Genomic DNA, 54,993 nt, shown 5'->3' with positions numbered 1-54,993 from the left:
TCGGCGCGTCCGGGCCGTGGCCGCTCATGCAGTTGTGCAGCGAGGCGCCGCCCGGCACGAAGCCTTCGGCCTTGGCATCGTAGGCACCATGCACCAGGCCCATGAACTCGCTGGCGATGTTGCGGTGGAACCACGGCGGCCGGAACGTGTTCTGCGCCACGAGCCAGCGCGGCGGGAAGATCGCGAAGTCCATGTTGCTGGTGCCCGGCGTGTCACTGGGCGAGTGCAGTACCAGGAAGATCGACGGGTCCGGGTGGTCGTAGCTGATCGAACCGATGGTGTTGAAGCGACGCAGGTCGTAGCGGTACGGCGCGTAGTTACCGTGCCAGGCCACCACGTCCAGCGGCGAATGGTCGATCGGCGCACGCCACAGGCGGCCCTCGAACTTGGCGATCAGCTCGAAATCACCGTCCACATCCTCGAATGCGGCGTGCGGGGTCTCGAAGTCGCGCGGATTGGCCAAGCCGTTGGAGCCGATCGGGCCCAGGTCGGGCAGCTTCAGCAGCGCACCGTAGTTTTCGCAGATATAGCCACGGCTCGGGCCATCAGGCAGCTCGACGCGGAAGCGCACACCGCGCGGAATCACCGCGATCTGCTGCGGCTCGATCTCGATCACGCCCAGCTCGGTCAGCAGGCGCAGCGCGCCCAGCTGCGGCACGATCAGCAGTTCGCCATCGGCGTTGTAGAAGTAGCGGCCGACCATGTCGCGGTTGGCGGCGTAGAGGTGGATGCCAACACCGGCGTGTGCATCGGGCGAGCCGTTGCCGCCCATCGTGTACAGGCCCTCGACGAAGTCGGTCGGCAGTTCCGGCAGCGGCAGCGGGCTCCAGCGCAGCTGGTTGGGCGAGGCCGGCTGCGCGCCGAAATCGCACTGCAGCTGCGACTGCGCGAACGGGGTGAACTCGCCATGGGTCACCGCCGGGCGGATCCGGTACAGCCAGCTGCGGCGGTTGCTGCCACGCGGCGCGGTGAACGCGGTACCGGTCAACTGTTCGGCGTACAGGCCGTGGGCTACCTTCTGCGGCGAGTTCTGCCCGACCGGCAGCGCGCCGGCAACGGCCTCGGTGGCGAATTCGTTGCCGAAACCGGACTGGTAGCCGCGGGCGGTGATGGCGGTGGACATGGGGGCTCCTGAGATTGCCGGTCAGCGGCCGGCACTACCATTCAATCAGGCAATGCCGGCGGGAGGCCGACATTGCCCGTGCAGACCTTACAGCACGCCGCGGCGGATCTGGTCGCGCTCGATGCTCTCAAACAGCGCGGTGAAGTTGCCTTCGCCGAAGCCTTCGTTGCCCTTGCGCTGGATGATCTCGAAGAAGATCGGACCGATGCAGTTCTGGGTGAAGATCTGCAGCAGCTTGCGCTGGTGGGTTTCCGGGTCGGCGTCGATCAGGATCTTGTTCTTCGCCAGGCGCGCGACGTCTTCACCATGGTTCGGCACGCGCTGGTCGATCACGTCGAAGTAGGTCTCCGGCGTGTCGAGGAAGTCCACGCCCTGCGCGCGCATGGCCTCAACGGTCTCGTAGATGTTGTCGGTGAAGCAGGCGATGTGCTGGATGCCCTCGCCCTTGTACGCGTCCAGGTACTCGTTGATCTGGCTCTTCGGGTCGGACGATTCGTTCAGCGGGATGCGCACGATGCCATCCGGGGCGGTCATCGCCTTGGACACCAGGCCGGTCTTGAGGCCCTTGATGTCGAAGTAGCGGATCTCGCGGAAGTTGAACAGTCGCTCGTAGTAGTCCGACCACTGCTGCATGTTGCCGAAGTACAGGTTGTGGGTCAGGTGGTCGATGAAGGTCAGGCCGAAGCCGAACGGGTGCAGGTCGGCGCCGGCGATCGGCTCGTAGTCGCCGTCGAAGATGCTGCCGGCCGCACCGTAGCGGTCCACCAGGTACAGCATGCAGTCGCCGATACCCTTGATGACCGGGGCGTTGACCGCCTTGCTGTCCGGCTTGAAGGCGACCGCTTCGGCGCCGTTGCCCAGCGCAGTCTGGTAGACCTCCTGGCCCGGCTTCTTGAAGCGGATGGCGAAGCCACAGGCGCAGGGGCCGTGCTTCTCGGCGAAGTCGGCGGCGAACGAATCGGGGTCTTCATTGACCAGGAAGTTGACGTCGCCCTGGCGATAGACGGTAATCGGACGCTGCTTGTGCTTGAGCACCGCGCTGAAGCCCATCTTCCGGAAGTACGCGTGCAACTCCTGGCCACGGCCGGCGGGGGCGGCGAATTCGACGAACTCGAAGCCGTCGATGCCCATCGGGTTCTCGAAGGTGGTGACCTGCATGCCGGGGTTGGGGTGCGAGGTGGTCGGGACTGCGGTATTCATGGCGTGGCTCCGAATCGGTACCGCATCGGTACAAACCAGGTGCGGGCAGGTTGGGACCCGGCGAGAATGCAGGGTCTGGACCTTCCCCTTATAGTTACAGTTGAAACCACCAGCAAGGTGCACCGCAACATGAGCCCCGCCGATCCCGCCTCGACCCGCCTGCGTGCCTCGCACGTCCTGCTCGACCTGGAACAGTTCCTGCCCTACCGGCTGAGCGTGCTGTCCAACCGGGTCAGCGGCAACATCGCCAAGCTATACGGTGATCGTTACGGTCTGGCGATTCCCGAATGGCGGGTCATCACCATCCTGGCGCTGTACCCGGGTTCCTCGGCCAGCGAGGTCTCCGACCGCACGGCGATGGACAAGGTGGCGGTCAGCCGCGCCGTGGCCCGCCTGCTGGAGCGCGGCTTCATCAAGCGCGAGACCCACGGCGATGACCGCCGCCGCTCGGTGCTGGCGCTGTCGGCGGCCGGCTTCGAGGTGTACGAGACCATCGCACCGATGGTGATCGAGATCACCCGCAAGCTGATGTCGGTGCTGAGCGAGGAGGAGGAGCAGCTGCTGGAGAAGCTGATCCTGCGCCTGGCCGGCGATGGCCTGGAGCGGATGGGCGAAGGGGTGTGAGTGAAAAAGGGGACGGAGGGGATTAAGTCGTTTCAAGCACACCTGTGCTGATTGCGGCTTAATCCCCTCCGTCCCCTTTTTTCAGCTCAGATGCTTGCGCCGTGCGTGGATCCACGGCACCGCCAGCGCCGCGATGGCGCCGCCGGCGAAGCCGAGCGAGGCGGCAACCGTGGCCGCTTCGACCGCCCCCGGCAACGCCAGGGCCGCAGCCACCAGCAGCAGCGACGGCAGGCCGACGAAGGTGCCCAGGAAGAAGTGCCAGCGCGGCGACCAGGTGTTGAGCTGCAGCAGGCTGACCGGCTGCCAGGCCTCCGAGGCGGCGTCCTCGGCGATCTTCGCCACCGCCTTGCCCAGGTCAACTTCGGGCAGCGCGCGCCCCAGTCGCGCGGTGGCCAGCAGTTCGGCCACCGCGTCCACCGGCGGGAACGTGGTCGGCCACGCCACCGGCGCCGGCACGCCATAGGCGGTCAGCAGCGGTACGCTCAGCCACGGTGCCACCAGCGGCCGCATGCGGCGGCGGCCATGCACGCACCAGATCTGCGGCTGGCCGTGCGCAGTGACGCTGTACAGCGCCAGTTCGCTGGCCGGCGGATACCCCAGCATGGTCACCCGCGCGGCCAGGCTGTCCTGCCCCATCGCGCGCAGGAAGCCCGGCCGGCTGCGCCCTTCCTGCATCCACGCCAGGCCCAGCGCACCGACCAGGTAGGCTTCTGCCACGTCCTTGCTGCCGGCGGTGGCGCGCTCGTCGCTGGCCAGGTACCACGCCAGCGATTTCGGTTCGGACACATCGGCCAGGCCCCAGCGGCTGTCGTCGCCCAGCACATGGCGCACCGGCAGGCGCGCCGGAGCGGTCTCGCCGCGCTCGCCCGGCTGCAGGAACGGCAGCACGCCCTGGATGAAGGTGGACAGTTCGATCGCACGCACGCCGTGGCCCTGCCATTCCGGCGGCAGCAGGCCGGCCAGCTGGCCCTCGGCGGCCAATGCGTCCAGTCGCGATTTCTGCTCCACCAGTTTCTGCACCGCGCCCTTCAGCACTACGTTGTCGGGCAGCGCGATCTGCGGCAGGCGGTGGCGTGGCGGTGCCAGTTCAACGGTGCCTTCGCCAGTGCCGGCGTCATCCAGCAGCGCTTCCTGCGGCGGCAGGGTCACGCCCTCGCCTGCTCCGGCCTCGGCCAGCTCACTGGCGGGTTCGGGCAATCGTTCGGCGTGGTCGCTGTGCATGGGCGTTCCGGTAGGGAGCATCGACGGGATGTCGACTGAGGTCCTTGCCGGTAACGGCGAGCGCGTCGCGAAGTTGAGATGCCGATTCAGGGAGTGTGACGGCGCGCGCAGTAGAGCCACGCGAGGCGTGGATGTGCCTCAATGCCGACCAACGGTCGGCACCCACCAGGTGGGTGGCCAGCAGATGGCACCCACCAGAGCCTGCCGGCCAGCGGCCGGCACTACCGGGCGGGTGCCCATTGCTTGAGGAAGGCGCTCACCCGCGCGGGCTGGAACGCTTCGCCCCGGCGCAGCTCGGCAGTGGCCTGCGAGACCAGCAGGCCGCCGTCGGCATCCAGCACCAGCAGGTGCGGATAGTCGCGCTCCATCACCGGGAACTGGGCGAAGAAGGCGGTGTTGGGTTGTTCGTCACTGACATTGACCTTCACCCACACGTAGTGGGCATCGCGGAAGCGGCGCAGGTCGCCGTTGCCTTCCACGATCTCATCCAGCGCGTGGCAACGGTCGCAGGCGGCGTTGCCGACCTCCAGCAGGATGCGCTTCTTGCCGCGCTGGGCTTCCACCTTGGCGGTGGCCAGGTCGTCGGCGGGGTTGCGGGCCGGGTCGAACTGCGCGCCGAGCCCGGCGATGGCGGCGATGTCCGCCGCCACCGGGGTGTTGCCCGAGGCCACCGGTTCGCTGGGGTCAGCGACCGGTGGCTCGGTGGGTCGGGTATCCAGAGGCTGCGTGGGCTCGGCGGCGGCAGGCGGTTGCGGTTGGGAACAGGCGCCGATCAGCGCCGCACAGACCACCACCATTGCACCACCGAGCTTCATGCGCATGCCTTCTACCCTCTCATCATCATTTGACGCCGTGCATCAGCTTGTTGATCAGCGGGGCGATCAGGAACAGCACCACGCCGGAGCCGATCAGGGCCCAGAACCCGAAGGTATACCCCTTCAGGGCCGACTCGACCGTCATGCCGCCTTCACCACTGACCACGCCGGCGAAGATGCCCGACAGGTTGTTGCCGATGCCGGTGGACAGGAACCAGCCTCCCATGCCGAAGCCGACCAGGCGCACCGGGGCCAGCTTGGTCACCATCGACAGGCCGATCGGCGACAGGCACAGCTCGCCCACCGACTGGATGACGTAGACCATGAACAGGGTCCAGAACGGAATCTTGCCGTCCACAACCATCTGCGACAGGGCGTACATCAGCAGGGCGAAGGCGGCGCCATTGAACAGCAGGCCCAGGCCGAACTTGCGCGGGATGGACGGATTGGCGCGGCCCAGGGCCACCCAGATCCAGGCGATGACCGGCGCCAGGGTGATGATCGCCACCGAATTGACCGACTGGAACCACGCGGTCGGGAAGGTCCAGTCACCCATCTGGCGGTTGACGATGTTCTCGGCCAGGAAGGTGAACGAGCTGCCGGCCTGTTCGAAGAACATCCAGAACATCACGTTGAAGGCGAAGATGATCAGCATGGCGATCACGCGGTCGCGCTGCACCTTGCCCTCGCGGATGCCCTCTACCAGCAGCAGGATGGCCAGCGCGGTGAACATCGCACCCAGGATCCAGGCCAGCGCGGTAGCGCCGGTGGCCAGCAGGAAGTAGGCCACCGGAATGGCGATCACGGCACCGACCAGCACCATGATGATGCGGCCGAAACCTTCGGCGCCGGCCGGCGGTGCGCCGATGCCCTTCAGGCCGGCACGACCGATGTAGAACCACACCAGCGAGATCAGCATGCCCACGCCCGAGGCGATGAACACCACCTTGTACGACGGCATTTCCGAGGTACCGAACACCTTGCGGGCCAGGTACTCGGTCAGCACCGGGGCGATCATCGCGCCGATGTTGATGCCCATGTAGAAGATGGTGAAGCCCGAATCGCGGCGCTCATCCTTCAGCCCGTACAGCTTGCCGACCATGGTCGAGATGTTGGGCTTGAACAGGCCGTTGCCGACGATGATCGTGGCCAGGCCGAGCTTGAAGATGTGCTCCTGCGGCAGCGAGATCATGAACAGGCCAGCGGCCATGATGATCGCGCCGGTCAGGATCGAACGCTGGTACCCCAGCACCCGGTCGGCGACGTAGCCACCGAAGATGGCCGCGGCGTACACCAGCGCCAGATAGGCGCCGTAGATGCGGCTGGCGTCGCCCTCACCGGCGGCGTTGCCGCTGTAGAACTGGGAGACGATGTACAGCACCAAGGCCCAGCGGATGCCGTAGAACGCAAAGCGCTCCCAGAACTCGGTCATGAACAGCATCCACAACGGGCGCGGGTGGCCCAGCGTGGTCTTGAAGTCCGGCAGCGCCGGCTCCGGGGTGTTCGCAGTGGCGTTTACGCTCATGCGGGTTTCCTGGTTCGGTGGATGACGAGCACGTCCGATGTGCAGTTGAAGCAACGCGCGAGGATCACCGACTTGTGGCGTTCACGTCAAATACACGCCGTTTGAGGCAGGTGCCCACCTGCTCGCTGAACTTGCATCTGAAACGATCCAGCCACCTGCCGGGGTCCAAGCTGAATGCGCATCAGCCCCGTTCTGCCGGGGGCGCGGCCTGCAGGGTGGTGCGCACCTGGAACAGCTCGGGGAAGAAGGTCAGCTCCAGCGCCTGGCGCAGGAAGCCCACCCCGGACGAGCCGCCCGTGCCGCGCTTGAAGCCGATCACCCGCATCACCGTACGCATGTGGCGGAAGCGCCAGAGCTGGAAGGCGGTCTCCAGGTCCACCAGGTCTTCGCACAGCGAGTATTCGCGCCAGTAGCGGTCGGTGTCCTGGTAGATGCGCTCGAACACCGGCTGCAGGGCGTCGTCGGCCACATGCGGCTGGGTCCAGTCGTGGGTTTCGTACACCACCGGCACGGCATGGCCGAAGCGGGCCAGGTACTTGAGGAACTCCTCGTACAGGCTCGGCGCCTCCAGCACGGTGCGCAGCTGCGCCTGGCCGGCCGGGTCGTGCTCGAACACCTGCAGCATCTGCGCGTTCTTGTTGCCCAGCAGGAACTCGATGTAGCGGTACTGCAGCGACTGGAAACCCGAGGATGGGCCCAGCACGTCGCGGAAACCCATGTATTCGGAGGGGGTCAGCGTTTCCAGCACAGACCACTGCTCGGTCAGCTGGCGCAGCACCTGCTTGCTGCGCGCCAGCACCTTGCGGCACTGCCAGACTTCATCACGCTGCAGGAAGCCGATCGCTGCACGCAGCTCGTGACCCAGCAGCTTCAGCCACAGCTCCGAGGTCTGGTGCTGGATGATGAACAGCATCTCGTCGTGGTGCGGCGGGTTGGACAGCGGCTGCTGCGCGCTCAGCAGCTGGTCCAGCCGCAGGTAGCCGCCGTAGGTCAGGCGCCCGTGCAGATCGGTGTGGATGCCGGCTTCGAGGTCGCGTTGGTTGTTGTCGACGGACATGGGTGGGACCAGATCAGGGGCGGCAAGGGTAGCGCGTTGCCGCCGCGCTGGCAGCCGCCGGGTCCATACCGGGCCGTGCGGTTGGCCGTGGAGCATCGGCCGATACCGGGGCTGCGCGTGGAACCGATCAGGGCGTTGCGCTGGCGGTCAGCCAGAGGCGTATTCTGATGCTTTGCAGCAACGACTGAATACGTTGTTGTTATTGGCCCCCCACCCACCGGCAGGGGTAAAACGGGGAATCGCCGTGTTGCGGCGCAGGAAGGCTATTCCGTACGCGTTCCTTAACATGGCGATTCATATCATTTGTAACTTCTCTGTCGAAGGTGCAGTACGCAATGACGGTTGCCGCTGAATTCAAGATCGAATACCTGCAGTACCTGGACGCGGACGGCAAGCTCGTCCGCGATGACCTGCCCGCGTCGCTGCGCGACCCCAAGGTCCTGGTACCGCTGTTCAAGCAGATGCTGTTCGTACGCACGTTCGACAGCAAGTCCATCGCGCTGCAGCGCACCGGCAAGCTCGGCACCTATGCCGCCTGCCTGGGCCACGAAGCGGCGCACGTGGGCATCGGCGCTGCGATGCAGAAGGACGACGTGTTCGCCCCTTCGTACCGCGAGTACGGCGCGATGTTCATGCGTGGCGTGCGCCCGCACGACGTGCTGATGTACTGGGGCGGCGACGAGCGCGGCAACGACTACGGTGGCAACGCGGCCAAGGACTTCCCGTTCTGCGTGCCGATCTCCACCCAGTGCCTGCACGCCGCAGGTGCCGCGCTGAAGTTCAAGCTCAACAAGGAAGCGCAGATCGCCGTGGCGGTATGCGGTGACGGTGGCAGCTCCAAGACCGACTTCTACGCAGCGCTGAACTCGGCTGGCGCCTACAAGCTGCCGCTGATCCTGTGCATCGTCAACAACGGCTGGGCCATCTCGGTTCCGCGTTCGGCCCAGACCGGTGCCGAGACGCTGGCGCAGAAGGGCCTGGCCGGCGGCCTGCACTGCCTGCAGGTGGATGGCAACGATCTGATTGCGGTGCTGGCGGCGATGGAACAGGCGCGCGAACGTGCGCTGGCCGGCGACGGTGGCACCGTGCTGGAACTGATGACCTACCGCCTGTCCGACCACACCACCGCCGATGACGCGCGCCGCTACCGTGACGATGCCGAGGTGAAGGATGCCTGGCAGCGCGAACCGATGCTGCGCCTGCGCAAGTACCTGATCAACGCTGGTGTGTGGAGCGAAGAAGAAGAAACCGCCTGGGTTGCCGAGTGCGGCACGCGCGTGGACGAGGAAGTGAACCTGTACCTCAACACGCCGGTGCAGCCGGTCGAGGCGATGTTCGATTTCCTGTATGCCGATCCGCCGCCGGACCTGCTGGCCCAGCGTGCCCAGGCGATTGCCCTGGAGAAGCGCCATGGATGAGATCAAGAACGGCGCGCCCGGCGCGCACATCAACGCCGCCGACAGCGCTGCCATCGCGCGCGGAGAAGAAAGCATGACCACCACGCCGATCACCCTCATCGAAGCCATCACCCAGGCCTTGGCCTGGGAGCTGGAGCATGATCCGTCGGTGCTGGTGCTGGGCGAGGACGTGGGCGTCAACGGCGGCGTGTTCCGCGCCACCGCCGGCCTGCAGCAGCGCTTCGGCGCCGAGCGCATCCTCGACACCCCGCTGGATGAAACCACCATCGCCGGCCTGACCATTGGTCTTGCCGCGCAGGGCATGAAGCCGGTGGCCGAGGCCCAGTTCGACGGTTTCATGTATCCGATGGTCGACCATATCGTCTGCCACGCCGCACGCCTGCGTTACCGCACCCGTGGCCGCCTGCACTGCCCGATGGTGCTGCGCGTGCCGTGGGGCGGCGGCATCCGCGCGCCGGAACACCACAGCGAAGCCAACGAGGCGATCTTCACCAACGTGCCGGGCCTGCGCGTGGTGCTGCCGTCCTCGCCGCAGCGTGCCTATGGCCTGCTGCTGGCCGCGATCCGCGAACCGGATCCGGTGATCTATATGGAGCCCAAGCGCATCTATCGCCAGTACAAGGAAGTGGTCGTCAACGACGGCGAAGCGTTGCCGCTGGACGTCTGCTTCGTGCTGCGCGACGGCACCGACGTGACCCTGGTGACCTGGGGCGCGCAGGTGAAGGAAGCGCTGGAAGCGGCCGACAAGCTGGCCGGCGAAGGCATCAGTGCCGAAGTCATCGACGTGGCCACGCTGCGTCCGCTGGACTTCGCCACCATCGCCGAATCGGTGGCCAAGACCGGCCGCTGCGTGATCGTGCAGGAGGCCCCGAAGACCGCGGGCTTCGGCGCCGAGATCGCCGCGCGCCTGGCTGAGGAATCGATCTACGACCTGCTGGCCCCGGTCGAGCGCGTCACTGGCTACGACACCCACATTCCGCTGTTCCGCCTGGAAATGAAGTACCTGCCGAGCGTTGAGCGGATCGTGGCGGCGGCCAAGCGCGCGGTGGCGGCCGGCTGACATGCGGGCCCGCCTTCTGGGGGCTTACCGCAGCCAGTATCCCAACCCGCTCCGGTTCCGCGCCGGCCAGATCGTCGAAGTCGGTGTACGTGACGAGGAATGGCCGGCGTTTGCCTGGGTACGCACCAACGATGGGCGCGCTGGATGGGCGCCCATCGCCTGGCTGCAGCTGCTGGACGAGGGTCGCGCCGAAGCCCTGTGCGACTACGACGCCCGCGAGCTGGATGTGGAAAGTGGCGAGATGGTGAAGCTTCATCACGAACACGGTGGGTGGTGGTGGTCCGAGCGCGCCAATGGCGCGACGGGCTGGCTGCCGGCCCGCGAACTGGAACTGCTGGAAGAGAACTGCAAATGAGCCAGACCAAGAACTTCAACCTGCCCGACCTGGGCGAAGGCCTGCCGGACGCGACCATCGTCGAGTGGTTCGTCAAGGAAGGCGATGTGATCAAGCTGGACGAGCCGCTGGTCTCGATGGAGACCGCCAAGGCCGTCGTCGAAGTGCCCTCGCCGTTCTCCGGCAAGGTGCTGAAGCTGTCCGGCGGCGCCGGCGACATCATCCCGACCGGCTCGGTGCTGGCCAGCTTCGAACTGGACCCGAACCTGCCGCAGCGCGCTGATGGCCAGGACACCGGCCACAGCCACGGCCATGCCGCGCCGGCCACCGCACCGACTCCGCCGCCGCTGCCGACCGCTGCCGCCCCGGTGGCTGCCGCAGAAGCCAAGCCGGTTGCCGCCGAGCGTGATGACGCCGGCACCGTGGTTGGCGCGATGCAGAGCTCCAACGCCGTGCACGCCGAGCAGGCGCTGGCCGTCGGCGGCGTCAAGGCCGTGCCGGCCGTGCGTGCGATGGCGCGCAAGCTGGGCGTGGACCTGAGCCGCGTGCCTGCCACCGGCACCGATGGCGCGGTGACCATGGCCGACGTCAAGCAGGCCGCCGCCAACGGCACCGCCAAGCTCGGCGCTGCGCCAGCGCCGGTCGCTGCCGCCGCGTATGCCGCCCCGGCCCCGGCGCAGGTGTCTGCCCCGGTGCAGAGCGAAGCCCGCACCCCGCTGTCTGCCGCCGGCAAGCCGATGCGCACCCAGCCGCCGGGCGTGGTCGCCAAGGGCCAGCCGGAGCCGCTGAAGGGCGTGCGCCGCAATATGGCCCGCGTCATGGCCGATGCGCACAGCAAGGTCGTGCCGACCACGCTGAACGACGACGCCGACATCCATGCCTGGCTGCCGGGCAACGACGTCACCGCACGCCTGGTGCGTTCGATCGTGGTGGCCGCGCAGAAGGTGCCGGCGATGAACGCCTGGTTCGACGGTGAAGCGCTGACCCGCACCCTGCACGCCCAGGTGGACATCGGCATCGCCGTGGACACCGACGATGGCCTGTTCGTGCCCGCGCTGCGCAATGCCGACATGCTCGATGCGCGTGGCATCCGCGAGGGCGTGAACCGCCTGCGCGAGCAGGTCGAATCGCGTTCGATCGCTGCCTCGGAACTGAGCGGCTACACCATCTCGCTGTCCAACTTCGGCATGTTCGCCGGCCGCTACGCGACCCCGGTCGTGGTGCCGCCGTGCGTGGCCATCGTCGGTGCCGGCCGTGCCCGCCACCAGATGACCCCGGTGATGGGCGGCGTGGAAGCGCACAAGGTGATCCCGCTGTCGGTCACCTTCGACCACCGCGCGGCGACGGGCGGCGAGGCCGCACGCTTCCTGCGCGCGATGATGGACGACCTGGCGCTGGCCAGCTGATCGGCCCCCCCTCTGAAACACAGGAAACGCCGGGCAATGCCCGGCGTTTTTTTGTGCGCGCTCTACTGTAGAGCCGAGCCGTGCCCGGCTGCCTTTTACCTTCATCCACGCATGGCGTGAATCTACTGAAACGCAAGCCGAGCATCGGCTCGGCTCTACAGAACGCATGCGATCAATCGCGGGCGACCATTCCCTCGGCACGGCTGTAGACACGCAGGCGATGGCCATCCGGGTCGGCACCGACGAAGGTGTGGCCAAACTCCAGCGTCACCGGCGCCTGCAGGATCTGCACACCGAGGGCGCGCCACGCGTCGTGCATCTGCTGCACGGCATCAGGGTTGGCCACCACCATCGCCAGTTCGGCGGCGCCGGCCTGTGCGGACACCGACGGTTGCACGTCGTCACGCTGCCACAGGCCCAAGGCAGCGCCATCGCCAAGCAGGAACAGGGCAAAGCCCGGCGACTGCTCGACCGGTGGCGTGCCGAGGATGCCTCTGTAGAAGGTGGCGCTGGCGGCAACGTCGCGCACGTATTGCAGCAGGGTGCTGGGCATGAACATGGGAAAGCTCCGTGGTTGGGAGCGTTCATGATGGAACGGCCCTGCTGACAGTTTCTGTCAGTAGCGTCGAGCTTGCTCGACAGCTGTTGTCCTTGCCTTGGTAGATGTCGAGCTTGCTCGACAGCTGTTCGCGAAGATCAAGGGCAGTCGAGCAAGCTCGACCTCTACCAGAGCTAAGAGCAAAGGCTGCCAACCCATCACGCCAGCAGCAGGAAACGAAGCGCGGAAGCAGGCGGACAAGCCCGACGCTACGACCGGTCCAGCCAGTCCGGGGCGATGCCCTGCGCCTTCTGCCAGCGCCGCAGCAAGGCAGCGCGCGGCACAAGGTAACGATCCTCCAGCACGCGCACCTGGCGGATGCGGTCCAGTCTGAAGTGGCGAAAATCCTCGCGACCCTCGCACCACGCGGCCAGCATCGGCACTTCATCGAAATAGGCCAGCGCGAACGGCCAGACGATGCGCTCGGTGCGCTGGCCCTGCGCGTCCTGGTAGCCGAACTGCAGCCGTTGCTGTGCACTTACCGCTTCGCGCACCACCTGCAGTCGCGTTGCCGGCACCTTGGCCGCGACGCGTGAAGGCCCCACGCGCAGACCACTGTCACGCAGCGCTTCGCGGCGCGCCGCAGGCAGCACATGCGCGATACGCGCCAGCGCATCGCGTGCGGCTTCGGCCAACGCCGGCTCGGTACGGGCCGCGACCCAGCGCAGGCCCAGCACCAGCGCGTCGATCTCGGCCGGGGGCAGGGTCATCGGCGGCAGGGTGTCGCTCGGCGCCAGCTGGTAACCGATGCCGGCCTCACCGCGCAGGTCGGCGCCCTGCGCGCGCAGGGTTTCGATGTCGCGGTACAACGTGCGCAGGCTGATGCCCAGCGCATCAGCCAGCACCTGCCCCGCCACCGGCCGCCGATGGCGGCGCAACAGCTGTTGAAGCTGGGCCAGGCGCAACGCACGCGACATCAGCCGACCAGCGCGCTCGATGCCACCACATGCTGACCCGGTTGCGGTGCCAGCGCGGCCTCGATCAGTGCCTTGGCGATTTCAGTGGCCGGATTGATCCAACACGCACGCGGCAGCACCGGCCCCAGCACGCCCAGCACCTTCAACGCGAGGCGCTCGCCACGGCGTACCTCGCTGCGCTCGCCGCCGATCAGCCCCGGGCGAACCAGGGTCAGGGAATCAAAGCCCAGCGTGGCCAGATCGCGCTCCAGCTCACCCTTCACCCGGCTGTAGAAGATCGACGACTGCGGGTTGGCGCCGGCCGCGGAATTCAGCACATAGGTACTGGCCCCCTGTGCCTGTGCGAGCCGTGCGAACGCCAGCGGGTAATCATGGTCGATTCGGTGGAAAGCCTCGCGGCTGCCGGCCTGGGCAATGGTGCTGCCCAGCGCGCAGATGACCGCGTCTACGCGCGCCCATTCGGGCGAGGTGGGCAACGCGTCGAAGGCCAGCACCGGGTTCTCCAGCTTCCCGTGGGTTACGCCCAACGGGCGGCGGGTGGGCGCCACCACGGCGCTGCAGCGCGGGTCCTCCAGCAGCCTGGGAAGGGTGAGCCCGCCGACCAGGCCGGTCGCCCCCAGCAACATCACGCGCATCACCACCTCCACTGCGGCATCCTGTCGCCCATCCTAGCCGTTCAAGCGATCGGCGGCCGCGCCGATATGCTGGAACCTGCCCCTGCCAACCCCAGGATTCGCTCCATGACGGACCAGCCCGACCCTCGCCCCGCACCCGGTACCGCCCTTGGGCCGCCGGCACGCGTGCGCGCGGTGGCCGACGATGGGCGGGGTGACCGCGTGGTACTGCAGGGCGGCGGTGGCGTGGCCCTGCAGCAGCTGTTCGCCGGCGCCGATGCGCCGGAGCCGCTGCTGGCCGCGTTCGCCAATGGCATGGCCACCCTGCCCGGCGAACTGGGTGACATGGGCGACCGCCTGCAATCGGCACAGGCCAGCGCCGATTGGCCGCGCTATGGGCGCGCGATGCGGCAGCTCATCGACAAGTACATCCGCACCATCGAGCAGCATTCGCCGGACGGCCAACCGGAAAGCCTGCGCCTGTCCGAGCAGCTGCGGCTGCTGCTGGGCGGCGCGGTCGTCGCCCTGCTGCAGCACGACCCGGACCTGCGCGAGCAGGCGCAGGCGCTGGCCACGCGCCTGCGCCAGTGGCAACCGGGCACGGCGCTGGAACCGATCGAACAGGGCGTACGCGAGCTCGGCCACCAGGTGGGTGTGCGCGCCGAGAGCTGGCAGGAGCAGCAGGCGCTGCTGCTGGAGCTGTTCGCGTTGCTGCTGGAGAACGTGAGCGAGCTGCTGGATGACCGCAGCTGGCTGCAGGGCCAGATCGCGGCGGTACGCCAGTTGCTGGATGGTCCGCTGGAAGCCGAAGCGGTCGAACGCACCCGCGCCGAGCTGCGCGAAGTGATCTACAAGCAGGGCCTGCTGCGCCAGGGCATCGACGATTCGAAGGCGGCGATGCGCGGCTTGATGGGCGAGTTCATCGAGCGCATGGATGGCATGGCCACCAGCACCGGCGAGTATCACGACCGCATCGGCAGCTATGCGCTGCAGCTGCGCGAGGCACGCAGCATCGCCGATCTCAACCAGCTGCTGCAGGAGGTGATGCGCGATACCGGCAAGGTGCAGCAGCAGGCGGCGCAGGCCCGCGATCATCTGGCCAACGCACGGCAGGAAGTGGAGCGTGCCGAACAGCGCATTGTCGAACTGGAAAAGGAACTGCGCGCGGCCGGTGATCTGGCGCGCATCGATCCGTTGACCCAGGCGCTGAACCGCCGCGGCCTGGACGAACTGCTGCAGCGCGAGCTGGCGCGCGCCGCGCGCAACAACTCACCACTGGGCGTGGCGGTGATCGACCTGGATGATTTCCACCAGACCAACGACGCGCACGGGCATGCCGGCGGCGATGCGCTGCTGCAGCACCTGGTGAGCGTCTGCAAGCTGCTGCTGCGCGCCACCGATGGCATCGCGCGGCTGGGTGGCGACGAGTTCGTGCTGGTGCTGCCGGAAACCCAGGGGGCCGACAGCATGGCCACCGTACAGCGCCTGCAGCGCTCGCTGGCGCACCGCGTGCTGACCGTACAGGATCGGCGCGTGCCGGTGCACTTCAGTGCCGGCCTGGCGCAATGGCAGCCCGGCGACGATGCCGACGCGCTGCTGCGGCGTGCCGATGATGCGCTGTATGCGGCCAAGCGCCAGGGCAAGAACCGGGTGCAGGCGGGTTGAATGACCCTTGCGTAGAGTCGAGCTTGTTCGACTGCTTTTCTTCCCCGCAAACAGCCGCCGAGCAAGCTCGACGAAACCGCCGCTAGCGGCGGCGCGGAGCGCCGTAGAACAGCCGAGCGTGGGCTCGGCTCTACAGGTTACTTCCCGCGCAGCTTCTGGAACCCGGTCACCGCCGCCAGCACGATGGCACCGGCGACGATGCCTACCACCATGTTGGCCGCGGCACTGATCAGCCAACCCCACGACCCTTCGCCGCCCATCGCCTGCACCGCGTGGTGCAGCGCCGGCACGTTGTGCACCAGGATGCCGCCGCCGACCAGGAACATGGCGATGGTGCCGGCCACCGACAGGAACTTCATCAACCACGGCGCCGAGGCAACCAGGCCACGACCGAACGCGGCGATGGCACCGCCCTTGCGCGACAGGTACAGGCCGACGTCGTCGAGCTTGACGATGCCCGCCACCAGCCCATACACGAACACTGTCATCGCCAGCGCGACCACCGCCAGCGTGACCACTTGATTGGTGAACGGCGCAGTGGCGACCACGCCCAGGGTGAGCACGATGATCTCGGCCGAAAGAATGAAGTCGGTGCGGATCGCGCCCTTCACCTTGTCCTTCTCCCACGCCACCATGTCCACCTCGGCATCCGCCAACGCCTTGCGGCGCTCGGCCTGGCGCTGGGCATCGTGGTCGGAGGAATGCAGGAAGCGGTGCGCCAGCTTCTCCACGCCCTCGAAGCACAGGAACGCGCCGCCGATCATCATCAGCGGCACGATCAGCGGCACGTTCCAGCCGCGGCCATGCAGCCACGCCTCCAGCGCGCTGATCGCCAGCGCCGCCGGTACCAGGATCACCTTGTTCACCAGCGAGCCCTTGGCCACCGCCCATACCACCGGCAGCTCGCGATTGGCGTTGACGCCGGTCACCTGCTGCGCGTTCAGCGCCAGGTCGTCGCCGAGCACGCCCGCAGTCTTCTTGGCAGCGACCTTGGTCAGCACCGAGACATCGTCGAGCAGGGAAGCGATATCGTCGAGCAGGGCAAACAGGCTGGCACCGGCCATGGGGCGTCCAAGAGAGGGAATGTGCGGATTCTGACCGATACCGGGGCCGCTGCGGAAGCCGGCGAGTTCACCGCGTGCCTACCCTGCCCCGGCGACACTGCAGGACCCGCACATTGTCGGCCAGTGGCCGGCACTACCCCGTCTTCGCCGCATGGGAGTTCCGCTTGAGCAACCCGCCCACCGCCGCTGGCAATCCTCCACTGGTCAAAGGCATGAACCGGCGCAGCCAGATCCTGCGCCTGTTGATGCGCTACCGCCATTCGGGCGTGTTCTCGGGCATGAACCTGGACGCGGCCAGCAACCATGCCGACGTGCCGGCCGATGGCAACCCGGAGCAGTTCGTCAGCGACCTGGAAGCGCTGGGGCCGACCTTCGTCAAACTGGGCCAGATGCTCTCCACGCGCCCGGATATGGTGCCAGTGGAGTTCGCCACCGCGCTGGAGCGCATGCAGGAAAAGGTGGCCGAGGTACCGGTCGAGCGCATCCACGCCATCGTCGAGCAGGAGCTGGGGGCGCCGGTGAACAAGCTGTTCGCCGCGTTCGATCCCGAGCCACTGGGGTGCGCATCTCTGGCCCAGGTGCATCGCGCGGTGCTGCACGATGGCCGACAGGTCGCGGTGAAGGTGCAGAAGCCCGAGGTCGCCGCACAGGTGCGTTCTGACCTTGAAGCGCTGCGCAGCTTTGCGCTGGCGGCCGACCATCTGACCCAGGTCGGCCGCCGCGTTCGGCTGCGCGACTGGCTCAACGAGTTCGCCAAGACGCTGATGCAGGAGCTGGACTACCACGCCGAGGCCGAGAACCTGTCGCGCTTCGGCCGCCACCTCAAGCCCTTCCGCCGGCTGTGGGTGCCGCAGCCGATCTGGGACTACAGCAGCCAGCGCGTGCTGACCATGGAGCTGGCCACCGGCGTGCGCGTGGATGCGATTCCCGGCGTGCGCCGCACCGAACAATCGATGGACCCGCTGGCGGCCGCGCTGATCCGCGGCTACCTGGACCAGATCTTCGTGCACGGCGAAATCCACGCCGATCCACATCCAGGCAACCTGCGGGTGATGCCCGACGGGCGCCTGGCGATCTTCGACCTGGGCATGGTCGCGCACATGCCGCCGCGCCTGCGCGAACGCCTGCTGAAGATTCTGTTCGCCGCCGTTGATGGCCGTGGCGAGGAAGTGGCCGATGACCTGATCAGCATCAGTACGCGACTGGAAGCGTTCGACGAAGAGCGCTACCTGCGCGAAACCGGCCAGCTGATCGCACGCTACGCGGCCAGCGGCAGCTTTTCCGAAGGCCGCGTGGTGCTGGACATGGTGCGCATCGCCACCGCCTGTGGGCTGCGCACGCCACCGGAACTGAGCCTGCTGGGCAAGGCCCTGCTCAACCTGGAAACGGTGTGCCGGCTGCTGGCGCCGGAGTTGGACACACGCCGCATCGTCGAGCGCCAGCTGCAGCACGTGATGCGCGCACGCCTGAAGAAATCGCTGTCGGCGGCCAACATCGCCAGCGAGGCGATGGAACTGCAGCAGCTGCTGCGCGACGGGCCGCGCAAGCTGTCGGACATCATGGCGCTGCTGGCCGAGAACCGCCTGCAGATGAAAGTGACCGGGCTGGAAGAATCGCGGTTGATGGAGAATCTGCAGAAGATCGCCAACCGCGTGGCCGCCGGCATCATCAGTGCTGCCTTGATCATGGCCGCTGCGATGATGATGAAGATCGACACCGGATGGCATCTGTTCGGCTATCCACTGATCGCGCTGGTGCTGTTGTTGATCGGCGTGGTGCTGGGGCTGGGCATCGTGACCAGCGCCTTGCTGTTCGATCGTCGCGCGCGTGCACGCGAAGAACGGGGCCATCGCTGACGTAGAACAAACCGCCGTATTCATGCGGTTTTTAATGCAATCCAACGAAGCCTTTCACGCTCGTTTTACCTTCTGAGCGCGATTTCGCGCGCGTCATTTCAACAAACATTTCAGTCAGGTTCGTGCATGCACTATCGGGTCATCGGCCTGTCATGTGTATGTGCTTGCGGCAGCGCCGGTCGGATGGACACGCGTCGGTACGACGTCCATCGCCACCACCCCGTCACTGCCGAAGCTGCCTATGCTCTGGATACTGCTGCTGTCGTTGTTGCTGCTGTGCTGGTTGTTCCTCGCGTCCGCAAAGTGGGTGTGGTGGAAGGCCGCTGCATTCTCGCTGCTGCTGCTCATGCTCAGCGCGTGGTGGCTGATCGACAAGCTCTCGGGTGATGGGCTCAACGCCGCCACCCTGTACCACCTCGGCGCGGACATGGAGGGCGCCGGCGTCTCCGACTTCAAGGGCTATATCGCCGGTTTCATCGTGCTGGCGCTGGTCTCGCTGCTGCCGCTGTTTGCCACGCGGGTGAAGCGCTGGCGCCGGCCCGGCCCGGGCGGTGCATGGTTTGCCGGTTTCGCGGCGGTGTGGCTGGCCACGGTCATGATCAGTCCGCTGGCCCGCGACGGCCAGCGTCTTTACCAGCAGCTGCGCCCGGTCGATTTCGCCCGCATCGCCCCTGAATACCAGGTACCGACGCAGCCGCTGCAGCGCCCGCGCAACATCGTCTGGATCTACGGTGAAAGCCTGGAGCGCACCTATCTGGACGAGGCGGTGTTTCCCGGCCTGATGCCCAACCTCAACCGGCTGGCCGCCAGATCGCTGGACGTTCGCGGGCTGGCCTCAGCCGAAGGCAGCGGCTGGACCATCGCCGGGCTGGTGTCGTCGATGTGCGGCGTGCCGCTGACCACCTCGCAGGGCGATGAGAACAGCATGGATCGCATGGGCAGCTTCCTGCCCAAGGCGGTGTGCCTGGGCGACTACCTGAAGCAGCAGGGCTACACCAACCACTACCTGGGCGGTGCCAACGGCCGTTTCGCCGGCAAGGGCCGGTTCCTGGCCAGCCACGGTTTCGACGAAGTACACGATCTGGACTGGTTCAAGCAGCAGAAGAAGATCGGCCGGATGCACTACTCGCCGTGGGGCGTGCACGACGACGTGCTGCTGGATACGGCCTACCAGCGCTTTGAGCAGCTCTCGCGCGAGGGAGCGCCGTTCATGCTGACCACGCTGACCATGGATACGCACCACCCGGCCGGGCATCTGCCGGTGGCCTGCAAGGGCCAGCGTTACCAGGGGCCGTACGGCAACATCAACATGCTCAACGCGCTGAAGTGCAGCGATCGGCTGATCTCGCAGCTGGTGCAGCGCATCCAGGCCAGCCCGTACGGCAAGGACACGCTGATCGTGATCGCCTCCGATCATCTGGCCATGCCCAACGATCTGAGCCACATCCTGACCCAGCAGAAGCGCGAGAACCTGCTGCTGTTCCTGGGCGATGGCATTGCCCCGCGCCAGCTGGCCAGCGACGCCGGCACCACGCTGGATTCGGGCGCCACCCTGCTCAGCCTGCTGGACCCGAACCTGAAGACGATGGGCTTTGGCCGCTCGCTGATCGACCCGCAGCGCGCACCCAGCGCCAGCGTGGCCACCCGCCGCGAGGGCGGCCGCGATTACCCGCAGTACCTCGCCTTCGCCCGCTCGCTGTGGCTGGGCGAGCCCACCCGCGAACTGAAGATCAACGGCGACGACCAGGTGCTGGTCGGCCTGCAGCAGGTGCAGCCGCCGGTGCTGCTGGAGTACGACAAGAACTGGGGCCTGAAGTCGGTGTACCTGGAGAACACCTCACGCCAGTTCGATGATGCGGACCCGGACAACACGCTGGCCTATGTCGATCGCTGTACCGCGTTCGAGGATGGCTCGGCCGACGGCGACTGGTGTGCATTGCTGGTCAACCGCGATAACGGCATCAAGCTGTACCGCGACAACGACCTGCGCGGCGGCATCGCCGTGGATGCGCCGCTGGATGCGTTCCAGGGCCCCCCGTCCGAGCGTGCGCCAGGCACACATGATCACCCAGAAGGGCCGTCGCACCCGTGCCGGCCAGTACATGCTGCAGCTGGTGGCGAGCACGCGCCCGGATCGCGGCTTCTGGATCGAAGCGGTGTCCTCGCAGCGCAAGGTGGTGCTGGCCCAGCAGTGGGTGCAGCCTGATGCGGACGGCAAGATCAACGTGTCGTTCGGGTTGGACCACGAAGTGGACGATCTGGAGATCCGCGCGTGGTTGAACCATGCCGAGAAGCTGGCGGTGGATACCTTCGCACTGGTGCCCTCGCGCAGCCGACCGCGCGGGTAGATCCATGCCGTGCGTGGATACGCTCGACGCAAGGGGTCAGATCCGTTTTCCTGCGGAAAACGGATCTGACCCCGGATCGATGTTGCCGGCCAGCGCGGGTGCAGGGCGTAGCCCTGCAGAGCCCCTTATTCCTGCGGGTCGCGGGTGATGTGGATGTCGGTCGGCGTCGACAGCGGAATGTTCCGCTCGGCCAGAATCTGCAGCAGGCTGAAGTACAGATCGCTGCGGGTGGCGTACACCTGCCGCGGGCTGGCCACATAGGCAAAGCTGTTGATGGTGATCTGCCCTCCGGCAATGCTGTCGATGTAGACCGACGGCTCCGGCTGCTTCAGCACGTTGGTATGCGCGGCGTAGGCCTGCAACAGCGCATCGCGCAGGCTGCCGACATCGGTGCTGGGCGGCACTGCGAACTGGATCTGGATGCGCCCCTGGTTGTTGCCCATCGTCATGTTGCGCACGGTCTTGGTGACCAGCTCGGAATTAGGCACGATCAGTGTCGACCGGTCGCTCACCTGGATCTCGGTCGAACGCAGGCTGATGCGACGGATGTCGCCTTCCTGGTCACCCAGCTTCACCCAGTCACCAATCTTCACCGGACGCTCGGCCAGCAGGATCAGGCCGGACACGAAGTTCTGGGTGATCACCTGCAGGCCGAAGCCGATACCCACCGACAGCGCGCTGACCAGCAACGCCAGCTTGCTCAGCGGCAGGCCCATCGCCGAAAGCGCCCAGAACACGGCGATGATGATGCCCAGATACCGGGCCACCGTACTCACCGAATTGCGTGCGCCCAGATCCAGCTCGGTCTTGGGCAGGTAGGTATCGGTCAGCCACCGCTGCACCAGCTGAGTGACGGCCAGGCCGGCCAGCAGCACCAGCACCGCCAGCACGATCCCCATCGGCTTCAACGTGGTGCCGCCCAGCGGAATGCCGGTGGTGAGCAGCGAAGCGAAACGCTCCACCACCGCACCGATGTTGCCGAACGGCGCCACCAGCGCCAGCAGTGCCAGTAGCACGACCACCGTACGCAGCGCCGCCGACAGCAGCACGCCGGCCTGCTCCAGCCGCGAGACGCTCAGGCCGGTGCTGAGCAGGATGGTCTGGCCGACCTTGCTGTCGGCGTTGAGCATCCAGGTGCTCAGGTCATCCACGAACTTGAACAGCAGGGTCGCGGCCAGCACCACGATGCTGCCGCCGATCAGCTGCTGGTTCACGAACTTGGCGAAGTTCAAGTAGCCCAGCAACGTTGCAACGATGGCGGCCACCACCGCGATGTTGCCGGCCACCCGGGCCAGCACCAGCCAGCTGCTGCGCCGCACTGGCGTGCTCGCGCCCTGCCCGTCGGCCTGTGCCTCCAGCTTGGCTTCGGCTTCGGCGGTCTGCCGGCGGTGCAGGCGGGCCAGTGTCACCAACATGGCCATGATCAGGCCGAGGTAGGTCAGCGCGATCAGGCCATCCAGCGCCACTGTGGTCACATCGCTGGTGCGCGTGGCCTGGTCGATCGCCACCAGCACCGTGCTCAGCCAGGCCAGGGCTGCCGCGCCCCAGGCGTACTTGCGCAGCTTCAGCGCGGCGGTGTCATCCAGGTTCAACAGGCGCCACGATGGGCGCTTGGGCACCAGCAGGCAGGCACTGAGTGCGGCGATGAAGGCGGCGCGGAAGGTCGCGGTCTCCAGGCCGTCGGCCACCACTTGCAGGCGCGGCGCGATCGCATCGATGGCCTTCAATGCCGCCATCAGCACCACCACCGCGTAGCCGGGCAGCAGCGTGCCCACCAGCAGCAGCCACATGGCCAGGCCGGAACGGCGCAGGCGGCCATCGGGCGCACGCTCGGACGCGGCAAAGCGCCGCCCCAGCGCGCGCAGCCACAGCCGCAGCGGGAACATCATCACCAGTGCCACCACCACGCCCAGCAGCAGGGTGCCCCAGCCGTGGGTGGCGATACCGGCCACCAGCGCAGCGCGCCCCTGCTCGGCCAGCGGGGCGACGCGCGCGATATCGATCGGCAAGCGCTCGGCGACCTTGCTCCACAATGCCGGCGACAACGGCGAGGCCACCTTCTGGCCCAGTTCTTCAGTGCGCTGTGCGGTGCGCTGCTGGTCGATGTCGGTCGCCAGCTGCTGCGCGCGCACGGCGCTGGCCTTGGCCTGCGCGACCGAGGCGGCCAGGTTGTCGCGCTGCTTGGTGAGGGTGCGTCGTTGCGCTGCCAGTTCGGGCGGCTCGCTAACGCCTTCGGCAGGCGTGCCCAGCTGCGCCAGTTGTTCGTCGAGCCGGTCCTTCTGTGGCTGCAGCGCCTTTTCCAGTGCCTCGGCATCACGCCGCGCCTTCGAGGCATCCTCGGACAGCATGGCCAGTGTTTCGATGGCCTCCGCATCGCCGCGTTTACGGTCAACGTCCTTCAGCTTCGCATCGATGTCCGCCAGCTGCTGCTTGGGCGTGGGGTCCTCATCCTGCGCCAGTACCGGCGCGGACAACAGGAAGACGCTGCACAGCAGCAGGGCCAGCCAGGGCCCTCGTTTACGGATCAATTGCAGGAAGGAAGACAAGCCAGCCACACCGGTTCACGCGGACCACCGCGCCTGCGCGCGACTATACGGCAGAGCCGGTAAAGGGCGGATGGAACGGCCGTCGAGCAAGCTCGAAGCTACGCGTCTGCGTGGTCCCAGGCCCCATCGCCAGCATCAGTACTTCAGCCGCAGCTCTTCCACTGTGGATTGCTGCAGCGCGTACCAGTCCTGGAACTCTTCCTCGGTGATCTCGTCCGGCGCATACACCGCCACCGGGTGCCAGTCGTGGTCGGTGGGCAGCGGCTGGCGCGGGCCGGCACGCAGGCTGTAGCTGACGCCTTCGTAATCCACCAAGTCATCGACCTGTGGCCACTGCTCGCGTGCGAACGCGGATTCACTCTTCAACAGGATCACCTGGTACATCGGCACCTCCACCTCGGTTGGAACGGAAAAGACCGGCGCTGGCAGCAGGATACCGCCGCGCCGGTGACAGCGGACGCAGCGCCGGGGCGACGCAACGTTCTGGACACGGCCATCGCCCCGGCTTCACCCGTCCGTGGCAGGGCCATCGGCATGGTGGGGGCCACTGCCCAGCCCAGCCCACCGATGACCGAACTGCCGCCCCTGAAGACCGTTGCCGACCTGCGCCTGCCCCGCTACCTGGGCACCTGGTACGAGATCGCGCGCCTGCCCATGCGCCACGAACCGGAGGGCTGCACCGACGTGTCGGCGCACTACACCCTGCTCGACAACGGCAACGTCGGCGTCACCAACCGCTGCCGCATGGACGGTGAGATCGAGGAGGCCAGCGGCGAAGCCTGCGCCATCGACAACGACAGCGCGCGGCTGGAGGTCAGCTTCCTGCCCAAGGGCCTGCGCTGGCTGCCGTTCGCCAAGGGCGACTACTGGGTGATCCAGGTTGCGCCGGACTACAGCGTGTCACTGGTCGGCAGCCCCGATCGCAAGTACCTGTGGCTGCTGGCCCGCGAGCCCCGCCTGGACGCCACCGTGCAGGACCATTATCTGGCGGCCGCGCGCCTGCAGGGCTTCGATCTGTCCGAACTGATCCAGACCCCGCATACCGGCCAGCCCACGGCCTGAGCCACCACCCCATGGACCTCAAGAGTGGCTACCCGTGGTGGGCGGTACGCAACGGCCTGATCCACGCCTTCCCGCCGCTGCAGCAGGACCTGCGCTGCGACGTGCTGGTGGTCGGCGGCGGCATTACCGGTGCGCTGATCGCCGACGAACTGTCCCGGCATGGCCAGGATGTTGCGGTGATCGAGCAGCGCGACATCGGCTGGGGCAGCACCGCCGCCAGCACGGCGCTGCTGCAGTACGAGATCGACACGCACCTGCTGGAACTGACCCAGCGCTACGGCCATGACGCGGCGGCGGCGGCCTACCTCGCCTGTGCCGAGGCGATCCCGGCGCTGGGCGAGGTGGCGCACGGCCTGAAGGACGTGGATTTCCAGCGGATGGACAGCCTGTACCTGGCCAGCCGCACGCGCGACGTGCCGCGCCTGATGGCAGAAGGCGATGCCCGCCGCAGCATCGGCCTGGATGCCCGCTGGCTGGGGCCGGACGCGCTGCGCGAGCGCTTCGACGTGGCGGGCGGCGGCGCCCTACTGACCCGGCAGGCGGCCCGCGTCGATCCGTACCGGCTGACCTATGCACTGCTGCAGCGCGTGCGCCGGCGTGGTGGCCACGTGCATGACCGCACCGTCCTGCATACGCTCACGCCCAGCACGCGTGGCGTGAGCGCTTGCACCGAAGACGGTGCCACCCTGCGTGCGCGCCATGTGGTGCTGGCGATGGGCTATGCCAACCAGCAGTGGTTGCAGCAGCGCGTGGCCCGTAACCGCAGCAGCTATGCCTTCATCACCGATCCCATCGACACGGACCTGCTGGGGCGGCTACGGAACACGATGGTGTGGGAAAGCGCACGGCCCTACCTGTACCTGCGCGCCACCGGCGACCACCGGCTGCTGGTGGGGGGCCTGGACGACGCCATCGATATCCCCGCCCGCCGCGACCGCCGTGTGCAGCGCAAGGCCGACCAGCTGATGAAGCAGTTGCGGCACTGGTTCCCACGGCTGGACCCGGTGCCTGCCTTCTCCTGGGCCGGCACCTTCGCCGAGACCGCCGACGGCCTGCCGTTCTTCGGCCCGCACGCGCAGTGGGGCCCCCGGGTGCATTTCGCCATGGCCTACGGCGGCAACGGTATTACCTATTCCATGATCGGCGCGCAGCTGCTGCGGGCCCGCATCGAGCGGCGGAAGCACCCGCTGGAGGAGCTGTTCGGGTTCGGGCGGGTGGCATGACGCCGAGGATTGAACGGATGGCGTAACGCCTTGGTAGAGTCGAGCCATGCTCGACTGCTTCTGGCAGAGGCAGTCGAGCATGGCTCGACGCTACGGGCCCGCGACAGGCATCATTCAAGCTGGCCCTGCTAGCGTCGGGCTGTACCGCCGCATGTTGCGTGGTCCCTGTCCGCTGGAGCGCCGTGATGATCCGCCCCCTCACCCTGCTGCTGTGCCTGGCCCTGCCGGGAACCGTGCTGGCCCAGTCCGCTGCCGGCGCCACCGCGCCGCAGGCCGCTGGCCTGGATCTGACCGTGCCGCAGGCGCCGATGCGCTACCTCAATGATCCGTCCGTACAGCAGGATCCGCCCGGCACCTATTACGGCGACAAGAGCGGCCCGCGCGTGCACGATGACGCGAAGATCGCCGATGTGACTGACGACAAGGTCAAGGTGTCCGGCAGCTTCACTACCGGCATCGGCTATTCCAAGGGCGGCGGCAACAGCCACTACAACGCAGCCACGCTGAACCTGAGCAAGAACTACACCACCGATGAAGGCAAGACCCGCGGGGTCAACCTCAACATCCATGTGAGCGAGGGCAAGGGCCCGGGCTTCTTCGGCCCCTATGGCGGCTACTACGGCCGTGGCCCGGGCTGGGATTACCCGCCGCCGTACGGCTGGTAATCATTCTGTCGAGCCGAGCCCAAGCTCGGCTGTTGTTGGCCGCAAAGCCGAGCATGGGCTCGGCTCTACATGGGCCGGAATCAATCCAGCCAGCCGTCGCGCTCGCTGTGCAGGATGCGGCCGTCATGGCCACTCAGGCGCACTTCCACCTTCTGGTTGCGCGCATTGCGGGCTTCCAGCGTCCAGGTCGCGCCATCGCGTTCCAGCGAGTGGATGTCACGCAGGCCATGCGCCTGTGCCCGTGCCAGCACCTGCTCGGTGCTCAGCAGCGCACGGCCGCTGTGCTCGTCGAAGATCTCGCCGGTCCTGGGGTCCACAAAGACCTCGCTGAAGCGGCCATCGGCGCGGCTCACGTCCGCTTCCCACAGGCCATCCTCGCGTTCGATCTCGTGAATCTGGGTGTAGCCGGCCTTGCGCAGGGCCTGTTCGGCCTGGGCCAGGCCCAGCGGCGCGGCCTGCACGGCCGGCGCCAGCGCCAGGGTGGCAACGGTGGCCAGGGTGAGCGACTTCAACATGGGGGTTCTCCTGTTCGTGGCCGGACCATCCCGGCAACGCCACGATGCCCGCCTGGGTTAACAGCGCCCTAGCCAAGGCTGTTAGCCAACGGTTAGTCGCCATCGGCACACTCACGCCCGTCCCCCCTCTCTTTGCGGCGTGCGCGATGCTCTCCACCCTGCCCCTGTTGCTGGCCCTGTCTGGCCCCCTGGTCGCCGCCGCGCCCGTGCAGGACCCTGCCCAGCAGGTCGCACGCCGCGCGGTGCAGCAGGGCCGATACGTGCCACTGGAAGGCGTGGTCCGCGATGCCCTGCGGCGCTACCCCGGCCAGCTGCTGGAAGTGGAACTGGACGACGGCGTCTACGAGGTGGAGATCCTGCGTGGCGACGGCGTGGTGGTGGAGCTGGACTATGATGCGCGCAATGGAAAGCTGCTGAAGACGGAGCTGGACGACTGATGCGTATCCTGCTGGTCGAGGACGATGCCGCGCTGGTGCAACGCCTGGTGCCGTTGCTGGAACAGGCCGGCTATGTGGTGGAGGCGGTGTCCGATGGGCGCCAGGCCGAGGAGATCGGCCAGATCGAAGAGCTGCAGGCGGCCATCGTCGATCTCGGCCTGCCCGGGCTGGATGGGCTGAGCGTGATCGAGCGCTGGCGCGGCAACGGGCGCCACTTCCCGGTGCTGGTGCTGACCGCGCGCGGACGCTGGCACGACAAGCTGGCCGGCTTCGATGCCGGCGCCGACGACTACCTCACCAAACCCTTCCAGGCCGACGAGCTGGTGCTGCGCCTGCGCGCGTTGATCCGCCGCAGCCATGGCCACGCCAGCCCGCGCCTGCACTGCGGCCCGTTGCAGCTGGACATTAACGGCGGCCGCTTCGAGCTGGACGGCCAGCCGCTTGCGCTCAGCCCGCAGGAGTTCCGCCTGCTCAGCTATTTCATCCACCACGTCGGCCAGGTGATCGGCCGCGACCGGCTGGGCGAACAAGTCTTCGATGGCGGCCTGGATGCGGATTCCAACGCGCTGGATGTGTTGCTGGGGCGGGTACGCCGCAAGCTCGGCGCCGAACTGATCCAGACCGTGCGTGGCCAGGGCTGGCGGCTGGCGGCGCCATGAGCCGGCAACCCTCACTGCGGCGCCGCCTGCTGCTGGCCGGCGGCCTCGGCCTGATCCTGGTCTCGGTGCTGGCCAGCGCGCTGCTGGGCGAACTGTTCAAGCGCAGCGCGCGCGACCGCCTCGACCACGAGCTGCAGCAGGACATGCTGACCCTGGTGGCGCAGATGGAAGTGTCCGCCGACGGCCAGCTGCACTTGCGCCAGGAACCCAACGACGCGCGCTTCCAGCGGGTGTTCTCCGGCGCCTACTGGCAGATCGCCGATGGCGGCGGGCGGGTGCTGCTGCAGTCACGCTCGCTGTGGGACCAGACGCTGACCGCCGCAGCCGATGGCCCGGCAGAACGCAACCTGCCCGGGCCGATGCAGCAGTCGCTGCGGGCGCGGGTGCAGCAGGTGCGCCTGCCGCGCGCGCAGGCACCGTTCGTCGCCGTGGTCGCCAACGACCGCAGCGCTCTGGATGCTGACGTCGCCACGTTCCGCCAGCGCAGCTTCATCGCCCTGGGGGTGCTGGTAGCCGCGTGGCTGGCGGTGCTGGCCAGCCAGATCCAGTTCGGCCTGCGTCCGCTGCGCGGGCTGGGCCAGCAGCTCGAACGCATCCGCCGCGGTGAGGCCGAGCGCATCGAACGCGACCGGCTGGACCGCGAGATCGTGCCGCTGGCCGATGAGCTCGATGCCCTGCTCGATCACCACCAGCGCATGGTCGCGCGCGCCCGCAGCAGTGCCGAAGACCTGGCGCATGCGCTGAAGACGCCGTTGAGCGTGCTGGCCGCCGAGGCCCAGGGCGAAGGCCGCGACTGGCGGCGCACCCTGCACGAGCAGGGCGCACGCATGCGGGCCAGCATCGACCGCTATCTGGCCGCCGGGCTGGCGGTGGACCATCGGCAGCGCAGCGAGGTGGCCCCGGCCGCCGAAGCGCTGTGCCGGCTGATGACCCGCGTGCATGCCGGGCGCCACATCCGCTTCCAGATGGATGTTGCCCCCGGCCTCACCTTTGCCGGCGCCAGCACCGATCTGGAAGAAATGCTGGGCAACCTGCTGGACAACGCCGGCAAGTGGGCGCGCAGCGAGGTGCGCCTGCGCGCCCTGGCCCAGCAGGATCGTTTGCATATCGAAGTGCGCGACGACGGCCCCGGGCTGGACAAGGCCAAGCTGGAGAGCGTGCTGCAACGAGGCGTGCGCCTGGACGAACGCGTGGAAGGCAGTGGCCTGGGCCTGGCGATTGCGGCCGAGATCGCCGCCAGCCATGGCGGTTCACTGCGGCTGTCTAACGAGAACCCGGGGCTGCGCGCGCGGCTGGAGCTGCCGCTGGCGGGGTGATCGCCGGGCGTGGCCAGAACAGCAGCCGAGCATGGCATCAACGCGGCGCATATTCCTGTAGCGCCGAGCCATGCTCGGCTCAGCGGTGGTGCATCCACCAGCAGTCGATCGCGTCCAGCACGATGTGAATGATCAGACCGATGCCCACCAGCCGGGTCTTCTTCGGCACGCACAGGCCGGCGTAGACCGCGATGGCCGGCGCAGTATGCAGCGGGTGGAAACCGATGCTGCAGCGGTTCGGCGCGTAGATCGGGTCGGCCAGCAGATGGTCCAGGTCGATGATCCAGCCCAGCAGCATCAAAAACCACGCCGAGGCGAAACGCTTGCGCCAGAACAGCCATGCCAGCAGGGCTGGCACGGCGGCATGCAGGAACAGGTGGAAGATCGCGCGCGCGCTCATCAGGGCAGGTGGCGCCGGGCCATGCCCGGCGTTCCCATGAACATCACACCAGCGGTTCGTCGGACAGGTAGGTGTAGCCGGTCAGGCCCGCTTCCAGCGCCTGCGACAGTTCCTGCGCCCGTTCCGGCGAAAGGTCGGCCGCCGCCACGCGCTGGGCATAGGCCGCACGCAGGTCGTCCAGCTTGTAGCCCACGTAGTCCAGCATCACGTCGGTGGTGTCGCCACGGCGCTGCTGGGTGATCGCGTAGCCATCGGCATCGGCCAGCACTTCCACCGCGTCGGTGTCACCGAACAGGTTGTGGATGTCGCCCAGGATTTCCTGGTAGGCACCCACCATGAAGAAACCGATGCGGTAGCTTTCGCCGTGCTTGATCGCATGCAGCGGCAGCGAGGTGTCCAGGCTTTCGTTCTCGACGTAGGTCTTCACCATGCCGTCCGAATCGCAGGTCATGTCGGCGATGATGCCGCGACGGTCCGGCGTTTCGTTCAGGCGCTCGATCGGAACGATCGGGAACACCTGGTCGATCGCCCACGCATCGGGAATCGACTCGAACACGCTGAAGTTGACGAAGTACTTGTCGACCAGGCGCTCGTTCAATTCATCCAGTGCCGGGCGATGGCTCTTTTCGTCGTAGCTCAGGCGCGCACGCACGCCGTGGGCGATGGCGTAGAACAGATCGTCAATGCGCGCACGTTGCGGCAGATCGATCTGGCCCAGCGCGTAGCTGGCCAGGCCTTCAGCGTGGAAGTGCTGCGCTTCCTGGAACAGTTCCACCGCCGGGCGCACGTCCAGTTCCTCATGGATCTCGCGCAGGTGGCGGATCGCGGCCGGCTCGTCATCGTGCTGGTCCGGCACGCGGCCTTCCTGCGCCTGCTCCACTTCAGAGACATTGGCGATCAGCACCGCGTGGTGCGCGGTCATCGCGCGGCCGCACTCGGTCACGATGCGCGGCGGGGTCAGGCCGTGTTCTTCGCAGGCGTTGGCCAGCGGCTGCACGATGTTGCTGGCATAGGAGTGCAGGCCGTAGTTGATCGAGCAGAAGCTGCGCGAACGGGTGCCTTCGTAGTCCACGCCCAGGCCACCACCCACGTCCACGTGGGTGATCTTCGCGCCCAGCTGTGACAGCTCGACGAAATAGCGGGTGGCTTCGCGCATGCCGTTGGCGATGTCGCGCACGTTGGAAATCTGCGAGCCCATGTGGAAGTGCAGCAGGCTCAGGCAGTCGGCGTACTCGGTATCGCGCAGCGACTTCCACAGGTCCAGCAGCTGGCGCGGGGACAGGCCGAACTTGGCCTTGTCGCCGCCGCTGTTCTGCCACTTGCCGGCGCCCAGCGAGGCCAGGCGCATGCGCACGCCCAGGCCCGGCTTCACGTCCAGTGCCTTGGATTCTTCCAGCACCAGCTTCAGCTCGGACGGCTTCTCGATCACGATGAAGGTCTGCAGGCCCAGCTTGCGGCCGATCAGGGCCAGGCGGATGTACTCGCGGTCCTTGTAACCGTTGCAGACGATCAGGCCACCCGGGCGCGACAGCGCCAGCACCGCCATCAGCTCGGGCTTGCTGCCCGCTTCCAAGCCGAAGCCTTCGCCGTGATGGCTGGCCAGGGTGCCGGCCACGCCACGGTGCTGGTTCACCTTGATCGGGTACACGGCGGTGTAGCCGCCGGTGTAGTCCCAGTCCTGCTGGGCCTGGGCGAAGGCCGCCTGCAGCTTGCCCAGGCGCTGGCCGAGGATGTCCGGGAAGCGCACCAGCAGCGGCAGCTTGGCACCGGCCGCGCGCGCGGCGTCCACCACCTTGGGCAGCGACACCACCGGGCCATCGGCCCCGGTCGGTCTCACCACCATGTGCCCAGCCTGATCCACATCGAAATAACCATCCGCCCAATGCGGGATCGAGTAGGTCTTGCGGGCTTGGTCGAGGGACCAATCGGTCATTGCAGTCGGCCTTGTGGCAAATAAAAGGGGGGGCATGATAACGCCTATATGCCCACAGGTTCGTTATCATGCGCGCCCGCGCCCGTGGCAGGTCTGAACCTGAACGGGCCGATCCGTCCGGATGTGGCATCTGTGCCACGCGGCCCCGCCCGCCAGCCCGGCTTTACCCCTCCGAACAGGACCGTACTTCCATGACTGACAGCAACAACTGGTACATCGAACACTTCGAGCGCACCGGCTCGGCCATCGGCTACCGCATCACCGGCAAGCTGGACGAGGTGCAGTCGCCGTTCCAGAAGATCGAGATCTTCCAGACCACCGACTGGGGCAACCTGATGACCATCGACGGGGCCATCATGCTGACCAGCAAGGACAACTTCTTCTACCACGAGATGATCAGCCACCCGGTGCTGTTCACCCACGCCGCGCCCAAGCGCGTGGTGATCATCGGTGGCGGCGACTGCGGCACCCTGCGCGAAGTGCTCAAGCACACCGGCGTGGAGAGCGTGACCCAGTGCGATATCGACGAGCAGGTCACCGTGATGGCGCGCAAGCACTTCCCGGAACTGTGCGACTCCAACGACGACGCGCGCGCCGAGCTGCTGTTCGACGACGGCGTGGCCTACATGGCCAACTGCCCGGCCGGCAGCGTGGACGTGGTGATCGTGGACTCGACCGACCCGGTCGGCCCGGGTGAAGGCCTGTTCAACAAGGCCTTCTACGAGAGCTGCTTCAAGGCCCTGAAGGACGACGGCATCCTGGTGCAGCAGTCCGAATCGCCGCTGATGCAGCTGGAGCTGATCAACGAAATGCGCACCGAGATGGGCAAGGCTGGCTTCGGCTCGTTCAAGACCCTGCCGTTCCCGCAGCCGTGCTACCCCACCGGCTGGTGGAGCGTGACCATGGCGCGCAAGGGCGACAGCAGTTTCGACTTCCGCCAGGCCGACTCGGCCGCCAAGACCTTCAACACCCTGTACTACACCGCCGCGCTGCACACCGGCGTGCTGGTGACCCCGCCGTTCGTGCAGGCGGCACTGAAGGGTTGATCCAAACAAAAACCCGCGCTGGCAACAGCGCGGGTTTTTCATGTTCCGGTAGTGCCGGCCGCTGGCCGGCAACCCCATCAAACCCAGCGCTTCACAGCGCCCAGATGCCGGCAATCACCGCCGCCACCAGGCCCCACTTGATCACCTGGTAGGCCACCACGCTGCGCTCGCGCAGAGCCTTGGCCTTCAGGCGCACCTTGTACAGGCCACCGAAGGCCTTGTTGACGCCACCGGTCGGGTCACCCGGCAGGTTCGGCGAGGCACCGCCAGCCAGCAGCGTGGCCGCCACCGCGCGGTTGAACAGGCCCGGCAGGCCGAAGCGCAGCGGGCGGGCGATGTCGCAGAACAGAATCACGCGGTCCTGGTCGGTCTCGTTGTGCGCATGGTGGATGTAGGTCTCGTCGAACATCATCCACTCGCCATCGCGCCAGCTCTTCTTCACCCCGTCCACCACGATGTAGCAGCCATCGTCGTTGGGCGTGCTCAGGCCCAGGTGCAGGCGCAGCGAACCGGCGAACGGGTCGCGGTGCGGGCGCAGTTCGCTGCCCGGCGGCAGCTGCGCGAACATCGCCGCGCGCACATCGGGAATCGACTCGATCAGCGCCACGGTCTTCGGGCACATGGCCTTGGCCGACGGGTGCGACGGGCCGTACCACTTCAGGTAGAAGCGCTTCCAGCCACGGCGGAAGAACGAATTGAAGCCGGCATCGTTGTAGCTGCTGGAGGCGGCGATCTTCTGCGCATCGCGCAGCGCCAGCGCCTCATCGCGGATCACCTGCCAGTTCTGGCGCAGCGGCTCCAGCTGCGGCAGCTCCTTGCCCGGGTCCAGGAACGGCGTGGTCGGCACCTTCGAGAACAGGTACATGATCACGTTGATCGGGGCCATGAAACTGGAATGGTCCAGCAGCTGGCGCGACCAGCGCGCACGCACCTTGCCGCGGAAATGGATGTACAGCACGCAGGCCACGAACAGCACTGCAAGGACGATCTTGATGGTCAAAGCACTTTCCTCCAGCCGTGGCCGGAACGGGAAACGGGGGCGATGCACGGCCTGGCGGCCAGCACCGGTGGGGAACGCGGCAGGGAGCGGGGACGTGCCGAAGGGGGCGGCCGCCGATGTCGCGGATTAACAGCTTATGGTCGGCAGGGCGTGCGTCGGGGTCAAGCGAAGCGTGCGCCGCATTCAGCCCAGCGTGCCCGGCCCGCTGGCCATTGGCCGTAAGTGATTGATCATCAATGACTCGCCAGACAAGTGAGACAGGATTGTCCGAGCAGGCGCGACGAACTGTTCCAGCCACGACCCCGACATTTCTCCGACAAATCGTGGAATACCGAACTGGCGGGTACTAAAATTAACGAAAGATTAGTAACTCCCTGTAACACCGGTTCGCTTGACGCTCTGCGCCACCCACCGGGTCGTCCGAGACCCCGACATGTATCTTCCTGCCCTGCCCCCCTCCTCCTGCGGCGATGACGCCGCCGGCCCGCTGCTGCTCAAGCGCGGCGAACGCTTCCTCGCCCCCGATGTCTACCGCACCTGCCTGGATGGGCGCGAGGCGGTGGTCAAGGACTACTCCCGCTACCGCGGCACCCCGGTCTCGCTGCTCGCCCGGCTGATGGTGCGCCGCGAAGCACGCATGCTGCAGCGCCTGGGCGGCTGGAAGCACGCCCCGGCCCTGCTCGGCACGCTGGGCGGGCTGGCGCTGGGCATGGAATTCATTCCCGGCCAGACCCTCAGCAGCGCCCAGGCGGTGGGCAACGAAGTGTTCGAGCAGCTGCAGCACGCCCTCAGCCGCCTGCACGCCGCCGGCATCACCCACAACGACCTGCACGGCACCAATGTGGTGGTCAGCGCCGGCGTACCGGTGCTGCTGGATTTCACCTCGGCCTGGCGCGCCCCGCGCTGGCTGCGGCGCAACCCGCTGAGCCGGCAGATGCGCCGCAGCGACATGAAGAACCTGCTGAAGATCCGCCAGCGCGTGACCGGCCAGGCGCCGAGTGCCGCGCAGGCCGCGCTGGTGGCCGACCCGGGCTGGGTGGCCGCCGTGCGCCAGGGCTGGAAGCGGTTCTACAGGTGGGCCAAGCGCCGCTGATCGCTTTCGTAGAGTCGAGCTTGCTCGACCGCTGTTCTGTAGAGCCGAGCCCACGCTCGGCTGCGCTGCGTACATCGCGCGAAATGCAGCCGAGCATCGGCTCGGCTCTACAACATCGCGCCGAACGGGTTACAGCGCGTCCGCGTCCAGCTCGCCGGTACGAATACGCACCACGCTGCCCAGGTCGTACACGAACACCTTGCCATCGCCGATCTTGCCGGTGCCGGCCGCCTTCACGATGGCTTCGACCACGGCCTCCACCTGGTCATCGGTCACCGCTACTTCCAGCTTCACCTTGGGCAGGAAATCGACCACATACTCCGCCCCCCGGTACAGCTCGGTATGGCCCTTCTGGCGACCGAAGCCCTTTACTTCCGTCACCGTGATCCCGGTAACCCCGCGCTCGGCCAGCGCTTCGCGCACGTCGTCGAGCTTGAACGGCTTGATCACCGCCATGACCATCTTCATCGTCGATCTCCTGTATTCCGGCGTGGAGGATAGCGCCTGAACGCGGCCCGTGCGAAACCCCTGCCGCCTGTTCGCAGCCATGGGGCCAGCAGTATCCTTATGCCTGAACGCCCTGCCCGCGCAGGATGCACGGGCCTAACTCACGGAGCACACCATGATCGACCTGAACCAAATCGATGACCTGGCGCGTCGCCTCAGCGACATGGTGCCGCCGGGCCTGCGCGAATCGCGCGAGGAACTGCAGGCCACCTTCAAGAGCGCACTGCAGGCCGGCCTGGCCAAGCTCGACCTGGTCACCCGCGAGGAGTTCGAAGTGCAGCGCGCCGTGTTGCTGAAGACCCGCGAGAAGCTGGACGCGCTGGAAGCGGCCGTGCGCGAACTGGAAGGGCGCTCGACATCAGATTGAGTTGACGCCACTTTCGCCAGACGGCGAGGCGAAAAGCAGACTACCGCTCATCGTCAAGCGCGAAGTGCCTCACGTCCTCGAGATCGAACACGGCACGATCCTGCGTGAGCCGAATCCGCCCGGACACCTGCACGCAGGCAGAGATATTGCACAGGCCAGGACTGTTACGCTCCAGGCATACACGCTTCTGTTCGGCGTAAAAACGTGCGACCGAACTGGCGGCCCCATGCTTGCCGATATCGAGGATACGTGCGCCATCGCTGCAGCGGGAGTTGCGCAGAACCTCTTCGTGGCGGTTATCCGTTACATATCGAGCTGACAACACGACCTCTTCCCGATCATACTCGCCGGGATTCTTAGCGATGGCACACAGCACTTCATCATGAGGATCGTCGATTACGGTTGTCGCTCCCCCACTGGCACAGGCAGATAGCAGCAGGCCCAGCATGGGCACTAATGACGCTGATTTCATAGTCATTTGTCCTTCTCGGTCTTGGGCTGACGTGCTTCCCAGTTTGCAACAGAACCCTCCACCCCCTTGGCCTGTTCACTCTTGCTGATGTTGATCCCAAGGCCTTTCGCAACAACCGCCTCCGTGCCGTAAGCACTCCGCTCTGTGGCACGAACCTCATCACTGGTGGCCGCGGGGCTGGACGCGCTGGAAAAGGCCGTACGCGAGCTGGAAGGCCGCAGCGCCGCAGAATGAAAAAAGGAGGCGCACGGCGCCTCCCACTTACAGAGTATTTCGCGGATGGGGCCTTGCCGCAAGGCCCTTGCGGCGCCCTAGACTCGCCGGCCTGTCGATCCGGCAGGACAGTCAGGGGCAGTGCCGATGGCACAGGACACCGAATGGACACCCGTTACGCATGACACCTGCGGCCAGGTCGCCGGGCCGTTCTATCACGGCACCCGCGCCGATCTGGCGGTGGGCGAGTTGCTGAGCGCGGGCTTCAGGTCCAACTATCGCGACAGCGTGGTGATGAACCACATCTACTTCACCAGCATTGCCAAGGGCGCGGGGCTGGCTGCGGAGATGGCCCGGGGTGAAGGGCGACCGCGTGTGTACATCGTGGAGCCGACCGGTCCGTTTGAGGACGACCCGAATGTGACCAACAAGAAGTTTCCCGGCAACCCGACGCGGTCGTATCGCAGTGCGCAACCGTTACGGGTGGTGGGGGAGATTACCGAGTGGGAGCTCTACGACGCCGAGTTCATCCGGCAATTGAAGGCGTTTGTTGCTTCGGGGAGCGGGGAGATCATCAACTGATGAGCGCTGCGGGCGGAGCGGTAGGCTCTACTTCTTCCTCGGCATCGTAGATGTCCAGCCCGAGCTCGATGCCGCGCTGCCCCAGCGCGAGCATCGCGCGCGGCGAAAGCGAGACACCGTCATTGCCGCTGGCCATGAAAAGGCCGCAGAACAGGTCCGGCCGGAACGGTGCCAGAGACTGCCATGCAGCGAGATCGCTGGTGAGTTGATCGAGGATCTCGAAGATCTGCGCTTCCAGATCTTCAGGCTCACGCCGAGCCGCATTGAGCCGCCAGCTTCCGGTCCTGGCGATACGCACGGCGCCGGGTTGGCTGCCTGTGAGCTGCTGGCCCTTGTGATGCGCGGCGGTTGGGCTCGCGCCAAGCAAGGCAGTGATCTCGTCTGGATTGAGCTCATCCCCGAAGAACCGAAGGGTGACCAGGGAGTGATGTAATACGGGCATTGGTTTTCAGTTGCGTGCGTTCTGTTGATGTTGGCTTTCGGCCAGATGCAGACACCCCAGCTGCATCCGGGCAGAGGTGCCGCTCTGGGTATCTGCCCCCAGGCCTCGCGCCTGACGGGCCTAAGGGTCTGCACAGGCTGCCCCTTCAGCTCGAAGTGGCGCGACGCAAAGCGTCCATTTGTGCCCAATAGCATCAATGCCGCGCAGCGCAATAGGGTCCGCAAACACGTGCATTGAAGCAAAGGTCATTGCCGGAATCAGTTCCGCCGTTAAGGCCAAGCCAATCCAAGTACCGATGCAATTTCCAGGCGGCTGCCGCCGGACGACGGAGCCGACTGGTGACTGCGCTCCGCAAGCGCTTGCTGGGCAAGAACCCACGCTACTGTGCACACTCAGATAAAGGCAGCAACGGTTATGCTCTAGTTACTTTCTTTAAGACTACGAGTGATGGACTACACTTGACAAGAACGAAGTCAAACCTCTTGATCTCATCCTTCATCATCAACACTTCTGATGGGACGGTTCCATTTATGAAACTAACCCTGACCGCGTACTTGTTGGTGTTCGTCATAGCTACTGTGGTAATGGGATTGCCGGGATAGCAGTCGAGCGTTACTCCACCCATGCCCGAATATGACTGAGAGTCCATTAAATTCACCTTTCCTTCGATAGAGAATTAAGCGCGATTATAAGGGAGCCTTCCGAATTCCTTGCCCTGAACCAAGCTGACCCGCTCAACGAGTTCGGTTTGAATGACTATTGGGAGGCATGCTGGCTGCCAAGGAGGCAGCTACCGATACCAATCTCCTTGAGCCCCTGGACCAGCGAGCCTAGGCACGCGGGATCGGAGTAGACGGCTTTGTAGTCCGATCGAGTTTCTTTTCCTTCAAAATCCCACGCGGTACTGCTCCGCAACCTACCACGCCAGCGCGACGTTTGACGCCCCATTTCCGCATAGGATCGCGAGAGCGGACCGCGAGCTCGCTCTCTTCGTGTAGCCTATTGAAGTCCGTAAGCATCGCGATCCTTAGCGCAGAATCGAAGGCCTAGAATCGAAATCAGGTCAGATCAGCTAACAGCGACTGATACGTCGCAGTGTCGGCCGTTACCAGCGGAGCCATGGTATCGCGCAGAAAGGTGTGTGTTGTGCTTCCACCGTTTCTTATCTGAAGGAGCCGCCGAAGGCCATTGACCATTTCGCCTGCGGCTGACTTTACATCGTCGACATCGTTCATTCGCGTCACGCTCTCTCTCATCGCCTCCGCCTTAATCCGCAGCGCCTGAGACGTAAGGTGACAACTTCCACGCTGGAGACATAGCTTTCCGATAATTTCATCTGACAGAAGATATGATTCTAGGTGGCGTTCAGTGGTTACGCAGATGCCTCTTCCCTTAAGCTCTTGCACCTCCTCATCCGAACGGTAATCACGATCAACGACACGCCGTATTGTTGCATTTGGAAATACCGCCCGGAGCGCCTGGAACGCGCTTCCCGACGCATCCATGACTGCATCTGCGTTGCCAACCGACACGAACGAGCTTTGCGGCTGCGAAGCGCTGAAGATGCGCTCAAGCACCTGAGCATCAAAACTCTTGTTTTTCGGACTATTCGGATCTCCTTCACACAGGTAGATGGTGTTAGGGCCAACAAGTGATGAAAGGCTGCCAAGTGTGAGTTCCAGTGACTTATCCCACAGTTGCCGATCAGGACTAGAAGGCAGTATCTCTTGCTCGACGTCGTAGTCCCTATTGCTAAAGTCCAAGAACGCTACAGAACCTGGCTGCTCTGATTCGATCTTCTGCGCTTCCAACAGCATTCCAAGCGAATGAGTGGAACACCACAGCTGCCCGTCCTCTGGTATAAGGCCAAACAGTGCCCGAAGCGTAGCTGCCTGCTTTTCAGTATGAATATGAGCCTCAGGCTCATCAATGAAGAAGATCGCGTCTGGGTAGTGCGAAGAGTTGACAACGAGATCGAGTATCAAATCAAAAACAGATTTCTCTCCTGCAGACAGATTCTTGTAATGGAATTCCGAGCTGGCACCCTTCTTAAAATAGAAGCACCCTTGATTGAGGGGGTCACCGATCGAGGAAAACCAAAGGTCATCGAAGACATTGTTTAGAGTGACCTTGATCTTGCCCGCAAGCTCATCTCGAAGGTCCCCCACCAGCATCCCTGAGTTGTTAGAGTTGTAGACCCCTGCAAGGGTGCTGCCCACGAGTCTTTGATAGTTCTGCGAGACAGAGAATTCGTTCGCTATGAAGCGATCCACCCGGGGATTATCGACGGGCGACTCTACCCGCTGGAGCTGGTGAACATTGAAGTCAGGCTCATTGCGATATGCGGTTCTAAAATACAACTTATCTCGAAAATCTCGCGCAGTGCTGTCAACCCCATGAAATGACACCACGACCGACTCTCGGGTCCAGTCCTCGCCGGGCGCTGATTGATCCTTGCGAAGGTAACGAGCGTCTCCCACGCTTCCCCACCCCCTTAGGGAGTGCCAGTGATTGAATGCCTCTAGCAGGCTACTCTTCCCTGAACCGTTTGGTCCCACCAGCACAACCAGCTTAGCCCCTACGGGTATAGGCCCAACTTGAAGATCAGTGAAACGCTTAAAGGATCTGAGCCGAACTTTCTCAACGCGCATGCATATCTCCTTATACCGGAATCTGCCAGCCAGTTCCTCGGCCTCGGCCGCCCAAATTGCTCACAGCGCCCCCGGGGACAGCCAGGAAAGCGTTGCCGAGATTAGTGCGCGTGGGCGAGCTTATCAACCGGGACCTACCCGCACTCCTCTGCAGTCAGCTGGCCATACGCGCGCGCTCGGGAGACGTAGCTGTCATGCGTACGCTTATTGAAGACCGCGACGAATCGCCGTTCCGCGCTTGGGTCTGGATGCATCTTTCGCGCATGCTGGGTCGAGACCTGAGCCAGGATCGATTTGAAGCGATCAACGAATTCGGTAGGCCGTACGACGACGATGTCGGCGGGCCAGCGTATGTAGGGGGAGACGACGGAATCGAGCTGGAGCCCCTTGCAGCCGATGAGAACAAGCGCGCCGAAGAGGAGGCTGCTCAGCTGTTCGCCGAAATCGAAGAGCACTACGAATTGAATTGATCACGCCCGGTCATGGGCAGGCTCCTGCTGAAGGGGTCTGCCCGTGATCTTGCGGCAGGCATGCCTAGCCGGAACGCAGCAACGATCCGATGAAAAACACCGACGCCAGTGCCGCCCAGGACAGTACCGCGATGGTGATCAGCAGCACCTTCCGATGCATCACCTGCGCCTCCTGCCGATAGGGCGCCTTGCGGTCGTACGGCCTGACCAGCCCCGACAGTTCACCCGGGATGCTCAGCGCCCCCAACAGCAACAGGGCGAGCACGCAGAACCCGAACACCGTTCCGACATCACCCACCCGGGCGACGTCGGCGGGGGCATGGGATTGGCTGACAAGAGCTTCGAAGAACACCCCAACCCAGTCGGCCAAGAGCGCGGCCATGATTGCGACGAACCCCAGATGGCTGAAAAGATGCACCCAGAAGCGGGCCGGTAGTTTCATCGCGTGTGGTCCTTTATCCTGGTACCGGTCACCTTGGTCATTGTCTCCATTCTCCGTGTCGCGCAGCCGCCTGCCGCGAAACAGCCCCAATCGTGCGCCCTTGCCAATCTTGCACCAGACAGTGCAACCATGGACGATCCTCCTGCCACTGATGAGCATCTGAAAGCTTCATCCAAATGGGGACTGAGCATGCGTCTGTTCAAACTATCCTGCTTGCTCGCAACGCTCGGCTTCATTGCCCCAGCCTGCCACGGAAGTGAACCAGGCCAAGCCAGGCATGAGCGCTGCCTGCAGCTGATCGAGCAGCATGTTGAGGACTCGAGGGGATGGGACAGGACGTTGTACCGCATCGAGGAGGAAGGCTCCGGAAATTCGGATCGAGGGTTCGCTGTGCAGTACCTGGAGGACCTGAAAGTGCTCCTGCCCCGCGACGGGTTGAAATCTTTCCACGTTGATGTCGACCCGACGTGCAACGAAATCGTTCGTGAAACCTACTACCAGTAGAACCTCTCGGACGTTGTCGGTACCAACACCTCCTCTTAGCATTGCGCACAACAGCGGGCAATCAGTGTTGCGCCGCTGCTCAGCAGTGATCGGGCCCAGCAGGAGGCTGCGCCCGCAAGGCTGGCTCCAACACTATCCATTGCAGTGTTTCGGTTGCCACTCAATTCGAGTCCCGATAGCGATTGAAGCGATCCGTCGTCCAATCACAAAAGCGGCTCGGCTGTGAAAGAAGTATCGAGCCGGCCCCTACTTGAACATGTCCATCAAGTCGTTGTCTTCATGCCGCTGCTCCCACGTGGAGAGAAAGCAGAAACTCACCCCGCTGCGCATGGCAGCCTTCTGGAAACCGGCCAGTTCTTCCTTCGTGACCGGGTATTCAACCGGATCAAAGTGCAGTAGCGCCCACGGCTTGACGAGTGAGAAACCTGGCGTGAGCTCCGAGAAGATCGCCTTGAGCTGAGGCCCAAGCGTGGTGAAATCCTTGATCGCCCCCGCGCGATTGCCCAGTGCGTGGCACTGGCGGCGAATCGTTCTGTCCCCACCCACTACGCGGGCCATGAAGTGGTCCTGGTGCACTTGAACGTAGATCAGCTGACGGCGAAAGATCTTCATCCCTTTCTCAGCTCCGGCCACTCAACGGCCATCCATGCCCTGTCGCGCCCGCCCATCAAAGCGCGGGGCGCATCTTCGCTTCCCCCGAACCCCTGCGCAGCAGGTACATCGCAACCAGGAATGGCCAGAGCGAGTTGATGGACGAGAACACGCGCTGAGTCAGCCCTCTGTAGCCCTCCGGGTCCGCGCCCACCACATTCAACCATAGATAGACGACGCTCGCGATGCTCACCAGAGCGGTCACGGCGTACGCCCTTCGGTTGGCAGACCACGCGCTCAACTCGATGTGCGACATCGCCGGCGCGATGATGTTGGCGATACCGATGGTGTAGAAGCCGTGCATCGGATGACCCATGGGCCAGAGCCCGTTGGTCAGCATCGAGACGCCAAAGATCATCCAGCAGATGGCACCCAATGCAATGCGACGCCCGGATTCGCGCCACACCCCGATGGAGAACGCCACGAACCACACGCCGGAGCCGATGGCGGCGATCCTGGCGCAGATGCTTGCAAGCGTGGGTGCCTGCAGCAGCTCGCTAGCGTGCTGTGCAAGCGGGTTGTAACCCGGTGCGAACACGGCGGCAACGCTGGTCCAGAACAGGAACCACGGAAGCGGGATCAGACCCGCGCAGAGAAGCAGTCGGCTGCGGCGTTGCACGTGCAGTGATCCTCGTATTGGCCTACGCCAGTGGGTGGAATCCATTCGAACGCTGCAGAACCTTGCTGCTGCGGGCAGGATGGTCTTGAATGACTACAGCGGTAGTCAGATTGCGCGCGGCACCCGGTAGGTTCAATAGGCAGGAAGTCATTTAAACCCCCTAGCCGGTGTCACAGCGGTTCCATCGCATGACCTCACGTCAAGACGCCAGCAATTCTAGGGCGAGCACGCCACCTCCCACTTTCCGTACGAAGCCAGCCCGAGAGATGCCGCAAGCCTGTTCGACGCCACGTTGTCGAACTGACAGCGGTACTGGGCTTCATATCCGCACTTGCCGGCATACTCGATCATCGCGCGCACCAAAGACGCCGCGAGACCCTTGCCGCGTGCTCGGGGCATGGTCAGCACGCCCATATCGGCAATGGCCGCGCCGCCCCATGGGTAAAGGCTGGAGACAGCCAATAGTTCCGACTCGGCGAATGCGCCAAATGCCGCCCAGTGCCCGGCTTCCACGGACGCATCGTCCTGGTCGCTCTGAGATATCTGTGCCATGAATCCATCGAACAGCACAGCATCTTCAGGCGTCAACTGGCGTACCTCAGCCGAGGCGTTGCCCTGCGTTGCAGAAAGTCCGGTGACTGGCACGTGGTAGATGACATCTGGCGCATGCATCTCGACGCCTGCTGCGTGGAGCGCCTCGCGTAGCCATTGCAGTGTGATCGCAGGACTGTCCGAGGTGATTCCCACAGTGGAGGCAATGCAGGGAGACACTGCGGCACGCATGGTGCCATTGGGGGTCACCAAGACCATTGCCCGACGCTCGGTGGTGAGGTGGGGGTTTATCACCAGACTGAAGCCGCTTGCCGTCGGCACGGGGATGCCGTAGCGGAAGAGCCCATCCCAGTAGGTGACAACGGCCGAACTGAAAGGATGCATTGCTACTCCCAAGCCTGCCTTGCATCACCAATTCTAAGCGGCTTGATCTGCAGCGCTCCACCTCGAGCCAGAAGTGGATGCCGCACTGGCTCGCTTCCGAGCAAGCTTGCGGCGTCTTCCTGTTCCATCACATGGGGGATCACACATTGCCGTCGAACCAATGCTGTCGCATTTGCCGCGCCTTGCGTCTCTGGCGGAAGAATTTGACGACTCCGTTCCAGAAGTGCCTGTGCGCCTAGCCCACCAAGGCTCTCGCCCCTTTCCGCGCTATGCGACAATGCCGAAAACGTCTCGGGTTTTGGCGGCATTGACCCCTACCCCTTGGCATTCAACACAACGGCGAGTAATCGTTGCTCCGCCACCGTGCATCGGTGGCCGGGACTCGAAAACCCGTTGTTGTGATGAAGTTTGCGCTTGCCAGCCGGCATCAACTTGCTTGGTGCCGGCTGGCAATCCGTCTGCCGGCTATGGCGGGCGGGGCGTGGGGGCCTCGTGCCCGCCGGCGATCATCACACACCGGTTTTCGAGCCACGCCCTGTCCGCCACCTTTATCGGTGGCGGCTTCCGCCTGCTTGCACGGAGCCTGCCATGACCACGCCGCACTCCCCACCCCCGCGCCCCATCCAGGAAGCCCCGTCACCCGCGCCCGCGCTGGACCCCAACAGCCTCATTGCCACCCTGCGCGCCATCGGCGCCGGCGCGGCGGCCGACGGCCGGCCATGGCCCGAACGTCACCTGCTGCGCAGCCGACAGATGGCGATGTCCGACGCCGACTGCGCGGCAACCGGCCAGCGCATCGTGCAGGAAATCCTGTTGGCAGCCGAGCGCACGCGCCAGAACGGTGAGCCCGAGCAGTACGTGGGCGACCGCGTGATGGAGGGGCTGGTGATGGCCGATATGGCGCTCGCGGCGTTCATCCACGAGCGCATGCGGCCCAAGGCCTGAGGTCGGGGTGAGTGATGAAGAAGCACAGCCTTGTTGCTGCGGCGGCCTGCATCGTGGCGATCGCCGTGGTATGGGCCGCGTGGCCCGCGCCAGCGAGTGATCGGGAGTGGTCCTACCAGAAGCTGAAGCCCTTCGATTACCGGTTGCTGCACGGCGACGCGCTGGGCTTCGTTTCCGCCAAGGCCGTCGAAGGCTTTGAATTCCACACGCGCTATGCTGGGGCGACGTCTTTCGAGATCCGGTGTAAGGGCGTTGTGGTGATGGAGGTGGAGAGTGCGCCCTCGCGCGTGCTGATCCGGATGCCTGCCGATGCCGCGTGGCGGGCACCGGATATCGAGCACCTGCGCATGAGCTTCGAGCGTTGGCTGTTTGTGCAGCAGATTGAGGGGCGGCTGCTGGTGGAGCGTGCGGGGCCATCCTGGGTTGAGGCGCGGTTGAGGCGTTTCGATGGGTCGATGCCGGATACGCAGAGGTGTCTGTTTGGGGTGCCGCGCAGTGCTTGGCTTTAAGTCCCCTCACGCATCCACCTACAGTACGGATCCGGTAGCGACTACGGGACCGCCAGGGGGAGTTCTGAGGCTCACCCCCGCCAAAGGCAGTGGTCTTGCCACCCCTTCGCAGCCCCGAGGCTATTCGTTCGGACCTCGCTCGTCAGGCCGACCGAGAGATGAGTATCGACACGCTCACGCCAATCTCTTGCATCAGCGGTCGTACCGTTCAGAAGTTTGCGAAGCAGTAGCAACAGGAAGAAGCAACGATTCGGTGCATATGGCGCTTCCTGTTCAGACCACCCCGCAGATCGAGGGCGAACCGCCGAAATGCCTAACTCTTTGTTCCACAGTCTGCCGTGGTGGGCAACGACGTTCCTGGCGACACTGGTGACATGCAGCCAGTTCGCGAAGACGGGCGCTGCGACCTGCATCTCTCCAGCGACAACCTTTTGTTCCTTGTTGTGCAGTGCTTTGTAGAAGCGAGAGAGTGACCCCAATGACATGACTTCTGTCGCCATCCAGATCGGAACTTTGGGGAACGCCGGTGCACTGTACTTGTCCTTGTAGTGTCGAATGAACGTCTCCTTGGATCGCATCACTTCACTCTCGACGCTGGCAAGCCAATCCGCATACTCCTGCCCAGCGAAGGTCAGATTGCGAGGCTCCAAGTGACCGAAGGCGCCGTAGGCATGCGCAAAGTGGTATGTGAGCACAGTTCGCGTTGCTACTTCGATATGGCCAACGGCCTCCATCACCAGGTCTCGAAGCCCTCTATCGAACTCATAGAGGCTGACCGCGTCCTCGAAGGTTGCTTGGTCATGGAAGTGATCACTACCGGGAACACGCTGGGTGTAGAGATAACCCATGAGACGGTAGTAGCCGACACGCTGCAGGTATCGATTGGCATTGGCGGTATCGCCAATGGCAAGCCCACGCTGCTCGAGCAGATCCAACTGCTCCTGAATCGACAGGGGCAATTTGCGGTAGCGAGTCATCCTGACTCCAATCCGTAGTCAAAAAAAACCCGCCAATTTGAGCATGTCGCGAACTAGCGCGTCAGAGGCTTGGCGGGTGTGTTGGGTGAATTCTAGCGCCTTCTTTGCTTACCTTCAAGTAAATGTGTGTAGTTCCGGGTAATCGTAAATGCTTGTACGAAAAGCACTTCGTGGAGAACTTTCTTGATCTCGCGCAGTATCACGGGCGCAGATCCAGCGACGTGAAAGGCCTGCCCGGGCGGGCGGCAACTGCCCATTCCCCGGCGTTGTTCCACTTCATACCGGTTGAGTTCCGACACTTGATCGCGGACACCGGTCGCTACCAAGCAAGCAGGCGCAGTCCAACGGTCTGCCAGAATCCCCCTAGCCACTTCACCCGCAATTCCCGATGGTTCGCCGCAACGCGCCTGCCGCACCATCAAGCGTCCCTCCGCAGGAAACCGTTCATGAGCCTGGCGCTGGTCCACAGCCGTGCCCGCGCCGGGGTTGATGCCCCTCTGGTGCGGGTGGAAGTGCATCTTTCCGGTGGCCTGCCCGCCACCCAGATTGTCGGACTGGCCGAAACCAGCGTGCGTGAATCGCGCGAACGTGTACGTGCCGCCCTGCTCTGTGCACGCTTCGACTTCCCGCAACGGCGCATCACCTTGAATCTCGCACCGGCCGACCTGCCCAAGGAAGGCGGGCGCTACGACCTGGCCATCGCGCTGGGCATCCTCGCGGCCAGCGGACAGGTCGATCCGCAGTCGCTGCTGCAATACGAATTCCTGGGCGAGCTGGGACTCACCGGCGAACTACGCCCGGTGGCCGGTGCATTGCCCGCCGCGATTGCCGCCGCTGAAGCCGGGCGCATCCTGGTGGTGCCGCCCGGCAATGCTGCCGAGGCGGCGCTCGCCGAGCACGCCGATGTACGTGTGGCGCGTACGTTGCTGGAATGCTGCGCCGGGCTGGGCAACCCGCGCCTGCTGCCGCCCGTGGAGCGCGTGGACATCCCACCGCTGCCGCTGCCCGATCTGGCCGACGTGCGCGGGCAGGGGCATGCGCGGCGTGCGTTGGAGGTGGCGGCGGCCGGTGGCCATCATCTGCTGCTGATCGGCAGCCCGGGCTGCGGCAAGACGCTGTTGGCCTCACGCCTGCCCGGGCTGCTGCCGGATGCCGAAGAGGCCGAAGCACTGCAGCTGGCTGCGATTGCCTCGGTGAGTGGCGAGGGGTTGGACCCGAAGCGTTGGCGGCAACGGCCGTTCCGCTCTCCCCACCATAGTGCGAGCGCGGCGGCGCTGGTGGGCGGCGGCAACCCGCCCTGCCCCGGCGAGATATCGCTGGCCCATCACGGCGTACTGTTCCTGGACGAACTGCCCGAGTGGAACCGCAGCGCGCTGGAAACGCTGCGCGAGCCGCTGGAGTCGGGCCATATCCGAATTTCCCGCGCGGCGCGCAGTGTGCAGTACCCGGCTCGCTTCCAGCTGGTGGCGGCTTTTGTGAGAAATCCCACCATGTAAGCATTTAGGTCGTCAGGGGTGACAGAACGAGCCGACCAAATTCTTCACGGCAGACGGGGTCTATTCTAGGGAAATGGAGGCCTTGGGCTCTGCTAGAGCAAGCGTGTAAGCCTTTCACCGTGGATCGCAATTCTGTCGAAGTCGGCTGCGGTGAGCTTGATAAGGCTTGTTGGGAATCTCGCTACGAAGTTTGCCTCCTCCTCATCTGCAGAGTCCGCACTGGTTGGACTGCCGATGTAGATCATTGCTCCCCTATTGGCACTCTTAGAGAGGTAGTGGTGAAAGGAGCGAACCCTCAGTGCATGTGACTGGTCAGACATGATGTCGGCCACGCGCTTGATCCGGAATGGATTCAGAGAGTATTTGCTGAAGCCCATATCCAAGGGCCTTCCTGCATCTGACACCAGGATGAAGTGGCCGTTCGGCTCCTTCGGCTCTCCACTACCCGCATCAAAGAAGGGCTCAAGTCCAAGGTTGTCGTATACGCCACCGTCGTAGAGATGGATTACAGAGCCCGGCTGGGAGTCTACGGTTTCGTGTGCAGGCCCGCTCCAGTTCGCTCGACGCTTCCACCTGAATTTGTCCGCCCTGAGGCGAAGCGGACCAAAGCCGCCTGGGAAGGCGGCCGAGACAGCCATTGCGCTGGCCAGGGGGAAGTTGCCCGCAGCTGCGTAGCCCGTGAGGTAATCTCCCAAGTCTGCACGCTTGAACCGAAAGCGGCGTCCGTTCTCAGCATTGGTCCCATTGATTGACCAATCAGGTGTCGCGGGAAGATCGCAAAGCCTGTTCTCAATGCCCCACCGGCGGCGCAGTGCAGCTGCCAAGAGATTCGAGCGGCTCAACAAGAACCGGAGATTCGAGAGGCTCGACAATTCGCGGAGTGCATCCCACTGGAGGCTGCGTGAGGTGAGTTCATCGCGGAGTGCCGGGTAGATCTGTTCGAGAAACCGCTCTGAAGTCGGCCATGCCATGCCAGAGCGATGCAGCACAAGTCCGGTGATAAGGCTCCCTCCCGACACGCTGGATATCCGAGACACTGACTCCAAACAACCAGCCCTTGCCAGCGCCCGCATGACCCCCAAGTGGAAGGTCATTGCTCTGATGCCTCCACCGGACAGCACTAGATCGATCTGGCGATCTTTCAAGGCTGAACCTCCGCCTGGACAACACGAATGTCATGGCTTCCAACGATGACTTGGATTACCGGAAGGCCTTCTTCGTGCATTCCCATAGCGAGCTCGACCAGCTGCACAAGATCAGCTCGGCTTGGCTCTGGAGGACAGCCGTCTGGGTGGCTGTGCCACTCTCCAACGTATCCAACGATTCCAGCAGTGCGGTTCTGTGCCTCTGCGACAGCCTCTGGCATTCCGGCAACGCCGCGCTCAAACGAAGCGGGCGTACCCTTACTGTCGGCTGGCGCCGGGAGCGCATCTACAACGACGAGCAGGTTCTGCGTGAAGTCGTGGTAACCAAGGAGGATGCCCCCCGTCTCGTTGGGAAGACTATTGCCGCGCAGAGCATGCAGATGTTCGTGTAGGCCTTCATCCATGTAGATGCAGAGACCATTAGCTGCTTGGTGTATCCGCCTATCAGACAGTGGGATCTCTATCGCTTCCGTTTGACCGCTCAAATCTCGCTGCCAGATCAACGCGGCGGCCTGGGGGTTGGCAATATGGACTGGGATGCTCTCGGCAAACTGACAGGCATGAATCATCACACTCGAGTACGGTAGGACCATTGAGATGTCACGGCACGATGCTCCGCTCCAAAACGCTCCGCGATGGCCCTCAAGATGGGCCCTTCCCCAATCGGAATTGATGATGGCGCGGTAGTACTGAGCTTCAATCGTACGCAAGCACCGTTCCTTGGCGACGTCCTCAAGCATCATGACTCCCGACCGACCGGTGGGAGTTACGAACACGCTCACATGCCGTGATCGATCATCCACGACTGCTGACGCCCGCGGGTACCCTAGGTCTGCAGTTGCATCTACGACCAAGTTTGCGCTCCTGAGGGCCTGCGCCAGCTCTGGCGATGTACTGGTAAGGACGTCTTCCTCGAGAGGAGTCACAGCCGAACCGTTACGCGTGACCTCCCTGGCATTCGCGGAGACTGCCAGAACCTTGGGTAGCCCAATCTGTCTATTGAATGCAGTGTGGCGTGACAGATTGTGCGGTCGGACATGATCCTTATCCACTACAGTCCACCGACCCCAGCCAGATCGAACCCATAGGTCCAACAAAGCACTTCCCAAAGATCCAACGCCGATCAATACGCCTTGCGGCCCTGCATCGCTGAAGCCTGACTGGGTGCGTGCACGTTCAGGGCTGTTCTCCCAAAGAACGGTGACTGGATCAAGCCCGATAGACTCCCAACCTTCCTGCGGCTGATTTCCAACAACACCAACTGAGCTGAAGTACCGACCGTCATGCGGGATAAGGGCACCGAGCATAGTTCCGATCTTCAGTGCCCCACCATCAAGGAAGAAGGCGCGATAGGTGATTCCTTCGACCTCGCCAGTCGACGCACGCTTGATGGGAACAGAGAGCAGCACAAGCGTGCTCGGAACCTCATCCTGGCGAGTGAGTCCGCCTGAAGGCGTCGCTGCCTGGATAGCTGCTGTTACAAGCGGAAGCAGGTCCGCTCCTCGCCGTGCCAAAAGCTCATTCAACTGTCCGAGAGTATGCGGATCCCATTCAATCATCCCGCCTTCAATGGGCTCAAGATCTACCTTGACCAGAGTAGCGTGGAGAGACTTGTTGGCAGGCAGTTGATCAACGATGCGCAGTGTCCAGCCATCGTCCTTACGCGCAGCTGCAGCGATGACACTGAGCTTCCCCCTTGCCGCCAGTTGGTCAAGATCCCAAGGGATCAGCAGTTCATGCCGAGACTCAAAGAACAGCATGTCCAAAGGCTGATCGGCCAGATGCAGCTCGCCCTTGGCATTCTTCTCCATCCACCACTGGATCCGAGCAAGAAATGACGAAGGAGTCCAGGTGCGAGCGACAACGGGGGGCGGTTCGAAATACAAGCAGAGCTGAGCTGGGCCCTGCGACGTCACGCTGTTTTGGTGTGCAAGCCTCGGAAAGTCCTTTCGCATTGACCAAACGACCGTTGCCTTCGCATCGTCCTGAGGTACATGTATAAGCATGCGCTCCCGAAAGCGGAGCCCGTATTCATTGTGGGTGGGCACACCGTGGCATTCAACGTCCACCATTAGGTAGACGGTCTCCAGCTCATCTACCTTGGCGCTACGCATCACCTCAATGAGCTTGAAGTCACGGTGAGCATTGACAGCTGCGATCATCGCGCTTGTACGCGATGTGACTGCCGCTAGATCGTCGAGAGCAGTCAATGTATGCGCAAAGTACTCCGAGCTCATGCTCCTGCCCTGGCTGGGCGGGAGGCAACGATGGCCGCAGAGCCAAATGACGACGCTGCTTTCGTCCATGTGACGCCTGCGGCAGCCACCTCAAAGACAATTGGCTTGGGCTTGTTGGCGTTAGGCTCTTCCATGGTGACGAGGAAGGATCTTCCACCAACCTTCTCAAGATAGGACGCGTAGGTTCTGCGGGCTTGAATGTGGGGTGGCTGGACCTGCTCGTAGGACTCTTTAATGTCGGGCACAGGTTTGCAGCAAGCGACGATGTACGAGTCCTTCTTTCCCATCATGAGAAGTTCAGCGACCTTTTCGCAGGGAACAGTGTCCTTCTCCCCCTTTTCTGCCCCGAGTGCCTTGTAGCTGCAGTGATGGGGAATGTTGAAGAGGTCCCAGGCAAGACGGTCTTCATTGCCGTGATACTTCGTAATGTCGACAATTCTCTCCAGGTCGCAGTAGTCGGCATCACCAACTTCCAGGTAGTCGTAGGTGCGGCCGTCTGCCTGGAGCCTCACGTTGAACACCAAGGCTGCTGAGTTGCGGATGATGTCCCCATCGTCGCAATGTTCGACGAAGGGCGAGTGGCAGAAGAACTCCACGTTGTCTTCTTGCAAGGTGAAACCCGGAACGACAGTGCCAGCGTCGACAAACAGGTGATCCCGGGCCGTCAATGCTTCGCCGCGTGCTTCCAACTTGGGCTCCAGCCACTCCATCAGCGCCTCTGGCTGTGAGAAGACCAGAATGCCTTTTCCTTCCAGCAGACGGTGGCGCGCCTCTTGCCTCAGAAGCACGAACTCTTCGCTCTGCTGTTCTTGGGTGGCCTCCTCCAAGAGCATTGCTGCGGGGACCCACAACTGGTCGATCTTGATCCGACCGTCGCCATGATAGACCTTTGCATGCTCCAGCCAGAAGAAGTCAGTGCTTCCCTCGATGTGATCATTGTCTGCGTGGGTGAATGCAACGACGTCGAAGCTTTCCTTGCCTGCGTCGGCAAGGTCTTTCTTGAGAGCTGCCTTCAGATCAATCTCTGGTGTCGACTCTTCTTCCGCGCACTGTTTGTGACGGAAGTCGAAGAGAACTCGTTTTCCATTATCAAGAATGATCTGCGTCGTGTCCCCGTTACCAACCGGGTAGAAAATCACTTGGTGCTTAGTCGCCATCTCGACATCCCCCTGAAAGTTGATCCATCAATCTCAGATTGCCGCCCTGCCGTCTCGAGGCATGAGACCGCGTGCAGCCGGCTGTTTCTGTTCAGCCAAGCGTCTATTTTGTGATGACCATCACTCTTTTCAAGGGCCGGGCGGAATTTTCTTTTGTGTTTGGAGAAGAAGGGCCGAGGCCTTTAAAATCAATAACATAACAAGCCGTCGAATTGTGCGCCGGCTTGTTTGAAGGGATGGTGTCTCGAGGCCACGAGCCCAGGTACGTCACTGAGAGCTGCTCCATCTCGGCAAGATCGATCAGATACACGCACTTCGACGTTTCAACTATTCGCCTGCATCCGGGCCATAGCCCTGCCAAGCGGGCAGCTTAATTGGATTGAGTTCGACACCGATCTTCATGCCCTTGAGCAAATCGAAGAATTTATTTTGAAGATCCCCTTGACCATCATCGAGATGAATGGCAAGCATCAAACTACAGTACAACGCTCTTGCCGCTAGCGCTTCGGCTTTTATCAGCAACGTATGTTTGACGCTAGTTACACCTGTATGCACAATTTCTGATCGAGCATCGTAAATTTTTCCAAGATCCGCATGGACGCGCCTTCGGTCCTCGCCCTTAAAGCAAAGTAGTGACGCGTAGTCAGCCAGAGTAATCTTGATGGGCGCGTGCTTATCGCGAGAGAAAATTGCCTCCATTGATATGACAAAGAATATGAATCGCGCCACGCTATCCTTCTCGCCCACGGCTCGACCAAAGAATTCCAGCGCGTTCCTAAGCTGTGCATTCAAGGTTTTTTCCTCACCCAAGGAGAGCAGCTTGAGGGCAATTGGTACGTCGGGCCGCTTCATTACTTGAAGAAGCTTTCTCTCCAGCTAAATGGACACAGTCAACGGGCGCATCGCCATAACCCGATCAAGCCACCCCGTACGCTTGTTGATGAGGAACAAATAGCTTGGTGTGGCCTCCTTCCCCAGCACCGGCTTCTTTACGCCGAAAACTCGACCAAACAATTCAATTAATCCGATCACGCGGCGAGCAGCTGCACGTGTCTGATGGCGTAGGGAATCCGAAGACCCATGGGTTGGCAGGAGCAACAAAGGATTGCTGCTCAGTGCCTGGTCAGTCTGCCGTTGCTGATGTTCGAATAAGTCGTCCGGCACAGCTTTGGAGTTAAACATCTTGATGCGCTTGTTCAGCGCTTCGCTCGTGGCTGCAGCTGGCACTAGTGTAAATGGACCAACTTGGAATGGGCGAAAAACGCTCTGCCTCTTCGAAGCGAAAGCTATGGGCTGAAAGAACCCTAAAGGGATGACGGCAATATAGTCGAGATGCACCGCTGTTTGTTTCAGCGCAGCATCAAGCCGCGTTGCAAACGCTCGGGCATCGTCGAGATCGCCAGCATTCAGCACTGCATAGATTAAATCGAGCGCGTGCTCCCAACCTATGTGACTACGTGTGTACTCCGACTTATAGAAGGCGGCTCCCAACTTCTGGTTCGCGTAGATGAGCTTGGCTTCCTCATCCTCATCCAACTCATTTCTCTTACGCAGCGCCTTCAACTGGGGCAGAACGGATCTCATGACCCGCTCAACCGCACCGATGTCGATTCCAGGCGTTGTACTCAGTGACATGTTGGCTACGCGTCCGTGTGGTCAGATGGTGTGAATGAGTTCTTAGACCTTCACTATAGCGTCTCCGCATCCTTGCGATGCCGCCGCTGTGACACTTACTCTTTCATCCTGCATCCAGCCAGAGAGGCCACAGTAGGTGAGTGCTTGCATCCCACGTATCTTTCACATTGAAACGCGAAGCCCACCGCGTAGCTGGGTAGGGAACCCGCGAAGATAGCTGTAGTGAATGAGGCAGAATTCTCCCGTCCAAAGATCGTCGCGATCTGAGACTTGCTCAGCTTTGACGGATCATCGCCGATGTCAGCTGGGATCGATGTGAGATAACAAAGAACCGAGGTCGACTCAGTTCCCTTGTGGGGTTTGACATAGCCATCGATTACCCAGATTTGATCGCCGTCGGGGAAGAAGGTGAGGTCAGTCATGCCTGATGTTGCTGGAGTGCATCACCAACATTAGCGGCACCTGGCCTCTTTAATTGATGATGTATGTTGACCGACGTCGCAAATTCGGCTCGCAACCGTCTCATTGCTGGGGAATGCGGCAAGTCACCCTACAGGCCTGAATTCCCGTACCGATATCAACCAACACACAATGGTCAGATAGGAGTAGTGATGAAAGAGGAACTTTGGTTCGTGGCCGAATGCGAGGACCTGGCGGACAATTGCCACTATCTAGTCTGGGTGCATAGGATCGGCTCGTCCGCAAGGCTAACAGTGGACGGTAGGGGTAGAGGGGTTCTTGTTGATGCGAAGACTGAGGACGAAGTCGTGGACCAGATCCTCGTCGTGCTTAAAATGGTGGTCGAGAAGACCCTTAGCCGGGAAGAGGTCGCAAGGGCGACGAACAAACACCTAGAAGATGCGGAGGAGGCATCCTCGGATAGCGAAGCCGACGACTCAGAGCAGATCATTGACGAGGAATCAGAAGAGCCTTCCGAGTCGGCACACCAGCAGCAGGGTTCGGCCTCCTGATGCCGTTCGGCAAGCCCGGGCGCTTGGTAAGCCTGACTGCTCGGGCCTTGTTGGCAGGAAGAAGAGTGGGTCTCCCGCAGAGACCCAGCGCACCATTGCCAATGCCCACAACGGCGCTCTGGTGATTCGACGCATTGAGCAGGATCACTCCGGGCCAGTGGATCTAATGAATCCGCGACCGCCTAGGTAGCGCTGCAAACCCATGTTGCCCTTGAGGAACTCGGCATTAGGGTCGATGCTATCGGGCTGAAGAGCGGCGAGCGGATCCACTTTGCCTTCCGGCCATTTTGCAAAAGTATGAATGACCACTGCCGACATCGGTTCA

53 protein-coding genes and 2 pseudogenes (2 of these 55 cut by a window edge) are annotated in these 54,993 nt (G+C 64.0%); 24 read left to right on the top strand and 31 right to left on the bottom strand.

All coding sequences use genetic code 11. The features are described from left to right. Positions 1-1,123: the 5' portion of a homogentisate 1,2-dioxygenase gene (gene hmgA, locus LZ605_RS17280; protein ID WP_249842638.1), read on the bottom strand. Its footprint begins 185 nt before the window's first position; the window shows 1,123 of its 1,308 coding nt (coding positions 1-1,123); it begins with the start codon at positions 1,121-1,123; its stop codon lies beyond the left edge, outside the window. 87 nt (positions 1,124-1,210) lie between these two features. Beyond that, a complete protein-coding gene (hppD, locus tag LZ605_RS17275; RefSeq protein WP_249842637.1) occupies positions 1,211-2,323 on the bottom strand; it encodes a 4-hydroxyphenylpyruvate dioxygenase in 1,113 nt (370 codons plus the stop codon). 129 nt (positions 2,324-2,452) lie between these two features. Here hppD and LZ605_RS17270 point away from each other — a divergent pair, with 129 nt between their 5' ends. Further along, positions 2,453-2,947, top strand: a complete 495-nt coding sequence (locus LZ605_RS17270; RefSeq protein WP_010482680.1) for a MarR family winged helix-turn-helix transcriptional regulator — start codon at positions 2,453-2,455, stop codon at positions 2,945-2,947. A gap of 81 nt (positions 2,948-3,028) precedes the next feature. On the opposite strand, the gene LZ605_RS17265 is transcribed toward LZ605_RS17270, so the two are convergent. The 4 genes from LZ605_RS17265 to LZ605_RS17250 all read right to left on the bottom strand — a co-directional run bounded on the left by LZ605_RS17265 (position 3,029) and on the right by LZ605_RS17250 (position 7,565). Further along, positions 3,029-4,168: a hypothetical protein gene (locus LZ605_RS17265; protein ID WP_249842636.1), complete on the bottom strand. Its 1,140-nt coding sequence runs from the start codon at positions 4,166-4,168 to the stop codon at positions 3,029-3,031. A gap of 221 nt (positions 4,169-4,389) precedes the next feature. Continuing rightward, positions 4,390-4,989, bottom strand: coding sequence for a thioredoxin family protein (locus LZ605_RS17260; RefSeq protein WP_249842635.1), 600 nt, complete (start codon positions 4,987-4,989; stop codon positions 4,390-4,392). Positions 4,990-5,008: 19 nt separating this feature from the next. Then, positions 5,009-6,508, bottom strand: a complete 1,500-nt coding sequence (locus LZ605_RS17255; protein WP_107232891.1) for a peptide MFS transporter — start codon at positions 6,506-6,508, stop codon at positions 5,009-5,011. A 181-nt stretch (positions 6,509-6,689) separates the two neighbouring features. Then, complete coding sequence (locus tag LZ605_RS17250; protein WP_249842634.1) at positions 6,690-7,565, bottom strand: tryptophan 2,3-dioxygenase; 876 nt, start codon at positions 7,563-7,565, stop codon at positions 6,690-6,692. 335 nt (positions 7,566-7,900) lie between these two features. On the opposite strand from LZ605_RS17250, the gene pdhA reads away from it, so the two are divergent. The 4 genes from pdhA to LZ605_RS17230 are packed head-to-tail and all read left to right on the top strand — an operon-like array spanning position 7,901 to position 11,783. Further along, positions 7,901-8,983, top strand: coding sequence for a pyruvate dehydrogenase (acetyl-transferring) E1 component subunit alpha (gene pdhA, locus LZ605_RS17245; protein WP_107232889.1), 1,083 nt, complete (start codon positions 7,901-7,903; stop codon positions 8,981-8,983). After that, positions 8,976-10,043, top strand: a complete 1,068-nt coding sequence (locus LZ605_RS17240; RefSeq protein WP_249842633.1) for an alpha-ketoacid dehydrogenase subunit beta — start codon at positions 8,976-8,978, stop codon at positions 10,041-10,043. The genes pdhA and LZ605_RS17240 overlap by 8 nt, the downstream gene beginning before the upstream one ends. Before the next feature lies 1 nt (position 10,044). Then, the gene (locus LZ605_RS17235) at positions 10,045-10,398 is read left to right on the top strand and encodes an SH3 domain-containing protein (RefSeq protein WP_107232888.1); all 354 of its coding nucleotides are present in this window, start codon (positions 10,045-10,047) and stop codon (positions 10,396-10,398) included. Then, positions 10,395-11,783 (top strand): dihydrolipoamide acetyltransferase family protein, encoded by a 1,389-nt coding sequence (locus LZ605_RS17230; RefSeq protein ID WP_249842632.1) that lies wholly within the window; start codon positions 10,395-10,397, stop codon positions 11,781-11,783. The genes LZ605_RS17235 and LZ605_RS17230 overlap by 4 nt, the downstream gene beginning before the upstream one ends. Before the next feature lie 172 nt (positions 11,784-11,955). Here the strand turns inward: LZ605_RS17230 and LZ605_RS17225 are convergent, their stop codons facing one another. The 3 genes from LZ605_RS17225 to LZ605_RS17215 form a co-directional block, all read right to left on the bottom strand. Continuing rightward, positions 11,956-12,342 carry a VOC family protein gene (locus LZ605_RS17225; RefSeq protein WP_249842631.1) on the bottom strand — a complete coding sequence of 129 codons (387 nt, stop codon included), beginning with the start codon at positions 12,340-12,342 and terminating at the stop codon, positions 11,956-11,958. 248 nt (positions 12,343-12,590) lie between these two features. Beyond that, positions 12,591-13,298, bottom strand: coding sequence for a helix-turn-helix transcriptional regulator (locus LZ605_RS17220; protein WP_249842630.1), 708 nt, complete (start codon positions 13,296-13,298; stop codon positions 12,591-12,593). Further along, positions 13,298-13,933: an NAD-dependent dehydratase gene (locus LZ605_RS17215; RefSeq protein ID WP_249842629.1), complete on the bottom strand. Its 636-nt coding sequence runs from the start codon at positions 13,931-13,933 to the stop codon at positions 13,298-13,300. Before LZ605_RS17215 ends, LZ605_RS17220 begins: the two co-directional genes overlap by 1 nt. A 105-nt stretch (positions 13,934-14,038) precedes the next feature. Here LZ605_RS17215 and LZ605_RS17210 point away from each other — a divergent pair, with 105 nt between their 5' ends. Further along, positions 14,039-15,577, top strand: a complete 1,539-nt coding sequence (locus LZ605_RS17210; protein ID WP_249842628.1) for a GGDEF domain-containing protein — start codon at positions 14,039-14,041, stop codon at positions 15,575-15,577. A 137-nt stretch (positions 15,578-15,714) separates the two neighbouring features. On the opposite strand, the gene LZ605_RS17205 is transcribed toward LZ605_RS17210, so the two are convergent. Beyond that, positions 15,715-16,641 carry a DUF808 domain-containing protein gene (locus LZ605_RS17205; RefSeq protein WP_249842627.1) on the bottom strand — a complete coding sequence of 309 codons (927 nt, stop codon included), beginning with the start codon at positions 16,639-16,641 and terminating at the stop codon, positions 15,715-15,717. 212 nt (positions 16,642-16,853) lie between these two features. On the opposite strand from LZ605_RS17205, the gene LZ605_RS17200 reads away from it, so the two are divergent. Further along, entirely contained in the window at positions 16,854-18,497 is a 1,644-nt protein-coding gene (locus LZ605_RS17200) for an ABC1 kinase family protein (RefSeq protein WP_249844939.1), read from the top strand. Between the two features lie 241 nt (positions 18,498-18,738). Further along, positions 18,739-20,845, top strand: a pseudogene (locus LZ605_RS17195) (phosphoglycerol transferase I). A 125-nt stretch (positions 20,846-20,970) separates the two neighbouring features. Here the strand turns inward: LZ605_RS17195 and LZ605_RS17190 are convergent. Together LZ605_RS17190 and LZ605_RS17185 are read right to left on the bottom strand one after the other, a co-directional pair. Next, positions 20,971-23,400: a DUF3772 domain-containing protein gene (locus LZ605_RS17190; RefSeq protein ID WP_249842626.1), complete on the bottom strand. Its 2,430-nt coding sequence runs from the start codon at positions 23,398-23,400 to the stop codon at positions 20,971-20,973. A 126-nt stretch (positions 23,401-23,526) separates the two neighbouring features. Continuing rightward, on the bottom strand, positions 23,527-23,775 hold the full coding sequence (locus LZ605_RS17185; protein WP_249842625.1) for a hypothetical protein: 249 nt from the start codon (positions 23,773-23,775) through the stop codon (positions 23,527-23,529). A 183-nt stretch (positions 23,776-23,958) separates the two neighbouring features. Between LZ605_RS17185 and LZ605_RS17180 the strand changes: the two genes are divergently transcribed. The 3 genes from LZ605_RS17180 to LZ605_RS17170 all read left to right on the top strand — a co-directional run bounded on the left by LZ605_RS17180 (position 23,959) and on the right by LZ605_RS17170 (position 26,341). Next, positions 23,959-24,453: a lipocalin family protein gene (locus LZ605_RS17180; protein ID WP_107232880.1), complete on the top strand. Its 495-nt coding sequence runs from the start codon at positions 23,959-23,961 to the stop codon at positions 24,451-24,453. Between the two features lie 11 nt (positions 24,454-24,464). Further along, positions 24,465-25,676 (top strand): NAD(P)/FAD-dependent oxidoreductase, encoded by a 1,212-nt coding sequence (locus tag LZ605_RS17175; RefSeq protein WP_249842624.1) that lies wholly within the window; start codon positions 24,465-24,467, stop codon positions 25,674-25,676. Positions 25,677-25,861: 185 nt separating this feature from the next. Continuing rightward, a complete protein-coding gene (locus tag LZ605_RS17170; RefSeq protein WP_249842623.1) occupies positions 25,862-26,341 on the top strand; it encodes a hypothetical protein in 480 nt (159 codons plus the stop codon). 80 nt (positions 26,342-26,421) lie between these two features. Here LZ605_RS17170 and LZ605_RS17165 read toward each other — a convergent pair whose 3' ends face one another. Continuing rightward, positions 26,422-26,856, bottom strand: coding sequence for a PepSY domain-containing protein (locus LZ605_RS17165; RefSeq protein WP_249842622.1), 435 nt, complete (start codon positions 26,854-26,856; stop codon positions 26,422-26,424). Between the two features lie 146 nt (positions 26,857-27,002). Between LZ605_RS17165 and LZ605_RS17160 the strand changes: the two genes are divergently transcribed. Genes LZ605_RS17160 through LZ605_RS17150 form a run of 3 tightly spaced genes read left to right on the top strand, consistent with a single transcriptional unit; the run spans position 27,003 to position 29,268 of the window. Next, positions 27,003-27,293 carry a PepSY domain-containing protein gene (locus LZ605_RS17160; protein WP_249842621.1) on the top strand — a complete coding sequence of 97 codons (291 nt, stop codon included), beginning with the start codon at positions 27,003-27,005 and terminating at the stop codon, positions 27,291-27,293. Then, the gene (locus LZ605_RS17155; RefSeq protein WP_107232875.1) at positions 27,293-27,952 is read left to right on the top strand and encodes a response regulator transcription factor; all 660 of its coding nucleotides are present in this window, start codon (positions 27,293-27,295) and stop codon (positions 27,950-27,952) included. Before LZ605_RS17160 ends, LZ605_RS17155 begins: the two co-directional genes overlap by 1 nt. Further along, on the top strand, positions 27,949-29,268 hold the full coding sequence (locus tag LZ605_RS17150; RefSeq protein ID WP_249842620.1) for an ATP-binding protein: 1,320 nt from the start codon (positions 27,949-27,951) through the stop codon (positions 29,266-29,268). Before LZ605_RS17155 ends, LZ605_RS17150 begins: the two co-directional genes overlap by 4 nt. 79 nt (positions 29,269-29,347) lie before the next feature. Here LZ605_RS17150 and LZ605_RS17145 read toward each other — a convergent pair whose 3' ends face one another. Both LZ605_RS17145 and speA read right to left on the bottom strand, forming a co-directional pair. Further along, on the bottom strand, positions 29,348-29,668 hold the full coding sequence (locus LZ605_RS17145) for a DUF6122 family protein (protein WP_249842619.1): 321 nt from the start codon (positions 29,666-29,668) through the stop codon (positions 29,348-29,350). 43 nt (positions 29,669-29,711) lie between these two features. After that, positions 29,712-31,601, bottom strand: a complete 1,890-nt coding sequence (speA, locus tag LZ605_RS17140) for an arginine decarboxylase (protein WP_107232872.1) — start codon at positions 31,599-31,601, stop codon at positions 29,712-29,714. A gap of 191 nt (positions 31,602-31,792) precedes the next feature. Between speA and speE the strand changes: the two genes are divergently transcribed. After that, the gene (gene speE / locus LZ605_RS17135; RefSeq protein WP_010482074.1) at positions 31,793-32,647 is read left to right on the top strand and encodes a polyamine aminopropyltransferase; all 855 of its coding nucleotides are present in this window, start codon (positions 31,793-31,795) and stop codon (positions 32,645-32,647) included. Positions 32,648-32,738: 91 nt separating this feature from the next. Here the strand turns inward: speE and LZ605_RS17130 are convergent, their stop codons facing one another. Next, positions 32,739-33,647, bottom strand: a complete 909-nt coding sequence (locus LZ605_RS17130; protein ID WP_249842618.1) for an aspartyl/asparaginyl beta-hydroxylase domain-containing protein — start codon at positions 33,645-33,647, stop codon at positions 32,739-32,741. 433 nt (positions 33,648-34,080) lie between these two features. On the opposite strand from LZ605_RS17130, the gene LZ605_RS17125 reads away from it, so the two are divergent. Then, positions 34,081-34,740: an RIO1 family regulatory kinase/ATPase gene (locus tag LZ605_RS17125; protein ID WP_249842617.1), complete on the top strand. Its 660-nt coding sequence runs from the start codon at positions 34,081-34,083 to the stop codon at positions 34,738-34,740. Positions 34,741-34,869: 129 nt separating this feature from the next. On the opposite strand, the gene LZ605_RS17120 is transcribed toward LZ605_RS17125, so the two are convergent. Next, positions 34,870-35,208, bottom strand: a complete 339-nt coding sequence (locus tag LZ605_RS17120) for a P-II family nitrogen regulator (RefSeq protein ID WP_005411374.1) — start codon at positions 35,206-35,208, stop codon at positions 34,870-34,872. Positions 35,209-35,362: 154 nt separating this feature from the next. Between LZ605_RS17120 and ubiK the strand changes: the two genes are divergently transcribed. Continuing rightward, positions 35,363-35,614 (top strand): ubiquinone biosynthesis accessory factor UbiK, encoded by a 252-nt coding sequence (gene ubiK / locus LZ605_RS17115; protein ID WP_249842616.1) that lies wholly within the window; start codon positions 35,363-35,365, stop codon positions 35,612-35,614. Positions 35,615-35,654: 40 nt separating this feature from the next. On the opposite strand, the gene LZ605_RS17110 is transcribed toward ubiK, so the two are convergent. Then, entirely contained in the window at positions 35,655-36,062 is a 408-nt protein-coding gene (locus tag LZ605_RS17110; protein ID WP_249842615.1) for a hypothetical protein, read from the bottom strand. A 384-nt stretch (positions 36,063-36,446) separates the two neighbouring features. Between LZ605_RS17110 and arr the strand changes: the two genes are divergently transcribed. Continuing rightward, complete coding sequence (arr, locus tag LZ605_RS17105) at positions 36,447-36,881, top strand: NAD(+)--rifampin ADP-ribosyltransferase (protein ID WP_249842614.1); 435 nt, start codon at positions 36,447-36,449, stop codon at positions 36,879-36,881. On the opposite strand, the gene LZ605_RS17100 is transcribed toward arr, so the two are convergent. Next, positions 36,874-37,323, bottom strand: a complete 450-nt coding sequence (locus tag LZ605_RS17100; RefSeq protein ID WP_249842613.1) for a DUF4279 domain-containing protein — start codon at positions 37,321-37,323, stop codon at positions 36,874-36,876. The two genes, arr and LZ605_RS17100, sit on opposite strands and share 8 nt — an antisense overlap. A gap of 1,058 nt (positions 37,324-38,381) precedes the next feature. Beyond that, on the bottom strand, positions 38,382-39,974 hold the full coding sequence (locus LZ605_RS17095; RefSeq protein ID WP_249842612.1) for an AAA family ATPase: 1,593 nt from the start codon (positions 39,972-39,974) through the stop codon (positions 38,382-38,384). Between the two features lie 194 nt (positions 39,975-40,168). Here LZ605_RS17095 and LZ605_RS17090 point away from each other — a divergent pair, with 194 nt between their 5' ends. Then, positions 40,169-40,444, top strand: a complete 276-nt coding sequence (locus LZ605_RS17090) for a hypothetical protein (RefSeq protein ID WP_249842611.1) — start codon at positions 40,169-40,171, stop codon at positions 40,442-40,444. Between the two features lie 64 nt (positions 40,445-40,508). On the opposite strand, the gene LZ605_RS17085 is transcribed toward LZ605_RS17090, so the two are convergent. After that, on the bottom strand, positions 40,509-40,886 hold the full coding sequence (locus LZ605_RS17085) for a hypothetical protein (RefSeq protein ID WP_057497956.1): 378 nt from the start codon (positions 40,884-40,886) through the stop codon (positions 40,509-40,511). Between the two features lie 129 nt (positions 40,887-41,015). Here LZ605_RS17085 and LZ605_RS17080 point away from each other — a divergent pair, with 129 nt between their 5' ends. Then, the gene (locus LZ605_RS17080; protein ID WP_249842610.1) at positions 41,016-41,390 is read left to right on the top strand and encodes a hypothetical protein; all 375 of its coding nucleotides are present in this window, start codon (positions 41,016-41,018) and stop codon (positions 41,388-41,390) included. A gap of 246 nt (positions 41,391-41,636) precedes the next feature. Here LZ605_RS17080 and LZ605_RS17075 read toward each other — a convergent pair whose 3' ends face one another. The 3 genes from LZ605_RS17075 to LZ605_RS17065 form a co-directional block, all read right to left on the bottom strand. Beyond that, on the bottom strand, positions 41,637-42,002 hold the full coding sequence (locus LZ605_RS17075; RefSeq protein ID WP_249842609.1) for a hypothetical protein: 366 nt from the start codon (positions 42,000-42,002) through the stop codon (positions 41,637-41,639). 55 nt (positions 42,003-42,057) lie between these two features. Further along, entirely contained in the window at positions 42,058-42,660 is a 603-nt protein-coding gene (locus LZ605_RS17070; RefSeq protein ID WP_249842608.1) for a DUF998 domain-containing protein, read from the bottom strand. Between the two features lie 216 nt (positions 42,661-42,876). Then, positions 42,877-43,596: a GNAT family N-acetyltransferase gene (locus LZ605_RS17065; RefSeq protein ID WP_249842607.1), complete on the bottom strand. Its 720-nt coding sequence runs from the start codon at positions 43,594-43,596 to the stop codon at positions 42,877-42,879. 588 nt (positions 43,597-44,184) lie between these two features. Between LZ605_RS17065 and LZ605_RS17060 the strand changes: the two genes are divergently transcribed. Then, the gene (locus LZ605_RS17060; RefSeq protein WP_249842606.1) at positions 44,185-44,541 is read left to right on the top strand and encodes a hypothetical protein; all 357 of its coding nucleotides are present in this window, start codon (positions 44,185-44,187) and stop codon (positions 44,539-44,541) included. 14 nt (positions 44,542-44,555) lie between these two features. Then, on the top strand, positions 44,556-45,050 hold the full coding sequence (locus tag LZ605_RS17055) for a cold-shock protein (protein ID WP_249842605.1): 495 nt from the start codon (positions 44,556-44,558) through the stop codon (positions 45,048-45,050). Positions 45,051-45,121: 71 nt separating this feature from the next. Here LZ605_RS17055 and LZ605_RS17050 read toward each other — a convergent pair whose 3' ends face one another. Continuing rightward, the gene (locus LZ605_RS17050) at positions 45,122-46,027 is read right to left on the bottom strand and encodes an Abi family protein (protein ID WP_249842604.1); all 906 of its coding nucleotides are present in this window, start codon (positions 46,025-46,027) and stop codon (positions 45,122-45,124) included. A gap of 446 nt (positions 46,028-46,473) precedes the next feature. Here LZ605_RS17050 and LZ605_RS17045 point away from each other — a divergent pair. Continuing rightward, positions 46,474-47,499 (top strand): annotated as a pseudogene (locus LZ605_RS17045) (YifB family Mg chelatase-like AAA ATPase); the annotation flags it as partial. Positions 47,500-47,615: 116 nt separating this feature from the next. Here the strand turns inward: LZ605_RS17045 and LZ605_RS17040 are convergent. The 5 genes from LZ605_RS17040 to LZ605_RS17020 all read right to left on the bottom strand — a co-directional run bounded on the left by LZ605_RS17040 (position 47,616) and on the right by LZ605_RS17020 (position 53,697). Then, positions 47,616-48,596: a patatin-like phospholipase family protein gene (locus LZ605_RS17040; protein ID WP_249844938.1), complete on the bottom strand. Its 981-nt coding sequence runs from the start codon at positions 48,594-48,596 to the stop codon at positions 47,616-47,618. Between the two features lie 68 nt (positions 48,597-48,664). After that, positions 48,665-50,905 carry a ThiF family adenylyltransferase gene (locus LZ605_RS17035; RefSeq protein ID WP_164145931.1) on the bottom strand — a complete coding sequence of 747 codons (2,241 nt, stop codon included), beginning with the start codon at positions 50,903-50,905 and terminating at the stop codon, positions 48,665-48,667. Then, positions 50,902-52,062, bottom strand: a complete 1,161-nt coding sequence (locus tag LZ605_RS17030; RefSeq protein ID WP_071227700.1) for an MBL fold metallo-hydrolase — start codon at positions 52,060-52,062, stop codon at positions 50,902-50,904. The genes LZ605_RS17035 and LZ605_RS17030 overlap by 4 nt, the downstream gene beginning before the upstream one ends. Positions 52,063-52,389: 327 nt before the next feature. Continuing rightward, on the bottom strand, positions 52,390-52,914 hold the full coding sequence (locus LZ605_RS17025; protein ID WP_249842603.1) for a HEPN domain-containing protein: 525 nt from the start codon (positions 52,912-52,914) through the stop codon (positions 52,390-52,392). Between the two features lie 24 nt (positions 52,915-52,938). After that, entirely contained in the window at positions 52,939-53,697 is a 759-nt protein-coding gene (locus LZ605_RS17020) for a hypothetical protein (protein ID WP_249842602.1), read from the bottom strand. A gap of 611 nt (positions 53,698-54,308) precedes the next feature. Here LZ605_RS17020 and LZ605_RS17015 point away from each other — a divergent pair. Further along, positions 54,309-54,668 (top strand): hypothetical protein, encoded by a 360-nt coding sequence (locus LZ605_RS17015; protein ID WP_071227703.1) that lies wholly within the window; start codon positions 54,309-54,311, stop codon positions 54,666-54,668. Between the two features lie 144 nt (positions 54,669-54,812). On the opposite strand, the gene LZ605_RS17010 is transcribed toward LZ605_RS17015, so the two are convergent. Further along, positions 54,813-54,993 carry the 3' end of a hypothetical protein gene (locus LZ605_RS17010; RefSeq protein WP_177179487.1) on the bottom strand. Its footprint extends 302 nt past the window's final position, so only the last 181 of its 483 coding nucleotides appear in the window; its start codon lies off the right edge, out of view; its stop codon occupies positions 54,813-54,815.

This window comes from Stenotrophomonas maltophilia (assembly GCF_023518235.1).
Lineage (GTDB): Bacteria > Pseudomonadota > Gammaproteobacteria > Xanthomonadales > Xanthomonadaceae > Stenotrophomonas.
This window is presented reverse-complemented; position numbering and strand designations above follow the sequence as displayed.

What these genes read in the sequence shown, in the direction of transcription:
- hppD (WP_249842637.1), bottom strand. Translation starts at nt 2,323, where the DNA reads ATGAATACCGCAGTCCCGACCACCTCGCACCCCAACCCCGGCATGCAG.
- LZ605_RS17270 (WP_010482680.1), top strand. Translation starts at nt 2,453, where the DNA reads ATGAGCCCCGCCGATCCCGCCTCGACCCGCCTGCGTGCCTCGCACGTC.
- LZ605_RS17265 (WP_249842636.1), bottom strand. Translation starts at nt 4,168, where the DNA reads ATGCACAGCGACCACGCCGAACGATTGCCCGAACCCGCCAGTGAGCTG.
- LZ605_RS17260 (WP_249842635.1), bottom strand. Translation starts at nt 4,989, where the DNA reads ATGCGCATGAAGCTCGGTGGTGCAATGGTGGTGGTCTGTGCGGCGCTG.
- LZ605_RS17255 (WP_107232891.1), bottom strand. Translation starts at nt 6,508, where the DNA reads ATGAGCGTAAACGCCACTGCGAACACCCCGGAGCCGGCGCTGCCGGAC.
- LZ605_RS17250 (WP_249842634.1), bottom strand. Translation starts at nt 7,565, where the DNA reads ATGTCCGTCGACAACAACCAACGCGACCTCGAAGCCGGCATCCACACC.
- pdhA (WP_107232889.1), top strand. Translation starts at nt 7,901, where the DNA reads ATGACGGTTGCCGCTGAATTCAAGATCGAATACCTGCAGTACCTGGAC.
- LZ605_RS17240 (WP_249842633.1), top strand. Translation starts at nt 8,976, where the DNA reads ATGGATGAGATCAAGAACGGCGCGCCCGGCGCGCACATCAACGCCGCC.
- LZ605_RS17235 (WP_107232888.1), top strand. Translation starts at nt 10,045, where the DNA reads ATGCGGGCCCGCCTTCTGGGGGCTTACCGCAGCCAGTATCCCAACCCG.
- LZ605_RS17230 (WP_249842632.1), top strand. Translation starts at nt 10,395, where the DNA reads ATGAGCCAGACCAAGAACTTCAACCTGCCCGACCTGGGCGAAGGCCTG.
- LZ605_RS17225 (WP_249842631.1), bottom strand. Translation starts at nt 12,342, where the DNA reads ATGTTCATGCCCAGCACCCTGCTGCAATACGTGCGCGACGTTGCCGCC.
- LZ605_RS17220 (WP_249842630.1), bottom strand. Translation starts at nt 13,298, where the DNA reads ATGTCGCGTGCGTTGCGCCTGGCCCAGCTTCAACAGCTGTTGCGCCGC.
- LZ605_RS17215 (WP_249842629.1), bottom strand. Translation starts at nt 13,933, where the DNA reads ATGCGCGTGATGTTGCTGGGGGCGACCGGCCTGGTCGGCGGGCTCACC.
- LZ605_RS17210 (WP_249842628.1), top strand. Translation starts at nt 14,039, where the DNA reads ATGACGGACCAGCCCGACCCTCGCCCCGCACCCGGTACCGCCCTTGGG.
- LZ605_RS17205 (WP_249842627.1), bottom strand. Translation starts at nt 16,641, where the DNA reads ATGGCCGGTGCCAGCCTGTTTGCCCTGCTCGACGATATCGCTTCCCTG.
- LZ605_RS17200 (WP_249844939.1), top strand. Translation starts at nt 16,854, where the DNA reads ATGAACCGGCGCAGCCAGATCCTGCGCCTGTTGATGCGCTACCGCCAT.
- LZ605_RS17185 (WP_249842625.1), bottom strand. Translation starts at nt 23,775, where the DNA reads ATGTACCAGGTGATCCTGTTGAAGAGTGAATCCGCGTTCGCACGCGAG.
- LZ605_RS17180 (WP_107232880.1), top strand. Translation starts at nt 23,959, where the DNA reads ATGACCGAACTGCCGCCCCTGAAGACCGTTGCCGACCTGCGCCTGCCC.
- LZ605_RS17175 (WP_249842624.1), top strand. Translation starts at nt 24,465, where the DNA reads ATGGACCTCAAGAGTGGCTACCCGTGGTGGGCGGTACGCAACGGCCTG.
- LZ605_RS17170 (WP_249842623.1), top strand. Translation starts at nt 25,862, where the DNA reads ATGATCCGCCCCCTCACCCTGCTGCTGTGCCTGGCCCTGCCGGGAACC.
- LZ605_RS17165 (WP_249842622.1), bottom strand. Translation starts at nt 26,856, where the DNA reads ATGTTGAAGTCGCTCACCCTGGCCACCGTTGCCACCCTGGCGCTGGCG.
- LZ605_RS17160 (WP_249842621.1), top strand. Translation starts at nt 27,003, where the DNA reads ATGCTCTCCACCCTGCCCCTGTTGCTGGCCCTGTCTGGCCCCCTGGTC.
- LZ605_RS17155 (WP_107232875.1), top strand. Translation starts at nt 27,293, where the DNA reads ATGCGTATCCTGCTGGTCGAGGACGATGCCGCGCTGGTGCAACGCCTG.
- LZ605_RS17150 (WP_249842620.1), top strand. Translation starts at nt 27,949, where the DNA reads ATGAGCCGGCAACCCTCACTGCGGCGCCGCCTGCTGCTGGCCGGCGGC.
- LZ605_RS17145 (WP_249842619.1), bottom strand. Translation starts at nt 29,668, where the DNA reads ATGAGCGCGCGCGCGATCTTCCACCTGTTCCTGCATGCCGCCGTGCCA.
- speA (WP_107232872.1), bottom strand. Translation starts at nt 31,601, where the DNA reads ATGACCGATTGGTCCCTCGACCAAGCCCGCAAGACCTACTCGATCCCG.
- speE (WP_010482074.1), top strand. Translation starts at nt 31,793, where the DNA reads ATGACTGACAGCAACAACTGGTACATCGAACACTTCGAGCGCACCGGC.
- LZ605_RS17125 (WP_249842617.1), top strand. Translation starts at nt 34,081, where the DNA reads ATGTATCTTCCTGCCCTGCCCCCCTCCTCCTGCGGCGATGACGCCGCC.
- LZ605_RS17120 (WP_005411374.1), bottom strand. Translation starts at nt 35,208, where the DNA reads ATGAAGATGGTCATGGCGGTGATCAAGCCGTTCAAGCTCGACGACGTG.
- ubiK (WP_249842616.1), top strand. Translation starts at nt 35,363, where the DNA reads ATGATCGACCTGAACCAAATCGATGACCTGGCGCGTCGCCTCAGCGAC.
- LZ605_RS17110 (WP_249842615.1), bottom strand. Translation starts at nt 36,062, where the DNA reads ATGCTGGGCCTGCTGCTATCTGCCTGTGCCAGTGGGGGAGCGACAACC.
- arr (WP_249842614.1), top strand. Translation starts at nt 36,447, where the DNA reads ATGGCACAGGACACCGAATGGACACCCGTTACGCATGACACCTGCGGC.
- LZ605_RS17100 (WP_249842613.1), bottom strand. Translation starts at nt 37,323, where the DNA reads ATGCCCGTATTACATCACTCCCTGGTCACCCTTCGGTTCTTCGGGGAT.
- LZ605_RS17095 (WP_249842612.1), bottom strand. Translation starts at nt 39,974, where the DNA reads ATGCGCGTTGAGAAAGTTCGGCTCAGATCCTTTAAGCGTTTCACTGAT.
- LZ605_RS17090 (WP_249842611.1), top strand. Translation starts at nt 40,169, where the DNA reads ATGCGTACGCTTATTGAAGACCGCGACGAATCGCCGTTCCGCGCTTGG.
- LZ605_RS17085 (WP_057497956.1), bottom strand. Translation starts at nt 40,886, where the DNA reads ATGAAACTACCGGCCCGCTTCTGGGTGCATCTTTTCAGCCATCTGGGG.
- LZ605_RS17080 (WP_249842610.1), top strand. Translation starts at nt 41,016, where the DNA reads ATGGACGATCCTCCTGCCACTGATGAGCATCTGAAAGCTTCATCCAAA.
- LZ605_RS17075 (WP_249842609.1), bottom strand. Translation starts at nt 42,002, where the DNA reads ATGAAGATCTTTCGCCGTCAGCTGATCTACGTTCAAGTGCACCAGGAC.
- LZ605_RS17065 (WP_249842607.1), bottom strand. Translation starts at nt 43,596, where the DNA reads ATGCATCCTTTCAGTTCGGCCGTTGTCACCTACTGGGATGGGCTCTTC.
- LZ605_RS17060 (WP_249842606.1), top strand. Translation starts at nt 44,185, where the DNA reads ATGACCACGCCGCACTCCCCACCCCCGCGCCCCATCCAGGAAGCCCCG.
- LZ605_RS17055 (WP_249842605.1), top strand. Translation starts at nt 44,556, where the DNA reads ATGAAGAAGCACAGCCTTGTTGCTGCGGCGGCCTGCATCGTGGCGATC.
- LZ605_RS17050 (WP_249842604.1), bottom strand. Translation starts at nt 46,027, where the DNA reads ATGACTCGCTACCGCAAATTGCCCCTGTCGATTCAGGAGCAGTTGGAT.
- LZ605_RS17040 (WP_249844938.1), bottom strand. Translation starts at nt 48,596, where the DNA reads ATGCGGGCGCTGGCAAGGGCTGGTTGTTTGGAGTCAGTGTCTCGGATA.
- LZ605_RS17035 (WP_164145931.1), bottom strand. Translation starts at nt 50,905, where the DNA reads ATGAGCTCGGAGTACTTTGCGCATACATTGACTGCTCTCGACGATCTA.
- LZ605_RS17030 (WP_071227700.1), bottom strand. Translation starts at nt 52,062, where the DNA reads ATGGCGACTAAGCACCAAGTGATTTTCTACCCGGTTGGTAACGGGGAC.
- LZ605_RS17025 (WP_249842603.1), bottom strand. Translation starts at nt 52,914, where the DNA reads ATGAAGCGGCCCGACGTACCAATTGCCCTCAAGCTGCTCTCCTTGGGT.
- LZ605_RS17020 (WP_249842602.1), bottom strand. Translation starts at nt 53,697, where the DNA reads ATGTCACTGAGTACAACGCCTGGAATCGACATCGGTGCGGTTGAGCGG.
- LZ605_RS17015 (WP_071227703.1), top strand. Translation starts at nt 54,309, where the DNA reads ATGAAAGAGGAACTTTGGTTCGTGGCCGAATGCGAGGACCTGGCGGAC.